This is a genomic window from Rhizobium leguminosarum (assembly GCF_004123835.1).
Lineage (GTDB): Bacteria > Pseudomonadota > Alphaproteobacteria > Rhizobiales > Rhizobiaceae > Rhizobium > Rhizobium leguminosarum_M.
This window is the reverse complement of sequence record NZ_MZMU01000026.1, coordinates 1-55,333: the sequence shown is the minus strand read 5'-3', so window position 1 is coordinate 55,333 and position 55,333 is coordinate 1. Positions and strand designations below refer to the sequence as shown.

The following is a 55,333-nucleotide window of genomic DNA, read 5'->3' as shown; positions in this document are numbered from 1 at the left end:
GCGCCCTATCTCGAAAAGGTACACGGCATCCTCGTGCCCGGCGGCTTCGGTGAACGCGGCTCGGAAGGCAAGATCCACGCTGCCCGCTTTGCCCGCGAGCGCAAGGTGCCATATTTCGGCATCTGCTTCGGCATGCAGATGGCAGTCATCGAGGCGGCGCGCAATCTCGCCGACGTGCCCGGTGCCTCCTCGACCGAATTCGGCCCGACGAAAGAGCCGGTGGTCGGCCTGATGACCGAATGGGTCAAGGGCAACGAGTTGCAGAAGCGCACGGCAGCCGGCGATCTCGGCGGCACGATGCGCCTCGGCGCCTACAAGGCGGCCCTGAAGAAGGGCACGAAGATCGCGGATATCTACGGTTCCACCGATATTTCCGAGCGTCACCGCCATCGCTACGAGGTCAATGTCGACTACAGGGACCGGCTCGAAAACTGCGGCCTCGTCTTCTCCGGCATGTCGCCGGACGGCGTGCTTCCGGAGACGATCGAATATCCCGATCATCCCTGGTTCATCGGCGTGCAGTACCACCCGGAACTGAAAAGCCGGCCGCTCGACCCGCATCCGCTGTTTGCCAGCTTCATCGAAGCGGCGACGGAGCAGAGCCGCCTCGTCTGATGCATGCAAACCAGATCGCGTTGTTTGAGGCGCGATCTGGATAACATCCATGCCTGCGCTAATTTGCCGGCATGACCCCTTCACGCAGCACGACCGTCTCACGCTTCATCGCAGCGCCGCGCGAGCGCATCTACCGCGCCTTCCTCGATGCAGATGCGGTCGCCACCTGGCTTCCGCCTGATACGATGAAGGGCATCGTCCATGCCTTCGAGGGCAGGGAAGGCGGCGCCTTCAGCATGTCGCTCGTCTATCCCGACGACGAGACATCGCAGCCGGGCAAGACCTCCGACAAGGCAGACAGGTTCGAAGGCCGATTTGCCAAGCTCGTGCCGGACGAACGAATCGTCTGGGCAACGGTCTTCGATTCCGAGGACGAGGGCTTTTCCGGCGAGATGACCGTCAGCACGATGTTGTCGCCTGCGGATGGAGGCACCGATGTGACGATGGTCTGCGACAATATTCCGTCCGGGATCCGCCTCGAAGACAATGAGGAAGGGTGCCGCTCGACGCTCGACAAGCTTGCCGCTTTTGTCGGCGGCTGAGGATCGACGGCAGGGATATAGCCCTGCCGCCGAATTCAATCTTCACGCAGCCGCCGGCAGCGGCCCGATATAGACCGAGCGTGGCCGGATCAACCGGCCGTCGAGCGCCTGTTCGCGGGCATGGGCCAGCCAGCCGACGGTGCGGCCGATCGCGAAGACGCCGGTGAAGGCCTTACGCGGAAAGCCGAGCGCTTCGAGCAGCAGCGCGGTATAAAACTCGACATTGACGTCGAGCGGACGGTTCGGCTTGCGCGCCTTCAGGATCGCCAATGCCGCAGCCTCCACGGCTTCCGCCAGCGCACTGCGGGCGCTGTTTACCTGTCCGGTTGATATCAGCGGCTTCAGCGCGCCCTTCAGCGCATTGGCGCGCGGATCGCGAACGCGGTAGATACGGTGGCCGAAGCCCATCAGCCTTTCGCCCCGGTCGAGTGCTTCCTCGAGCCATGGGTAAGCATTCTCCGCCGTTCCGATCGCATCCAGCATGTCGAGCACAGGACCGGGCGCGCCGCCATGCAGCGGCCCTTTCAGCGCGCTCAGTGCGGCGAGCACGGAAGAGGTGAGGCCGGCCTGCGTCGAGGCGATGACGCGCGATGCGAAGGTCGAGGCATTGAGGCCATGGTCCGAAATCGTCACGAGATAGGTGTCGAGGGCCGCTGTCTGCTCCCTGGTCGGCAATTTTCCGGTCAGCATACGCAGGATATCGGCCGCCTGCGGCAGCGAGGCGTCGGGCGCGATCGGTCTTTTGCCGCTTTGCATGCGAAGGATCGCCGGTAGGAAAACTGCGGGCGCAGCCAGAAGGCTGAGAGCGGTATCGAAATCCTCGCTGTCGGGCAGGCGGGCGATCAGCGCCCGCATTGCATCGACCGGAGGCAGGGCGAGCAGGGCGGCGTCGGCGGCCTTGATATGGCCGAAAATCCTCGTTCGCGCCTGCGCCAACCAGTCGCGCAATTCCGCTTCGTCGAAGCTTTTTTCCATCAGCCCATCGAGCAATAGGGCGGCGACGCCTTCATAGGTGCCGTCTGCAACCAGGTGATCCAGCGATACGCCGCGGATGATCAGTCGTCCCGCTTCGCCATCGACATCCGAAAGCTGCGTTTCGGCAGCAATGACATCTTCCAAGCCGTTTTTCATGTTGTTTCTCCTTTACGGTCTGGATGATCCGACCTAGTTTCATTGACGTCAATCTTGACGCAATTGATCAATGTGAGGCTCCGATGTCGTGGCTGACCGCCGAGGAGGCGCTGCAGGCGCTGAAGACCAAGCCGCAGACGCTCTATGCCAATGTCAGCCGCGGACGCATCCGCGCCAAGCCCGATCCCGCCGACCCGCGCCGCAGCCTCTATCAAGCTACCGACGTACAGCGGCTTGCCGAACGCCACGCCGGCCGCCGCAAGACCGAAACGGTCGCCGCCGAGGCGATCCGCTGGGGCGATCCAGTTCTGTCCTCGGCAATTTCCACCATCATCGGCGGACGGCTTTTCTATCGCGGAAAAGATACGGCCGGTTTCGCTGAAGTCGCGACGCTGGAGCAGGCGGCGGCGCTGCTCTGGAACGGTGCGGAGCCACTCTCCTCCGGCAGCGAGACCAGACATGCCTCTCCGTCGCTTCAGGCGGCGTTCCTGGCGCTGGCAGGGCGAGTGACATCGGATCTGCCATCGCTCGGCCGCTCGCAGGCAGCACTGCGCCGTGAAGCAAGCGGAGTTCTCTCCACCGTCGCCGATGCGCTGGCGCCGGGGCCTTCGGACCGGCCGCTACATCTCAGGCTTGCGGCAAGCTGGCAGCGGCCGGACGCCGCCGATTGCCTGCGCCGCGCGCTGGTGCTGCTTGCCGATCATGAACTCAACGCCTCGACCTTTGCAGCGCGGGTCACGGCATCGGCGGGTGCAGCCCTTTCGGCCGCCGTGCTGTCCGGTCTGGCGACGCTGACAGGGCCGCTGCATGGCGCCGCCTGGCAGGGTGTCGACGCCTTGATCGAGACCACGTCCGCGCTCGGGGCGGAGCAGGCGATCCGCCGCACGCTTGCCCAAGGCAATCGCCTGTCGGCCTTCGGCCATCCGCTCTATCCCGATGACGATATCAGGGCCTTAGCGCTGCTTTCGCACTTCCCCCTGCCGCCGCGGTTTGCTGAACTCCGGCAAACCGGCGAGGAGATCGTGGGCGAGAAGGTCAACGTCGATTTCGCGCTTGCCGCAATGGCTGCCGCCTTCGATCTTCCGAGGGAGGCGCCGATCATCATGTTCTCGCTTGCCCGTTCCGCGGGTTGGCTTGCCCATGCAATGGAACAGATCGACAGCGGCGAATTGATCCGGCCGCGGGCGCGTTATACCGGACCTGCGCCCGAAACGGATAATAGAACGTAAGAATTATACCGGCGATTGCGACGATTTGCTTTTTTTGGCCTAGGGAAATATTTGAATTCGGCTATCATGCCTCAGATCGAAGAAGACAGTTGGGAAGAAGACGGTTGGCGGGCGTTTTCGAAAAGATCCATCCGCGCGGTCAAGGGGACTTTCCATGAATACGACGTTTCGCAGCCGGCTTGCCGCCGCACTCGCTCTCGGCCTCATTCCGCATGGGGCGGCCTTTGCGCAGTCTGCCGGCTGCACGGTATCGCGTGATGCCGGCGCCCGTCAGGTGCTCAGTTGTCCCGGCGGCGTCACGGTGACGGCGGAGGCCGGCGCGGCCTACAGCCTGGTCGACCGCAACCGTGACGGCAGCCCCGATTCGGCATCGCTGCGCCGCAAAGCCATTCTCATCGATGTCGATAACACCCAGCACGCAGGTGGTTTCCAGGTCGTGACGCCGCAGGCGATTGCGGCCGTGCGCGGCACCCAATGGGCTGTCGATGTCGCAGGCGGCCAGACCTCGGTGCTGGTCGTCAGAGGCAGCGTCGCGGTTCGCCGGCCGTCCGGCGAGCCGGTGGTGCTGTCGCCGGGCGAGGGCGTCGACGTTACCGCCGGAACCGAACCCCTCGTCGTGCGTCGCTGGCCGGCGCCGCGCGCTGCCGCCCTTCTTGCCCGTCTCGGCCAATAAGTCCCATGAATCATCGCCTGCTGACAGTGATCGCGCTGCTGCTCGCCGGTCTTTGGGGAGCTGCGCTCGGCCATACCAATCTCCATGCCGGAAGCGGTCTTCTCGACCGGATGGAGGCCTCGCTTGCCGATATCCGCAGCGCCATCGTCGGGGCGAAGACACCGCCTCCCGTCGTCTCGATCGTCGCGATCGACGACCGCACCGCTGGGGCGCACGGCTATCCGCTCAATCGGGCGACGCTTGCGCGCCTCGTTGATGCGATCACCGCGCTGAAGCCGAAGGCCGTGGCCATCGATATTTTGCTGGTCGATCCGGGGCCGGAGGAGGGCGATGCGGCACTGACCTCGGCCCTTCGCCAGGGGCCAAGCGTGATTGCGGCCGCGGCCACTTTTGCGCAAAGCAGCCAGCGGGTCACCGATGCGGCCGAGGATCCGCTTGCCGCCATCCCGGAGGCAAACCAGCTTCTCTTGCCGCTCCCCCGCTTTGCCGAGGCCGCCGCGGTCGGCATCGTCAACGTCGCAACCGACCAGACCGGCACGCCGCGCTTCATTCCGCTGATCTCGCGTGCCGCAGACCGGCTGGATCCGGCTTTTCCGCTGCGTGCCGCGTCGGTGGCGCTCGGCGTCGATCCCACCATCGAACGCGACGCCATCATGCTCGGAAAGCTGCGTATTCCCACTGATATCGGCCAGCGCCTGCCGGTGACATTCTATGGCGGCCACGGCAGCATCGCCACCTTCAGCGCTGCCGATGCGCTGGATGGCAGGCTGCCAGCGGATGCGGTGGCAGGCCGCATCGTCGTCATCGGTTCGACTGTCACCGGCGGCGGCGATGTCTTCCCGACACCGTTCGATCCCGTCATGCCCGGCGTCGAGGTGATGTCGACGGCGATCACCCATCTTGTTACCGGCGACGGCATGGTGCGCGACCGCAGGATGCGGCTTATCGATGCCGCCACCGCCATCGGACTGCCGATCGTGCTCGTGTCGCTGGTCGCCTGGCGCCGGAGTGCGGCAGGCTATGTCATCATCGTGCTGACGCTGATCGTCTGGGCGATGCTCAATCTGTCGGCCTTCGCGCATGGCTACTGGCTGAGTGCGGCGCTGCCGATCGCCGCAGCACTGCCGCCGGCGCTGGCTTATGGCGCGGCCGAACTCTGGCTCGACCGTGGCCGCGCCCGCCATTTCGCCGAGCAGAGCGCGCTTCTGCAGCGCATCGAGGCGCCGGGGCTCGGCGAGTGGCTGGCGCGCGATCCGAACTTCCTCGCCGCGCCGGTGCGGCAGAACGCCGCCGTCATCTTCATCGATCTCTCGGGCTTCACCGGCCTCAGCGAAAATGTGGGGCCGGTGGCGGTGAGCGAGATGCTGAGCGGCTTCTTCGAACTGGTCGACGAGGAGGCGCGCGCCCATGGCGGCGCCATCACCAGCTTCATGGGCGACGGGGCGATGATCCTGTTCGGCCTGCCGGAGCCTGCCGATGACGATGCCGCCCGTGCCGCCGCTTGCGCAGTCAGTCTGTGCGAGCGCACAAGGGCCTGGCTTCAAGCGCATGCGGGCTTTGCCCAAAAGAAGATCGGCTTCAAGGTCGGCGCCCATTGTGGCCCGATCGTCGCCTCGCGATTGGGCACCGGCGACCGGCAGCAGATCACCGCGGCGGGCGACACCATCAATGTCGGCAGCCGGCTGATGGAGGTCGCCGCCCGCCATGGCGTCGAACTGGCGCTGAGCGCCGAAATCGTCCGCGCCGCCGGCCCCGATAGCGTGCTCTCGCAGTCCGGCCGGATGGAGGGACCGTTGGAAACGGCGCTGCGTGGCCGGGCAAGCCGCATCGACGCCTGGCTGTGGCGCAGCCGCACGCTTTGACAATCGCCGCGGGAGCGGCTAGGAACGGCGCAAATACCCCGCCGGCTGGCTCCGGCCATGGCGCAGCAACGCGCCTGACAGCTCCGAAAGATCGAACTCATGACAGAATTTAACGGCGTCGTTCCGGCGATCGCCAAGGCGTTGCAGAAGCGTGGTTACGCCGAACTCACCCCGGTGCAGAAGGCGATGCTCGATCCGGCGCTTGCCGCTTCCGACGCGCTGGTCTCGGCCCAGACCGGCTCCGGCAAAACCGTCGCCTTCGGCCTGGCGCTGGCGCCGACGCTGCTCGAAGGCAGGGAGCGCTTCGGCAATGCCGCCGCGCCGCTCGCCCTGGTCATCGCCCCGACGCGCGAGCTTGCCCTGCAGGTGAAGCGCGAGCTCGAATGGCTCTTTGAGATGACCAGCGCGGTGATCGTCAGCTGCGTCGGCGGCATGGACATCCGTAATGAGCGCCGCTCGCTCGAACGCGGCGCCCATATCGTCGTCGGCACGCCCGGCCGGCTTTGCGACCATATCCGCCGCAGGGCGCTCGACATGTCGGAACTGAAGGCCGCCGTGCTCGACGAGGCCGACGAGATGCTCGATCTCGGCTTCCGCGAAGACCTCGAATTCATCCTCGATGCGGCGCCGGACGAACGCCGGACGCTGATGTTTTCGGCAACGGTGCCGGCGGCGATCGCCAAGCTTGCCAAGAGCTACCAGCGCGATGCCGTGCGCATCAGCACCGCGGCCGAGGAAAAGCAGCATATTGACATCGAATATCGCGCGCTGATGGTCGCCCCGAGCGACCGCGAGAACGCGATCATCAACGTGCTGCGCTATTACGAGGCGACCAATGCCATCGTGTTCTGCTCGACGCGCGCCGCCGTCAACCATCTGACCGCACGCTTCAACAACCGCAATTTCGCCGTCGTGGCGCTGTCCGGCGAGCTGACGCAGAACGAGCGCACGCATGCGCTGCAGGCGATGCGCGACGGGCGCGCCCGTGTCTGCATCGCGACCGACGTTGCCGCCCGCGGCATCGACCTGCCGGGGCTCGATCTCGTCATCCATGCCGACCTGCCGACCAATCCGGACACGCTGCTGCACCGCAGCGGCCGAACCGGCCGGGCCGGACGCAAGGGCATCAGCGCCATGATCGTGCCGCTGAATGCACGGCGCAAGGCAGAGCGCCTGCTTGAGAATGCCGGTATTTCGGCTGCCTGGGCGCGCCCGCCTTCGGCCGAGGAAGTAAGCGAGCGCGACGACGCGCGGCTGCTCGCCGATCCGATCTTCAACGAAACGCCGCAGGAGGAAGAGCAGGGGCTGGTACAGCAGCTTCTCGCCAGCCACGGCGCCGAAAAGCTCGCCGCCGCTTTCTTACGTCTTTACCGCACCAATCATTCGGCGCCGGAGGACCTCATCGAGGTTACCGTGCAGGACGACCGCAGCCGCAAGCGCCGCGACAATTCCGAGCCGTACGAGCCGGCGCAGAAGGGACCGCGCGAAGATTTTGGCGCCAGCGTCTGGTTTTCCGTCTCAGTCGGGCGCAAGCAGAATGCCGAGCCGCGCTGGCTGATCCCGATGCTCTGCCGCAACGGCAATGTGACGAAGCGCGAGATCGGCGCGATCAAGATGCAGCCCGAGGAAACTTTTGTGGAGATCGCTGCGGCGAGCGCCGAAAGCTTCCTGGCGGCGATCGGTCCGAACAAAGCGCTCGAACGCGGCATCCGCGTGACCAGGCTTTCCGGCACGCCGGATTTCAGCCGGGCGCCTGCGCCGAAGCCTTATGCCGGCAAGCCATCTCGCGACGAGCGGCCGGACGACACATTCCGCGGCGAGCGGCCGAAGAACAAGTTCGGCAAGGGTCCGGGCGGCGGATATGCCGCGGCCGATAATAGCGGCGGGGACAAACGGGATAGCAAGCCCTGGAGCAAGAAGCCGGGCAAGCCCGCTTTCGATGGCCCGAAGTCCGACAAGCCGAAATACGAAGGCCCGAGATCCGAGGCCCCCAAATATGAGGGTAAGGGCGGCGCCGGACCAAAAGCTAAGTTCTCAAAGAAGAAGCCCGGCTGATTTTGCCGGCAGCCCTTCGCCGATAAGGCGGAGGGCTTTGGGTCGTATCCCTGAGGGAGGCAAGGATGGTGACGGAAACGGCGATCCTCAGCGTCCCGGTTTTCAGTACGCTCTGCAATGAGGCCTTCCGGCTGCGGCGCGCTATTTTCGTGCATGAGCAGAAGGTTCCCGAAGCCGAGGAATTCGATGCCGACGATCTCAACGCTCATCATCTTGTCGCCGTCACGGCGGGCGAAGTCTCCGGCACCCTGCGGATCATCTACGCCGAGGAACATGTGAAGGTCGGCCGGGTTGCGGTTGCAAGCCAATGGCGCGGCCAAGGCATTGCAGCCGCAATGATCGGGCAAGCGATGGAACTGCATCGCGCTGCCCGCGACAACCGCTTCTATCTGACAGCGCAGGCGGACAAGCTGCCGCTTTACGAGCGTTTCGGCTTCGTTGCCTATGGCGCGCAATTTCTTGACGGCGGAATGCCGCATCTTGCCATGAAGAATTACTGAGCTCTAGCAAAGCGTCGTTTCAGGCTTGGGATTTCACTTCGAACGCAAGCGAACTTGAAAGCTCCCGGTAGGCGTCGATCTGCTGCTGCAGCAGCGCGATTTTCTGTTCCACCATGCCAACAGCATCAGCTCCGGCGATGAACCGGCGGGGCAGCTCCGGTTGGTTGACCAGGGTGATCAGCGCTTGGGCAAGTTTTGCGGGATCGCCGCTCTGCTGGCCGTTGGCGGACTTCCAGAATGCCAGGTGCTGGGCGCGTCTTTCGTCGTAGTCGCGGACAGATGACGGAGCATATTGGGTTGATTCGTCGGTCAGCAGTTCCGTGCGGAAGAAGCCCGGATTGACGATCATCGTTTCAATACCAAACGGCGCCACTTCGGGCTGCAGCGATTCCATCCAGCCATCGAGGGCAAACTTCGCGGCAGAGTAAGCGCTGCAAAACTCAAAGCCCAGCAGGCTGGCCGTCGATGAGATCGAGATGACCTTGCCGGATTCCTGCCGGCGCATCACCGGCAGGACGGCGCGGGTGACACTCATGGGGCCGAGGAGATTACTGGCCAACTGCAGATCCATTTGGGCTGAGGTCAATTCCTCAAAATAGCCTGCGTAAAAGTTCGCGGCATTGTTCACCAGCACGTCGATGCGACCAAAACGTTCAAGCGCCGCTTTGACAGCGGAGTCCGCATCTGCAGACTTTGTCACGTCCAGCGTGACGACCAGCAGGTTTTCCGATTGACCGATGGCCGCGGCAACGCGCTCACGATTTCGGCCGGTGGCGACGAGCTTGTCGCCGGACGCCAGAACCGCCTTGGCGAAATCGAGCCCCATGCCGCGCCCGGCGCCTGTGATCATCCAGACTTTACTCATAGAATTCTCCTTGATGGCGAGTTGTGTACCGACACTTTATGCGTTGGCCTTCCGCCCGTGCGCCGCATGATCATCGTTGATCTTGAACCAGCCGCCGGCTGCCTCGATGACGCCCCAGAGTTTGGTGGGAAGTGCGATTTTTGGGACCGTCGTGGTTCTGATCTCCGTCTCGATCAGATCGCCGTTGCCGCTCTTTGACAGTTCGACCCAGTCCGGGTTGATCACCAGCCCTTGGCCGACAGCCACAAGCGAAAGGCCCAGATCGAGGGCACGCTCCGCTTGTTGAGGCGTTCTGACCTGGCCAGCGGCAAGGACTGGCACGCGCCCCGCAACTCTGGCGGCGATCAACTCAGCGATCATGCGATCATCGCTAGCTTCAACCGGCTTGGCATCGAGTACGCTCGACAGCGATGCATGGATGTAGTCCACGCCGCAATCGATGAGACGGTCGATAAGCCCGTAGGTGTCCTCGATCCGAAGCCCGCCCGATTCTGGTTCCTCCGGGGAAATCCGGTATCCCAAAAGGAAGGGTCGCGTCGCGTATGTGTCTATTATCCGCTTCACTTCGAGGACCACTGCGAGCGGGAACCGCATCCGGTTTTCCAGCGCGCCTCCCCATTCGTCGTTGCGCTGGTTATAGACAGGCGAGAAGAAGTTCTGGATCAGGAAGCCATGGGCACCATGGAGTTCGACGCCGTCGAAGCCCGCTTCGATGGCACGGCGCGTCGCCCGCCCGAACGCCGAAATCACATCGAGGATTTCGTCATGGCTCAGAGCACGTGTAGTGACCCCACCTGGATTGAACGGGCCGGGGGGAACTTCGAGCGCACTGGCGCTGACCACGTCCTTCTTCGGGACCAGCTCCGGCACGGCCTTGTTCCCAGCGTGAAAAATCTGAAGAATCGCGGGTGCGCCGCCGCTCTTGGCGGATTCCGCGAGCCGCCGCAGACTTGGCATGAAGCTGTCGTCATAAGAAGCGAATTCGCCCGTGAAGCCGATGCCATTGGGCGTGACGTGCGTGCAGCCCGTCACAACGAGGCCAACGCCTTTTACCCTGCGTCGATAATACGAAACTTCCTCATCCGAGACAGTTCCATCGCCATTCGCCGACCATGTCGTCATTGGGGCCATGACGACCCGGTTGCGAAGCGTGAGCCCCTTGGCGAATGCGAACGGTTCAAAAATTTTGGACGTAGTTTCCATGAGCAATTGTCTCTCTTGCTTGCCGGTCAACGGTTTGTGAAGTGACAGATAGCGATGAAGACAAACGATGATTAGCCGCTATAATCTGCATGAAGTTAGAAATGGGGCTGATAAATGAGACACGGTGACTTCAGCGAACTTGCAGCCTTCATCGCCGTCGCCGAGGCCGGAAGTTTCACGCGCGCCTCCGCCAAGCTGGGACTTTCCCAGTCTGCCGTCAGTTACTCAGTCAGGATGCTGGAGCAGAGGCTGGGGGTGCGGCTAATCTCACGCACTACACGAAGCTTGTCGCTGACCGATGCCGGAGAGCGTATGCTTCGGAACCTCCGCCCTGCCTTCGAACACATCGAAAGCGAGATCGCAGCCGTCACCGCACTTCGTGACAAGCCGGCGGGCACTATCCGTATCACGACGTTTCGATATGCCGCCATGAGCGTGCTTTGGCCTGTCATGACAACATTCTTGGCGGAATACCCGGATATTGAAATGGAGGTCATTCTTGACGAGGGCCTGACGGATATCGTGGCCGACCGGTTCGACGCCGGTATTCGCATTGGAGAACAGGTTCAAAAAGACATGGTTGCCGTCAGGATCGGCCCTGACCTTCGCATGGCAGTCGTTGGATCGCCGTCCTACTTCCAGAACCGCACAATCCCAATGACGCCCCGCGATCTCGGCGATCACCGGGGTATTAGCTACCGGCAAACCACAGGAGGTGGATTGTACGCCTGGGAGTTCGAGCGCGACGGCGAGGAGCTTGTGGTCAGAATGAACGGGCCGCTCATCATCAACGATAGTTTGATGCTGGAAGCCGCTGCTTTGGATGGGCTCGGGCTTGCCTACACTTTCGAAAGTCAGGTTTCACAATACATTGCAGACGGGCGACTGATCCGAGTCCTCGACGATTGGTGTCAGTCGTTCCCTGGCTATCACCTGTATTACCCAAGCCGACGTCAGCATACGGCTGCGTTTGCGCTCCTCGTCGAGGCGCTTCGTTTCAAAGGCTGACGCCCCTGCCAGGCCTGCCCGGAAGATGGTCGCGTTGGGTTGGGGGGTGATCTCAGTCGCGCGATTGCCGATAGACGTGAAGTCCTGCCTGTCCTGATTGCTGGTGAAGCCCGCGGTCATCGCTGACCGCGAAGTCTTAGCGCCATTATTGTCAAGACGTCACGCGACAGGAACATCGCGGCCCTGTGCGGCCCGCTGCATTCAGCGGCACACAGGACCGGGGCAGGCTCTCGTCCGAGCCAGGTTCTAAGCGAGGTTGAAAGGCATCTGCCTGACTGGCTTGCCTGTCAGACGCGAGATGGCATTGGCAAATGCCGGCGCCAAAGGCGGCAGGCCGGGTTCGCCCATGCCTGTCGGTGCATCCGCGCTCGGTACGATGTTGACGTCGAACTCCGGCACATCCGTGATCCTTGCCACCGTGAATTCGCTGAAGTTGCCTTGGTCCACAATACCGTCCTTGAGCGTGATTTCCGCGCCGGCAAGGCATGTCGACAAGCCCATGATCGCCGCGCCCTGAACCTGCGCTTCCACAGTCCGAGGGTTGACGGCCAGATTGCAGTGCACCCCCGCCGTAACCCGATGCAGCTTGGGCTGCCCGTCGACGACGGAGGCTTCCACCACGTAGGCCACCACGGATGAAAAGGATTCGTGCACGGCCACACCCCAGGCCCGGCCTTCTGCCAATGCCCTACTGCCGTAACCGCTCCTGTCTACGGCGAGTTGCAGTGCATCGCGATGACGAGGATGCTCATCGCCAAACATCTTCATGCGATATGCGACCGGATCCTGGTCGGTGGCTCTCGCTATATCGTCAAGCAAGGTCTCCATCACGAAGGCCGTATGGGTGGAGCCAACGCTGCGCCACCACAGAACCGGCACGTTGGTAACAGGATGATGTACTGTCAGGCGCATGGGAAGCGGGTAGGGGCTCCGCATCCCCTCGGTCGTGGCGGCATCGATGCCGTCCTTCACCTGGAACTTCTCGAACACGGTTCCCGTCAGTATGGACTGACCGACGATGGTGTGGTCCCAGGCCAGTACATTGCCCTCTTTGTCGAAACCGATGCGGGCGCGGTGAAGATGCGTTGGACGATAGTAGCCGCCCCTCATATCGTCCTCACGGCTCCAGAGCGTTCGCACCGGTGCGTTCAGCCCCGCCGCCCTTGCGGCTTTGGCTATCTGGCAGGCCTCCATTGCCGTGTCGCTGCTGCTGGAAAAGCGCCGGCCGAAGCCACCACCCGATGTCTGCACGTTCACCACGACCTGTTCCGGCTTGAGGCCGAGCACGTTTGCTGCAACGCCGGCATCGAGCCCTGCACTTTGGCTCCCCATCCAGATCTCGGCACTATCGTCGGAAAGCCGAACCGTGCAGTTCAGCGGTTCCATCGCCGCGTGGGCGAGATACGGAAACACGAACTCGGCTTCCAGACTCAAGGGTGCAGTTTCCAATGGCGCCATGTCGGCATCGAACTGGCGCGGGCCGGGGCGATTGGCGATCTCGCGAAACTGGGCAAGTTGCTTTTCACTATCGACCTTTTCGACAGGCGATGTGTCCCACTCCACCTTAAGGGCGTTGCGGCCCTGAGATGCCTGCCAATATCCGTCGGCCACCACGGCCACGCCCTCTGCACCGCGATCCAGCGGCACCCGCAAAACAGCTTTCACACCCTTTACTGAACGTGCTGCGCTGTCGTCCAGCGATGCTATCCTGGCTCCGAAGACCGGAGGGCGAGCCACCACGGCCGTCAATTGTCCCGGCAACTTGAAGTCGATGCCAAAACTCTGTTGGCCACTGCTCTTGGCTTGTGCGTCCAGACGCTGGGTGGGCTGGCCGATGATGCGGAAATCCTTCGGGTCCTTCAACGCTATTTTCTGAGGCACGGGCAGGGCCATGGCCGCTTCGGAAAGTTCTCCATAACCGAGCTTGCGGCCATCGGGAGCCAGAACCACACCGGCCTGGGTTCGCAGCGCGGAAACATCCACGTTCCAGCGGTCCGCCGCGGCTGCGAGCAGCATGGCGCGGACGCGGGCACCCAACTCGCGATACTGCGTAAAGCTGTTCTTGATGGTGTTCGAACCGCCGGTAAGGTGCATGCCGAAGAGCGGATCAACATAGGCCATGTCATTGGTGCCGAGCTGGTTGCGTACTAAATTCCAGTCCGCGTCGAGTTCTTCGGCAAGGATCATCGGCAATGCCGTTTGGACGCCTTGACCGAACTCCAGCCGGTTGATTGTGACCATAACCTCGCCATTTGGCGCAATTTGAACAAACGCAGAAGGCTGCTCGGTCGGCTTCAGAGCGGTGGGCACCTCACCCGCGTCGGTGGACTGGGCGGCGGCCAGATGGGGGAAAATGCCGACAGCCAAACCGAGGGTCCCCGTCAGCTTTAGAAAGCTGCGGCGTGGCAACGCCTGAACCGCCGTCGAACGACCCCGTTCCAGCATGTGCTGCAGCGCACGCGGTAATTCGCTATAATCCATGTTCGGCAACATATGGTGTCTCCCTCAAACGAGATTGCTGGCAGCATCGGCTATGGCGGCGCGGATACGGACATAGGTTCCACAACGACAAATATTACCTTCCATTGCCGTATCTATCTCCGAGGCGGTCGGCTGCGAACCGGAGGGCAAGGATGCGAGGAACGCCGTGGCGCTCATGATCTGGCCGCTCTGACAATAACCGCACTGCGCTACATCGTGCTTGACCCAAGCTGCGCGCACAGCGGCGCCGACGCGGTCGCTGCCGTCGGTCGCTTTTTCTATGGTGGTGATATTCAGGCCCTCGGCAGCGGAGAGAGGGGTGCTGCAGGAACGGACAGCCTCACCATCCAGATGTATCGTGCACGCGCCGCAAAGCGCGGCGCCGCAGCCGAACTTGGTCCCGGTCATGCCGAGCGTGTCGCGCAGCACCCAAAGGATGGGTGTCTCCGGGTCGGCATCGACCTCGTGCTGATTACCGTTGATATTCAGTGTGATCATGACTGGTCGGTTCTCCGATGTTTCATAATGGATGTGGTCGTTGACTGCGGTCGTTCAGCTAACGGTTAGAACCGTCGATCATCGAGGAGAGCGACGGCGACGGGAGTGCCGCCAGCAACCTCCAGGATGATGAGACGCCATCGACCAAGAGCCTGCTCTCCGCGGCAACGTTAGCTCGTCCGGCGGCGCCAAATTAGTTGGCAAAACCTGCACGACGTTAGAAAGGCGGCTTCTGAATGCGAGGCAAAAGCACGAGCAGACACGTCAACCCAAGACCGGTCAGCGATGATCGGCCGCGTTGGGTGCCCATCGACCGCCGGCTTGCTCAGCCAAGAGGTTCGCCGCTACTCCGACAGGGACTTCAGGTAAGCGATGATGTTTAGCCGATCCTCAGGCTTGGGTACGCCCACGGTCATCGTGGTGGTCGGTACAACTTCGCGAGGCGCTGCTAGAAATCGGTCCAACGTCGCCTCGTCCCATACTAATCCCGACGCCTTCATGGCCGCCGAACAGCGGACGCCTTCCGCAGTGCCGGCCGCGCGCCCGACAACGCCACCGAGCCCCGGCCCAGCCTTTTTCTGATCCGTGGTCGAATGACAGGCGAAACAGCGCTGAAACGCTTTTTGTCCCAAGGCGACATCTCCCTCCGCTTCCGCAGGAGCCGTCGCCGACACAAGGATCAAGGTGGAGATCACAACAGAAGCCAAAATTTTTGTCATGCGTGTTCTTCCCGAATACGGGCTGTCGAAGCCCTGAAAGGACGGTGGAGTAGCGCGCGCCAGCACCGTTGCTGGCAGGCCGCGCTAAAGACCTTAGACCCAAGACACGCCTCATCTTCTCCGGACATGGCATCGCACTGGAGACGGCGGTTGGTTGGAGACGTTACCTCGCCTCAGCATGGAGCATTAGGCGGTACTATCTGCATGATGTTAGAAATGAGGTTCATAAATGCCCGACAGCCAACGATCGTCGACGAAGGTTGTCTGCCTTGCTTTGCACCAGCAGGACTCAACCCTCTTGATGCCTGCCGCACGTGCAATCAGTGAAGCTTAAGCTTCCCTCGGAGAGGTTCTGCAGACATCGGTTGCAGCGCGGAAGTTCACCTATCGTCGGTTTGGTGATTCCCCGCTGATGGAGCAGTTTCTCGCAGATCTCGCACGCGCCGAGGCTCCCAAGACGGTCTCGCTTCAACGGCCTGTATTGCGTTCCTGAATGGCATATGGCACGCCTCATCACGAATAGCGGTTCAGTTCCTTGCGAAAAGCCTGGCTCGGCTTCATTATTTCACCTAAATCGTGGCGTGCATAAATGGCGGGGAATTCCACAACGGCGGCCTGCTCTTGCTATTAAAAACGATGACGCCGTTACAGCGCCGGCAGGAGCAGACGACGATGAAACGCCCGGGCCTGTCGCAACCCGATCCGGCCGCCTTCATCCGTGCAAACCTCCCTATATCACCCGTTCCCTCGATCCCCGAGATTTGTCTTCATACGGCAGGGCCTGCGAGCGGGCTCTGGCGGCTTGCCGGTAGCAGAGAGGCCGATCCGCCGCCTTACTGGGCTTATCCCTGGGCCGGCGGCGCCGTGCTTGCCCGCCATCTGCTCGACCAGCCGGAAACGGTCGCGGGCCGCCGTGTCCTCGACCTCGGCGCCGGCTCAGGGCTCGTCGCTATCGCGGCGGCAAAGGCTGGAGCGCGCGCGGTTACGGCGGTCGACATCGATGCCAATGCCATTGCCGCGATCGGCCTCAACGCGGCGATCAACGGCGTGGATATCGTAGCCCGGGCCGCCGATATGATCGAGGGGCCGCCACCTGAGACAGACCTCCTCGTGGTCGGCGACCTGTTCTATGATCCAGCGCTCGCCTTGCGGGTCATGGCCTTCCTACGGCGTTGCCAGGCGAGCGGCATCGAGGTGCTGATCGGCGATCCCGAGCGCGCCTATCTGCCGCAGGACGAACTCAGGCGAATCGCCACCCATGCGGTTGCGGATTTCGGCGGAGGCAGCGGCGGCGGCGGGGCGGTGCCGGCGGGCGTATTCTCGCTCTTCGGCAACGGCTGAAAGGCTGGGGTTATGCCAAGAGATCGGGCCGCAACAGCATGACAGGGCAAGGCGCTCCGGCCGGCAGTTCCGGCGCATGCGGCGGGCGGATGACGAGGCAGTCGGCGGCAGCGAAGACCTTCATCATCGAGGAATCCTGCTTGCCGAAGGGTTCGGCGAGCCAGTCGCCGGCAGCGGATTTCGAAAGTTTCGCCCTGATATAGTCCTGCCGGTGGTCGTTGGCGCGCAGTGTGACGGCTGCCTCCACCGTTACCTCGCGCTGCACCGGTGGCAGGGAGGCGAGTTTGCGGATCAGCGGCTCCAGGAAGAGCAGCGAACAGACGAGGCTCGAGACCGGATTGCCGGGCAGGCCGAGCACATGCGTCTCGTCAAAGCTGCCGACCATCAGCGGTTTGCCGGGGCGCATGGCGATGCGCCAGAAATCAAGCTGCATGCCAGCCTCGATCAGCGTGGCCTGCACCAGATCATGGTCGCCGACCGAAGCGCCGCCAAGCGTGACGATCACCTCGACCTTGGCGTCCCGCGCCGCGTCGATCGCCGCGCTGATCCTGGCCTTGTCGTCAGGCACGATGCCGAGATCGAGCACATCGGCGCCGGCCTTGCGGGCAAGGGCTGCAATACCAAACGTATTGGATGCGATGATCTGCGAAGGGCCGGGCGTGCTTCCGGGCGGCAGCAGTTCGTCGCCGGTTGCGAGGATGGCGATCAGCGGGCGCCGCAGCACCTCGACATCAGGCCGGTTCATGCCGGCAGCAACCGTCAGCCGCGAGAAATCGAGCACGGTGCCGGCCGACAGCACGGCTTCGCCTTCGGCGAAATCCTGGCCGCGAGGGCGCACGTGCTGGCCCTGTCGCACAGGGAAATTGGTTCTGATGCCGCCCTCGATCTTCTCCGCATCCTCCTGCAGCAGGACGCTATCAGCGCCTGGCGGAACAGGCGCGCCGGTGAAGATACGCACGGCCTCTCCCTGGCTGACGCTTCCCTCGAAGCCGTGGCCGGCGGAAGACATGCCGATGACCTTCAGCACGGCGCCCGGCTCCGGCGCGTCTTCGCGGCGTAGCGCATAGCCATCCATGGCGGAGGCATTGAAGGGCGGTTGGGTCAGGCCGGCCGTCAGATCGACGGCCAGGACGCGGCCCTCAGCCTCGGCAAGCGGCAGCGTCTCGGATGCCGCGACGGGCTTTGCGCGAGAGAGCAAGCGGTTCAGGGCCTCGGCGACCGGGAGAAGGTTCATCTTGCCTCCGGATGACGGAAATCGCCGGATTTTCCGCCGGACTTTTCAAGAAGTCTGATGCCGCCGATCTCCATTGCCTTGTCGGCCGCCTTGGCCATGTCGTAGATCGTCAGACAAGCGACCGAGACGGCGGTCAACGCCTCCATCTCCACACCGGTCTTGCCGGTCAGCTTGGCGGTTGCCGTAACGCGCAGGCCGGGCAGGGCGGCATCTTCCGCGATCTCGACCGTGACCTTCGTCAGCATCAGCGGATGGCAGAGCGGGATGAGATCGGCGGTGCGTTTTGCCGCCATGATGCCGGCAAGGCGCGCCGTGCCGATCACATCGCCCTTCTTGGCATTGCCTTGCCGTATGAGAGCAAGCGTTTCCGGCGCCATCTTCACATGGCCCTCGGCAGTGGCGATGCGCACCGTCTCGGCCTTGTCGGAGACATCGACCATATGCGCCTCGCCGGAGGCATCGATATGAGTGAGGCCTGGCTTTTGGCCGCTCATATCATTCGGCCGCGATGGCGGCTTCGCCAAAGAGCAGCGCGCGGGTGGCGGCGGAGACGTCCTCCTTGCGCATCAGGCTCTCGCCGACAAGGAAAGTATTGATGTCGACGGCCTGCAGGCGCTTGCAATCGGCATGGGTAAAGATGCCGCTTTCGCCGACCAGGAGCCGGTCTGACGGCACCATGGAGGCAAGCGCCTCGCTGACGCTAAGGCTGACCTCGAAGGTACGCAGATTGCGGTTGTTGATGCCGACGAGCGGCGAGGAGAGTTTCAGCGCCCGCTCCATCTCCTCGGCGTCGTGGACCTCGACCAGCACGTCCATGCCAAGCCCGAAAGCCTCGTCCTGCAGACGTTCGGCTTCATCGTCGGACAGCGAGGCCATGATCAGCAGGATGCAGTCGGCGCCCCAGGCGCGGGCCTCGTGTACCTGATAGGTCTCGAACATGAAATCCTTGCGCAGCGCCGGCAGTGTGCAGGCAGCGCGGGCGGCTGTCAGAAATTCCGGCGCGCCCTGAAAGCTCGGCGTGTCGGTCAGCACCGAAAGGCAGGCGGCACCGCCGGCCTCATAGGCGCTCGCCAGCGACGGCGGATCGAAATCCGGGCGAATGAGACCCTTCGAGGGGCTTGCCTTCTTGATCTCGGCGATCAGGCCGAAGCGGCCGGCATCACGCTTGGCAATGAGCGCCTTGTGGAAGCCGCGCGGCACGGATTGGCCGGCCTGCATCGCCTTCAGATCGGCAAGCGACACCTTCGCCTTGGCGGCGGCGATCTCCTCGCGCTTGTAGAGTTCGATCTTCTTCAGGATATCGGTCATCGGGCAATCCTAGTCGATATCGTTGGAAACGGCGATGAGTTTGTCGAGGGCGAGTGCGGTCGCACCGCTATCCAGCGACTGCGTGGCCAGCGTCATACCGTCGCGGATCGTCTCGACCTTGCCGGCGATGACGAGCGAGGCGGCAGCATTGGCGAGCGAGACGTCGCGATAGGCATTCTTGGCGCCGCCGAGCACCTCGCGAAGCGCTGCAGCGTTGGCGATACCGTCACCGCCCTTGATGTCGGCGAGCACGCAAGGGCTGACGCCGAAATCGGCGGGCGAAAGCTCGAAGGTGCGGATCTTGCCGTCTTCGAGTGCTGCGACTTTTGTGATGCCGGTGGTGGTGATCTCGTCGAGGCCGTCGCCGTGGACCACCCAGACGCATTCGGAGCCAAGATCGCGCATGACTTCGGCAAGCGGCACCAGCCATTGCGGCGAGAAGACGCCGAGCAGCTGGCGGCGGACGCCGGCCGGATTGGAGAGCGGCCCAAGCAGGTTGAAGATCGTGCGCGTGCCGAGCTCGACCCTTGAGGGGCCGACATGGCGCATGGCGGAGTGATGCAGCTGCGCGAACATGAAGCCGACGCCGGCTTGGGCGATGCAGCGGGAGATGATCTCGGGACCGACGTCGAGCTTGACGCCGAGTGCGGCCAGGTTGTCGGCTGCGCCCGATTTCGAACTCAGCGCCCGGTTGCCATGCTTGGCGACGGGCACACCGGCGCCGGCGACGATCAGCGCCGCCAGCGTCGAGATGTTGTAGGTGCCGCTGGCATCGCCGCCGGTTCCGACGATGTCGATCGCATCGGCCGGTGCTTCGACGGTCAGCATCTTCGAGCGCATCGCGGTGACGGCGCCGACGATCTCATCGACGGTTTCGCCGCGCACGCGCAACGCCATCAGGAAGCCGCCGATCTGCGAGGGGGTCGCCTGGCCCGACATCAGGATGTCGAAGGCGGCGCGGGCCTCGTCACGCGTCAGCGGCTCGCGGCTTGCGGCCTTGGCCAGGAACGGCTTCAGATCGGTCATAAAGCCTCCTAGCGGACCGTCGCCTGTTCAGCGAGCGTCTGGTTGATCTGAGCGCCATACTGCGTCTGCAGCAGGTTGACCATCTGATCGAGAATATCGTCGCCGGCGGCATTGGCCATGGCGGTGATCTGGGCATCGCGATTGTTCAGCACGTCGCCGGTCGGCTGGGTGTTGACCTCGGTGACCTTCAGCAGGATCTGCGTCGAGGGATCGGCGCCGACAGCACTCGCGACCGTATCGACCGGGCCGGAGAAGGCGGCGGTGACGCCGGCGCGGCCGAGGACTGCATCATCGGTGGAGCGGGTGACACCGCTCTTGCTTTCGACGGCAATGCCGAGCGGCGTTGCGATATCGGCCAGGGTCGTGCCTTTCTTCGCCTCGGCCTTCAATGCGTCGGCCTTCTTGGCGAGCTCGGCCTTCTGCTGCTCCGCCGTCCAGTCCTCGACGGCCTTTTCGCGCACTTCGGCAACCGGGCGGTCGCGGTCCGGCGTGATTTCGCGGACGTTGAACCAGACATAGCCGTCATTGCCGATCGGGAGCGGCGGCGCATCGACGCCGACTTCGGTCTTGAAGGCTTCGCCGAGCAGCTGCTGCTTGGCTGGGATATCCTTGACCTCGTTGCCGTCCTTGTCGGCGCCGGTCATATCGACGGCATCGACGGTCACGGCCTTGAGATTCAGTTGGCCGGCAATATCCTCGAGCGTCGAACCGCCAGCGCGCAGGTCCTCGATGCGATCGTGAACGTTGATCACTTCCTGGGAGGCGTTGGAAAGCGCCAGCTGCTTGCGGATATCCTCCTTCACCTCGTCGAAATTCTTCGCCGTTTCCGACTTGATGTTGGTGACGCGCAGGATGACGGGGCCGAAGGAGCCATCGACGACAGGCGTCGTGCCGCCATCGCGCGAAACCGCGAAGGCCGCATCGGCAACGGCCTGGTCGGGAACCTTGTCCTTGGTGAACTCACCGAGCAGCACGTCGCTTGCCGTCTTGCCCTGGTCGGAAACCAACTGATCAAAGCTGGTGCCGCTCTTCAGCGCCGTTTCGGCAGCGGCGGCGAGATCCTTGCTGGCGAAGGTCAGCTGTTCGATGGTGCGGCTTTCCGGCGTGCGATAGGTATCCTTGCTCTTGTCGAAGGCTTCGTGGATCTGGTCGTCGGTGACGGTCGCGGCATCGGCAATATCGCCAGGCTGCAGCTTGAGATAGACGAGCTTGCGGTATTCGGGCGCCCGGTAGCGCTGCTTGACACCTTCGAACCACGTCGCCAGCACGTCGTCGGCAGGTGCCTTGATCGGCTCGATATTGGCATTGGTGAGCAGCAGGTATTCGACGCTGCGGCTTTCTTCGCCATAGAGCTTCAGGGCGTCGACCAGCGTCTTCGGCGCAGTGAAGCCGTTGGAGATGGCATCGACCACCTGGCTGCGCACAGCGACCTTGCTGCGCTCCTTGATGTAATCGTCCTGGCGGATGCCGGCATTTTGCAGGCGCGAAATGAAGAGCTCGCGGTCGAACCGGCCGTTTACGGCCTTGAACGCCGGATCGTCAGCGATCAGCTGGGCGAGGCGATCTTCGGAAAGGCCGAGGTTCATGTCTTCGGCGAGCTGGTCGAGCGAGGCTCCGGCAACGAGCTGGGCGAGCACCTGCTGTTCGACGCCGAAGGCGCGGGCCTGCTCGGGGGTGAGGCGCGTGCCGAACTGCTGGCTGAGGCTTGCCACCTGGCGCTGATAAGCGAGGTGGAATTCGTTGACGTCCACATGCTGATCGCCGACGGTCACGACCGTGGTGCTGTTGCCGCCTGACAGCAGCTCATGCGACACGCCCCAGACGCCGAAGGACAAGACGAGCAGAATCAGGAGCAGCTTGGCAACCCAGGTCTGAGCAGCTCTTCTGAGGATATGGAACATGGAAACGCAAACCTCGCAGTATCATTGACCCGCGCGCGGGCGGACATTCGACGTTCCTTAAAACAAACCCGACAGGAAATGAAGGGTTTGTCGCGCGAAAAGCTGCACATGGCGGCGGCTTCACCGAAGCGGCTTTGCGGCGAACAAAAGATCGGCTGCGGCGGAACCTTTCGGGCCGCCATTTCGTTGAAGCGGCATCCCATGAAACAGGAGCAGACCATGGCAGAATTGAAAACCGCTTCCGCCGAATCCACCGCTGCGCGCGTCAAGGCTGATATTGCAGCAGACGATCTGTCGGCGCAGGTCGCAGCCCTTCGCAACGATCTCTCCCGGCTGACGGAAAGCGTGGTCGCGCTGGGGCAGGGGGCGAAGTCGGCGGTGACCGACGAGGCTTCAGTGATGACGGAAAGACTGCGCGACAAGGTGCGCGAAGAACCGCTGGTGGCACTCGCCGTGACGGCAGGCATTGCCTACGTGTTCGGCCTGCTCAGCCGCCGCTAAACGGAATTCAGGGTAAGGAAAAGCCGGACGTGATGAGCGCCCGGCTTGTAGTATTTCCGGTGACCGGCAAAGCGACCGAGGCCAGGCCAGTTGCCGCGACAGATGTCAGCGGCGGATGACGCGCCCAATCGCGATCAAGATGCAGGCACCGACAAAGCCGGTGATCAGATAGCCCAGCCAACCGGCGAGCGGCTGGATGTGCAACAGACCCAGTATCCAGTTGGCGACAATAGCGCCGATGATGCCGAGCAGTATGTTCATGAGCAGGCTCATGCTGCTGCGCATGGCCTTTTCCGCCAGCCATCCGGCGACACCGCCTATAATGATGGCTGCAATCCAACCCACGCCTGCGCTTTCCATGGTTATCTCCCTCTTGGCAAAACGAGTCACAGAATGCACGAAACGAAACGAAGTTCCACTCCTAGTTACTGAGATTGCTTTGTGGGTTCAGCAAGTTATGTGACTCACAGCTGCAGCAGGGTGACCGGAGAGTGCAGCGCGTGGGCGACTATCTGGAACAGCAGGCCGGCAATGGCGAGCAATGCGAAGCCAATAGGCATAATCAGGCTTTTGCTAAACATCGTCCCTCTCCCCTTTGCGTAAAGCATAAGCGGAAGCGGGCGGAGCGCAACAATATTGTTAACGAATAGTTAAGCCCGGCAATTAATTAAAATTAAATACATTGAGGAACAGAAAATACTTGCGGATGTTGAAATTTTTGTTTTGCACTTTTCCCGTGTTGTTGACGGATCATCTGCGATCTAGACGCTTCAGACCTTCCAGTTTCCACCATGCTCGAGGCGGAAACTGGTGCTGCTATCTCTCGGGATCGCAAACAATGAGGCCGCGTAACGCGGTCAGCACCGGTTCCAGTGATCGCGCGCCTTAGGGCCAATCCATTTGCCGCGGGGCAATCAGGTCCGGTGGACGATCAGCATGAAGACGAGGAAGGACGCTGTTGCGACCGTCGCGGCGAAGGCAATCTGGTAATCCATGTCGTTAACCCCAATTGGATGGCTCCCGTAAACGCCTGTGGCGTCACCGAGTTCCATGTCGCGAGTTCGCGCTCATCGCCTGCGGATTGATTTTGGCGAAGAATGCGTCATCTTCCCTTGATGCCATTCAATCCGGGGAAACACTTGATGCCAAAAGCTGCAATCGCCATCGCCTGCATCTGCCTGCTGACACTTTCCGGCTGCGGCAATACCGCATACGGGCTGAAGAAGGATGGCCAGGAAACGAGCCACGCCATGGACAATGCGACACATCGGGTGCTTTCGGCCGGCGCCAAGAAGTGATGCAGGCGATGGAAAAAAAGCCCGCCTGGGGTGAGGCGGGCTTAGGATTAACAGGGAGAATGGACGGATAGACTCCGCCTCAACTAATAAAGCATTTTCTTAAGCGCATGACTTTACGTCATTCGACGTAACGGCGACCGGTAACGACCGATGCGGCCATGATTCGGAATCGAATCAGAGATATCCGGATCGAATCAGAAGTTGCCCCAATTCTGAGCGCGGGCACGAGCGCGAATAATCCGGTATTCGCGACCGCCATAGAGTGAGCCGATTGTCAGCAGAAGCGTCAGAACGTCCCAGATGATATGCATGTTATCCTCTTAGGTTGGACGGCCCTGCCGTCGATCGGTGAAGATACAATAGCAATCTTTCGAACGTGCTTATATGACAAGAAATCGGGATGAGCGGGAAAGCCGGCAGGGCGCTTCCGCAGAGGAGAGGCGGCGTTGCCGCCTTGGAGCAGCAAAGTGAACAGATTCGACGGCGGCTTATGACGATTTTCTCCGTCCGCCACATCACATCCTATCGTTACGTCAGGGACGTCGATTTCGGCGAGCATCGCTTGATGTTCCGGCCGCGCGACAGTTTCGACCAGCGGCTGATCGAAGCGTCGTTGACGATCTATCCTGAGGAAAGTCATGTGCGCTGGATCCACGATGTTTTCGGCAATTGCGTGGCGCTCGTCGATTTTTCGAGGCCGGCGTCCGAACTTCGTTTCGAAACCTGGATCACGCTCGATCATACGCCCCAGGTCGCCCTGGATCTCAAGGTCGACGAGGCAGCCCTGACCTATCCATTCTCCTACGACAAGGACGAGATCGCCGATCTGACCCCGGCGATGCAGCGCCATTATCCCGACCCGAACGACGAGGTCGGACGCTGGGCGCGCCAGTTCGTGCGCCAGGGGCGTCCGACGGAGACCGGGCATCTGCTGATGACACTCTGTTATGCCATCCGCGAAAGCTTCGTCTATGCGCGGCGCCATGAACATGGAACGCAGACGCCGGTGCAGACCCTGCAGCTTCGCTCCGGCACCTGCCGGGATTTTGCGCTTCTGATGATGGAGGCGGCACGCATTCTCGGCCTCGCGGCGCGGTTCGTCACGGGCTATGTATATGTTCCCGACCGGGATGGCTCCACCGTGCTCGGCGGCGGTTCCACGCATGCGTGGTGCCAGATCTATCTTCCAGGCGCCGGCTGGACGGAGTTCGATCCGACCAACGGCATCGTCGGCAACCGCGATCTCATTCGTGTCGCGGTTGCCCGCGATCCGCGCCAGGCAGTCCCGTTGAGCGGCAGCTACGATGGGGATGGGAAGGATTTCGACAGCATGACGGTGCAGGTCAACGTCACCACGAGGTAATCTTGGATTACTCCGAGCTGGCCACGCAGTGACAGTCCCGCGGCCACGGAACCGGGTAGCGCGATCAACGTTCCATACTCACCTCCACCGATGCGGAGACGCGACAAGGAAGCGACAATGAAAATACGCGCCGGGTTTCATCTGGGATACGAATGCACGCAACCGACGCCGATGCTGCTCGTCCTCAACATCCATCCCTCCCGTCGCGCCGATCTCCTCAGCGATCAGATCCTGACATTCGACCAGCCTATCGAGGCCTGGGGCTATACTGATGTGTTCGGCAATGCCTGCAGTCGGATCGTCGCCCCGCCGGGCCTGACGACGATCTCAACGGAATTCGAGATCTACGACAGCGGCCAGCCCGACATCGTTCCCGACGATGCCGTCCAGCACGCGATCAATGACCTGCCGGACGATGTGCTGGTCTTCCTGCTTGGCAGCCGCTATTGCGACACCGACAGGCTTGCGGATTTTGCCTGGGCGACATTCTCGTCGACGCCGCTCGGCTGGGCGCGCGTCCAGGCAATCTGCGATTTCGTCCATGACCACATCACCTTCGATTACCTGAAGGCCGACGTGCTCAGGACCGCGCATGGCGGCTTCACCGACAAGGCGGGCGTCTGCCGCGACTTTGCCCATCTCGCCATCGCGCTTTGCCGATGCATGAATATCCCGGCACGATATTGCACCGGCTATCTCGGCGATATCGGCGTTCCGATCGATCCCAATCCGATGGATTTCAGCGCCTGGTTCGAGGTCTTTCTCGGCGGCCACTGGCATACGGTCGACGCCCGCCACAACACGCCGCGCATCGGCCGGATCCTGATGGGGACCGGCCGCGACGCCACCGACGTCGCGATGTCGACGGCCTTCGGCCCGGCAACGCTCTCCCGTTTCGAGGTGATCACCGAGGAAGTGCCGCAGGAGGCGGTGAAAGCCGATTGATCGCAGAGTCGCGGGCGAGGGAAACTTTATGCCTTCTTCAAAAACTCGGTTTTCAGCACGAGGCCTTTGACCTGCTTGGTGCTGCACTCGATCTCGCCTGGATTGTCGGTCAGGCGAATGCCCTTGACCAGCGTTCCACGCTTCAGCGTCTCCGAGGTTCCCTTGACCTTGAGGTCCTTGATCAGCGTCACGGAATCGCCGTCGTGAAGCTGGCTTCCGTTACTGTCCTTTACAATGATGTCGGTCATAATGTCCCCGCTTGGTGATCCCGGACGGGAAATCATGGCGACGCGGGATAGTCAACCACACGCAAGGATCAATCGGCCCGACCTCAGATCCTACGCGGCCCTTCAATCAGCTCGCAGGCGTCCCGAACGCAGCCGCGCAGCCAGCGATGCGCGGGATCGGCATCCATCCTGGGGTGCCAGAGCAATGACACCGTGATCTCGGGCGTCGAGACGGGGAGGGGGAAACTATGCATTCCCGATCGTAAGGCTCCCGTGTGCCGTTCGGGCACGCTGGCGATCAGATCGGAGGTTCGGGCGAGCGCCAGTGCGGTGGAAAAGCCGCTGACGATGGTGGCGATCTGCCGCTCCAGCCCGAGCGCGGTCAAGGCTTCATCGATCGGTCCCTTGTCGAGCCCGCGCCGCGAGACGTAGATGTGCTGGCCGGCGGCATAAAGGGAGGGTGTCATCTCGCGCTCGCAAAACGGATGCCCCAAGCGCACGACGCCGATGAAACGATCGCGGAACAGAGCCTGCGCCCGCACCTCCGGTCCGGTCGTCTTGCCGACAACGCCGGTTTCAAGATCAACGGTCCCGTCGCGAAGCGGGGCGCTTTCCTTGTCCGGTTTCTGCACGAAGCGCAGCCGGACGCCGGGCGCTTGCCGGCCGAGGCGGGCAATGAGATCAGGCCCGAAGCTCTCGGCAAAGCCTTCGCTGGTGCGCAACGTGAACGTCCGGACCAGCTGTTCAAGATCAAGCGCCTCGGCAGGACGCAGGACCGCCTGCGCATCCTCGACAATCCGGCTGACCCGCTCGCGCAGTTCCAGCGCGCGGGGCGTGGGGACAAGGCCGCGGCCGGCCCGCACCAACAGCGGATCGCCCGTCGTCTCGCGCAATCGCGCTAGGGCCCGGCTCATCGCCGACGGGCTGAGCCGCAGCCTTTGCGCCGCACGCGCAACGCTGCCCTCGGCAAGCAGCACATTAAGGGTGACTAACAAGTTGAGATCAGGTGTCGACATGCATCAGCTATAACACGGCTTCATCGTGATGTGGCGTCAAACGCATGAATGAAGTGCAAATCATGCGCCTTCCGCCATATCAAGCCGAGGACTAGGTTTCACCAGTTCCATCGGGGAGCTAAGAGAAAACGGAGTTCACGGGTGAAATCGATCATTGCAGCGCGAGGCGAGACAGTCGCCGAACAGGCACCATCCATACGATGGGCGCTCGCCAGTCTTTCCCTCTCGATGTTGCTGCCGTCACTCGGCACCAGCATCGCCAATGTCGGCCTGCCGAGCCTGGCGCAGGCGTTCGATGCCGCCTTCCAGGATGTGCAGTGGATCGTTCTCGCCTATCTCCTTGCCATCACCACCCTGATTGTCAGCATCGGACGGCTCGGCGACATTACCGGCCGACGCCGGCTGCTGCTCATCGGCATCCTGCTCTTCACGCTGGCCTCGATCCTCTGCGGCCTCGCGCCTACGTTATGGCTGATGATTGCCGCGCGCGCTGTGCAGGGCCTGGGTGCGGCCATCATGATGGCGCTCACCATGGCCTTTGTCGGCGAAACGGTGCCGAAGGAAAAGACCGGGAGCGTCATGGGGCTGCTCGGAACGATGTCGGCGATCGGTACCGCTCTTGGGCCCTCGCTCGGCGGCATCCTGATCGCCGGGCTCGGCTGGCCGGCAATCTTTCTCGTCAACGTGCCGCTCGGCATTCTGACCTTCGCTCTCGCCTATCGCTATCTGCCAGCCGATATCAGCAAGGGGAAGACGGATCGGAGGGGCTTCGACATAGCGGGCACGCTGCTGCTTGCGCTGACGCTTTCGGCCTATGCGCTGGCAATGACGATCGGGCACGGCCGCTTTGGCCTATTGAACATCGCTCTGCTCTCGGCCGCCGTCTTCGGCACCGGTTTGTTCGTCTTCGCCGAGGCGAGAGCGGCATTGCCGCTGATTCAGTTGACGGTGTTCCGCAATCGCGTGCTCACCGCCAGCCTGGCGATGAACGCGCTGGTTTCGACTGTGATGATGGCGACGCTGGTAGTCGCGCCGTTCTACCTCTCCCATGCGCTCGGGCTCAACCAAGCTCTCGTCGGCATCGTCATGTCGATCGGCCCCGTCATCTCCACCTTGAGCGGTGTCCCGGCCGGCCGGCTGGTGGACCGTCTGGACGCGCCATTCGTGGTTGTCGCAGGGCTCCTCGCCATGGCGGCAGGCTCCGTCGCCATGGCCGTGCTTCCCGGGATATCAGGCTACATCGCCGCCATCGCCATGCTGACGCCCGGCTATCAGCTATTCCAAGCGGCCAACAACACCGCCGTCATGGCGGATGTCCGCCCGGACCAGCGGGGCGTCATCTCAGGCATGCTCAACCTGTCGCGCAATCTCGGGCTGATTACCGGCGCATCCGTGATGGGCGCCGTCTTCGCGCTCTCTTCGGGAACACCCGATATCACAGCGGCGCATCCCGAGGCCGTTGCCACAGGCATGCGGATCACCTTCACCGTTGCGGCAGCACTGGTTATCGTCGCGCTCGCTATTGCGGTCAGGACTTACCGCCGCCCCCGAGCGCTCGGGGAGAGTTGAGCCCGGCACCTAACGGCCGCGCGAGCGAAGCCCAGACCAAGGTCCGATCCATCCCGGACTTCGTGCCCATAGGAACTTTCCGTCGATGCAATAGGTTGCTTCGACATGCGTGGAGGTGTTCGGAGTTTTGCTGTGACTAAAATGTTCGTTGCGGGGATGATACTGACGCCGCTTATCTTCTGGGGTTCTATTGGCGTCCTGATATACGCGTACTTCTCGTGAGGGCTGCCCGAAAAAGCATCGACTGAGGTAGGCCGCGTCCCGCTTACCTACCGATATGAGCGATGGTCAAGATTTCGACCAGGGCATCCGGCTTCACGAGGCCGCGTTGGCATCATGAAATGAAAATAAATGAACCGCGCGTTCGGCGGCGCGCTTCCCTATCTTCGTGCACTTGGCCACATCGCCGAGCCCGTATTTCGAAACATTCTGCGCCTTGACGATACCGGCCTCGATGGCGCCGAAGAGATTCCGGGCTGCCGCCTGACCGCCCACATATCGGGATCAGTTCGAGTGGCCATGGAAGATCGCAACGGCCGCGGTGACGAGCGCGGCATTGTCGTTCGCAATCGTCCCATCCGGGAGGTGCTTGCCATCTTCCAGGCCGATACGGGTGGAGTAGCGCCCCTCGCGCGCCATCCTGACGAAGGGCCAGACGGTGTCGTCGAAACCGTGCAGAAGAATGGGCCGCTTGACCAGGCCATCCCCGAGCACGTTGATGATGCCGTCCGCGATATCGCATGCGCGCTGAAAATCCTGTTCCTCATCGAGCTCGATGAGCACCCGAAAGACCCGCTCATGATCATCGAGGCTGATGTAGCGCTTCGCATCGGCGACCGATGCCAGCCCGACTTCGATGCCGATACCCTTCTGCCGCAGCAGCTGCATCACATCGGGCGCATCGTCTTCGGAGAGGTTCACCGAGGCATAATCCGGCAGGACGGACCAGCGACGGATGGCTTCCCGCGTTTTCTCCCGATCGCCTTCGATCCACGCGCCGGTGGACACACCGATCAGCGTTCCCGGACAGACACGGCGGATCGCGCCGACAGTGTCGTCGACGGCGGCAAGGCTCTCCTTACCATCGGCTCCGCGCGGATGAACGTGGAGCTCCGCAGCGCCGGCAGCGACCGAAGCCGCGGCATCACGCACCATGGCATCGATCGTCAGGGGAAGGAGGGGATGGAAATCGCTCGGCCGCGCGCCGTTGATGCAAGCTTGAACGATCATAAAAGGAGCCTCGCGCTTGTTGGGCCGCTTAAGACACCCGGCATACCAAATTGGAAACCTGAAGACTTAGGGGCGCTGCTGACAAAGTCATTTCCCTTGCCGTTACAGCCCCAATAATATCAAATCAGTCGAGATAGGCGACTGCTGCTCACGTGCAGGGTCAAGCTGTGCGGACGCCGACCAGAGGACGGCCACGTGATCTCGTGGCAGCGACGTGACGTCAATCTGCCGCCCGACCCCATTCTTAAGTTAATGGCGGTCGCGTCCTGTTGCTGCCTGTATATCATCTCATCGTCAACGCAAAGGAGGAGGAGTGAAACTCATCTGTTGCCCTCAGGGAAGGCCCACCCCCCGAGGTACAAAACCGCAATTTTCGGAAAACGACGGATGGCGGAAGGGTCGCGAACTCTACGACATCGAAATTCTTAGCTCAGCTCACGGCAGGCAGCGGCGAACAGTCGTTGGCCCGGCCATCGAACCCATCACCGGCTGATCATGACCCGCCACATTCATAACCGCATCAAGATACGCGAGAAACAGGGCGGCCGCTGCTGCTACTGCCTCCAGCCTATGGTTCTGTGACAACCCGCCTCATAAGCAGCCGCGGAATGCCGAAACCCTTGAGCACCTGCGGCGCCACTCTGATGGCGGCCGCAACAATCGAGACAACATCGCTTTGGCGTGCAAGCGTTGCAACGAAGAGCGCTGCGGCATGGACTGGCTCCTGTACACGAGCTACCGCCGCGGAGAGATCTGGGAACTAATCGAATGCGCGCCGCCCTGTGCGCATCGGCGTGGATCGTAGACCTGCGCTAGCCAGCTGCCGAGCCGCATCGGCGGCGGGCCCAACACCATAGGCCGGTGTTTTCTGGGATGCTCGCACCGTTCATCGGAGGTTAATGCTTATTAACCCAGAATCGCAGCCTGAAAGGATGCGCCGATGAAGATGCTTTTTTCCTCATTTGCAGCCATGATCTTGTCTGCATCTTTCGCCCTGCCGCTGAATGCCGCGCCGATCGTCGTGCCGAACGCAGTAAATATGCACACCCCCGACGTCGAGCAGGTCAAACACCGTCGCCACGGTAATGGACATGCGTATGGCCACCGGAAGAAACACCGGTACGCTTACCGCGACTGTCGGTATTACGGCTCGTGCTATCGTCCGCGGTATTACGGCAGTCGCGACTATTACGGCTATCGCGACCGTTACCCCGATCGTCGTCGGTCAGGTGTGACCGTGTATTTCGATTTTTAGCCGGCAGCGCCACTGAAACCAACCTTGGTGCTCAACAAATGCGCCGCCAGCCTCATCAGCCTGGCGGTTTTCATACCAGATGCGGGGTTATGATAAGCGTGCAATTCTCGCGCGGAAAGCGGAAATTGTGCAACAAAATCAATATAAGATGGCGGAAGAGGTGGGATTCGAACCCACGGTACGGTTTCCCGCACGCCGGTTTTCAAGACCGGTTCCTTAAACCACTCGGACACTCTTCCATCTGATTGAAAAGGTTGAGACATCAACATTTGTTGATTTCTGCGAACCGGTTATTGCTACCGATTTGCGACCCAATCACTCGATGGCTGGCTTTTTAGCAGCTTTGATCGCAGCGTCAACGTGCCCTGCAGCATTTGCCGGCACTCCCGGCATCACGTGCGAACAATTCTGGCGTGAGCCGAGGAGGGCCTGTTCCGCTCATTGGAAATGACTCGCGTTCTCCCCGGCTTGAGCGTTAACTGTGTTGTTCTGCCGGAGGAAACAAACCATGGCCATGTATCTCACGCGCTTCAGCTACACGCCCGAGACGTGGGGGCGGATGATCGAAAACCCCGAGGATCGCCGAGCGGCGGCACGTAGCTACATTGAATCCGTGGGCGGAAAGCTCCATGGCTTCTGGTACGCCTTCGGCGAGCATGATGGTTGGAATCTGTGGGAGGCGCCTGATAACGTATCGATGGCGGCCGTCGCACTTGCGATCGGCGCAGGAGGCGCGGTCAGCTCCATGGAGACCACTGTCCTGCTCAGCGTCGAGGATACGATCGAAGCCTTGGAAAAGGCGAAGTCGATTCGCTATCGTCCACCGGCAGCATAGGCGGCGGCCCACGGCTTCCCATCCACGTCGAAGCGCTTCGCGCGTATCGTTCCGGGCGCAAACCTTCTTTGCGCCGGAGACATGACAGACTTAGCTTCCGTCAGATCCAAGACCCTTCGGACCGTTGAGCTGGTTCATATCCTCGCCGAGAGACCGCACAGCCTCCATCGTCACGGCGAGGGCCGACATCAGGATTGCGATGTCGTTGTCTTTATCCGGCTGGGAGCGAGATCGAGCGTGCAACTGCTGGCTGACCGTTTCGAGCTGCGTCAGGGTTTCATCGTTCATGGTTGGTCCTCCAAAGGTCTAAACCTTCAAAGCCCGCGGCGGACAATTCGTTCCCAAACAGAGGAATCGCCGCCCCGCTGCGGCGCATCAAATACGCGCAGGCCGTGTTTCAATATGGAGCTTTTGGGCCTCCGGAAGCGCCCGGATGTTCACCATATGCCCCGCATCGGCACGATGATTTCGGGCCTTATTGCGGCGGCGGAAGGGCGGGGGAAGGGCTCGCGTTAGTGATTTATAAACCATAATCATTAGAATTCGGGCTATCGCTGCGAAATCGTTCATAAATTTGCCATGAACTTAGCAAGATTAAAGCCTCGTTAGGCGGGTGGGGATAAGGCGTTATTGGCCCAGGATGGGGCAAGGTTCCTTAACCATAACGATCTTTGAGCGGCGTGGGACATATGAAACTGGAATACGGGGCGGCGTCTTTCGCAACGACAGCGCGGTGGCTGGCGATCTCGGCGATGTGTGCAACGGTTGCGGCGTGTGGCACGACACAGGCGGTGCCGAAGAAGAAATCCCATGGCAAAGAGTATTTCTCCGAATCCGAGTATGGCGTGAAGGCGAGCCCGCGGGTCGCCACCGGCAACAATATCCCCAAGGGCGGCGGCCGCTACATCGTCGGCAATCCGTACGAGGTGAAGGGAAAGTGGTATTATCCGAAGGAAGACTTCGCCTATAACAAGGTCGGCGTCGCCTCCTGGTATGGCTCGGCCTTTCATGGGCGCCTGACGGCGAATGGCGAAGTCTACGACCAGATGCATCTTTCCGCTGCACATCCGACCTTCCCCCTGCCGAGCTATGCGCGCGTCACCAATCTCGAATCCGGTTCCTCCGTCATCGTGCGCGTCAACGATCGCGGTCCCTATCACGCAGGCCGCATCATCGACCTTTCCAACAAGACGGCCGACATGCTGGATCTGCAGCACAGCGGCACCGGCAAGGTGCGCGTGCAATATGTCGGCCGCGCCCGCATGGACGGCCACGACATGCCCTATCTGATGGCCTCCTACGCGCCGAAGGGCAGCCGTATTCCCGGCGTCAATCCGGAAGGCCAGATCGCAACCGGCGTGATGGTTGCCTCCAACAGCCGCAAGATCACCCGCGACCAGCTGCAGAGTTCGGAAGACTACGAGACGCCGGCCAACGTGCCGGTGCCGAGGTCGGCCACCTCCTATGCCGGCTCGACGCCGAGCGCCCGCAACAATGCGGCAGCCGCCGCAGCACCCGCTCAGGCACCGGCTGCCCATGTTTTGGTCGCGCCGTCGGCACCGTCCTTCAACAATGGCGCGCAGGCCATGGACCAGATGGTCGTGCTGCCGGAGATCGGTCCGATGCCCTATGAGCGGCCCCAGAATTCGCTGGCGCTCGGCTACCAGAACGAAGAGGTGAAGACGGTGACCGTCGATCTCGCCTTCGACGCGGTGATGGTGCGCAATGACGGGCTGACCCAAGAGTCCATCCGTGCCTCGGCCAAGCGCCAGCAGGCAAAGTTCGCCGCGCGCTGAACTGGCAATTGCATCGGATTTCCTCGCGTTCTAACCTCCTGAAATACGCCGCTCGATCAATGGAAATTGCGATGCTGAAGCCCGCGCTTCGCCTGCTAGCATGCCTGATGCCGTTCGCCACCGGAGCCTTTGCTGCCGATGGCGGTGCCGCCGGCTTCGCCACCAAGGCGGCGCAGGCCTATATGATCGAGGCCGCCACCGGCACGGTGCTTCTCGCCAAGAACGAGGACCAGAGCTTTTCGCCGGCTTCGCTCGCCAAGCTGATGACGTTGGATCTGGTCTTCGAGGCGGTGACCAAGGGCCAGATCACGTTCGATACCGAATATCCCGTTTCTGAATATGCCTGGCGGACGGGCGGCGCGCCGTCGCGGACGGCAACGATGTTTGCCAGCCTCAAATCGCGCGTGCGCGTTGAGGACCTGATCAAGGGTGTCGCCATCCAGGGCGCCAATGACAGCTGCATCATCCTCGCCGAGGGCATGGCCGGAAACGAGCAGCAATTTGCCGGGTCGATGACGCGGCGTGCCCGCGAGCTCGGCATGGAGAAGGCCGAGTTCGGCAATTCCACCGGCCTTCCCGATGGCAAGAGCAAGGTGACGGCACGCGAGATGGTGACGCTGGCCACCGCCCTTCAGCAATCCTATCCGAACCTTTACCCCTATTTTGCGCAGCCGGATTTCGAGTGGAACAAGATCTTTCAGCGCAACCGCAACCCGCTGCTCGGGCTCGATCTCGGCGCCGATGGGCTTGCGACCGGCTTTACCGAGGGCGAGGGCTATTCGATCGTCGCTTCGGTTCAGCGCGACGGCAGGCGGCTGTTTCTGGCGCTTGCCGGCATCGGCTCCGACAAGGAGCGGACGGAGGAGGCCAAGCGGGTGCTCGAATGGGGACTGACGGCCTTCGAGAATCGGCAGATCTTCGGCGAGAAGGAAGTGATCGGCGCCGCCAGCGTCTATGGCGGCACGGCGCGCACCGTCGATCTCGTCGCCAAGGCGCCGGTCAGCGTCTATATTCCGATCAGCAATCCCGACCGGCTGTCGGCGCGCATCATTTATCGCTGGCCGCTGACGGCGCCGGTCAAGCCGGATACCCAGGCAGGCACGCTGAGGATTTTCGCCGGCAGCCGGCTGCTCAGGGAAGTGCCGCTTTATACGGTGCAGGCGGTCGGCGAGGGCTCGCTCAGCAGCCGGGCGGTCGACGCCATGCTGGAACTCGGCGAATCGCTGTTCTTCTCCTGGCTCTGGGACAAGCCCGCGCCCGTCTGACGAGCTGTTTCCAATGCAATTTGCCGGGAAAGGTGAATATGTCGCCGCGGCGAAAGGTTTTCCTCCCTGATATCTTCGGATAGATAGAAGGAGAGCGGGGCGCGTGCGGCGCCTGGAATGCGGGAAGTTGTCATTGTCATCCGGTACGGGATTGTTCGTTACGTTTGAAGGCGGGGAAGGCGCTGGGAAATCCACGCAGATCCGCCGCCTCGCCGAGGCGCTGAAGGGCGAAGGTCACGACGTGCTGGTGACGCGCGAACCAGGCGGATCGCCGGGCGCAGAGGCCGTGCGCCACGTGCTGTTGTCGGGGGCTGCCGAAGCCTTCGGCACGCGGATGGAGGCGATCCTCTTTGCCGCGGCGCGCAACGACCATGTCGAAGAGGTGATCCGGCCGGCCCTTACCGCCGGCAAGATCGTGCTCTGCGACCGCTTCATGGATTCCTCCCGCGTCTACCAGGGCATCACCGGCAATCTCGAGCCCGATTTCATCGAGACGCTGCAGCGCATTGCCATCAACGGCGTCATGCCGGATTGCACGGTGATCCTCGACATCCCCGCCAAGGTCGGGCTGGAGCGGGCGCAGAAGCGCAGCTCCGCCGACGCTCCCGATCGGTTCGAGAAGGAGCGGCTCGAAACGCACGAGAAACGGCGTGAGGCCTTTCTCGATATCGCCGCCCGCGAGCCGGAGCGCTGCCACGTGGTCAACGCCATGCAGACGGAAGAGGCGATCGCCGCCGAGATCCTGGCGATCGTGAAACAGCTGCTGTCGCCCGCAGGCCATGCCCGAATGCCGGAAGCCGCTCACCATGAGTGAGGCCCATCATGAGTGAAGAGAGGCCCGGACTGCTCGAGGGCGCCATTTGGCCGGGGGAAAATACCAGGCTGTTCGGGCATGCGGAGGCTGAAGCCTTCCTTGCGCAATCCTATCGGTCCGGCAAGGGCCACCACGCCATCCTGATCGAGGGGCCGGAAGGCATAGGCAAGGCGACGCTCGCCTTCCGCTTTGCCAATCACGTGCTCTCGCATCCCGATCCCGAGACAGCGCCGGAGACGATCGGCGATCCGGACCCAGCCTCTCCCGTCAGCCGGCAGATCGCCTCCGGCGCCTCGCATAATCTGCTGCACCTTGCCCGGCCGGTGGACGAAAAGACCGGCAAGGTGAAATCGGCGATCACCGTCGACGAGGTGCGCCGCGCCGGCAAATTCTTCTCGCAGACCTCAGGCACCGGCAACTGGCGGATCGTCATCATCGATCCGGCCGACGACATGAATCGAAATGCGGCCAACGCCATCCTGAAGATCCTGGAAGAGCCGCCGAAGCGGGCGCTGTTCCTGGTGCTCTCGCATGCGCCGGGACGGCTGCTGCCGACGATCCGCTCACGCTGCCTGCCGCTGAAGCTGGCGCCGCTTGCCGACGATGAACTCGTCGCGGCCCTTGCCCATCTCGGCATATCAGGCGAGGGCGGGGCGGTGCTTTCGGCCGCCAAGGGCAGCGTCGGCGAGGCGCTGAAACTCCTGAACTACGGCGGCGGCGAGATCATTGCCGCTTATGACGAGATGCTTTCCGCCGAGGGGCCGACAGCCCGCAAGGCAATGCATCGGCTGGCCGACGCGCTTTCGGGTCGGGAAAGCGACACGATCTTCGATTTCTTCGTCAGCCATGTCGGCGACGACATCATGAACCGTGCGCGCGCGGCGGCCGGCGAGGGGCAGATCGCCGCAGCGGAGCGGCTGGCGCGGCTCTATTCCGAAATCACCGAGCGGCTGACCGTTTCGGATGGCTACAATCTCGACCGCAAGCAGACCATCATCAGCATTCTTGCCGATATTAAGCAGCCAGGCCTCTAGTACAGGATGCTCACACTTTTCGGCATCATGCTCTGATCAGCCGGTCAGCAGCTTGCCTGCGACAACGGCAAGCGTGGCGGCAAGGACGATGCGAATGGTGCGTTCGTGCAGTTTCGGCGCCAGAAGGCTTCCGATAATGATGCCGGGGATAGAGCCGATCAGCAGGGCAAGCAGCATCGGCCAGTCGATTTCGCCGATCAGCCAATAGCCCGTGCCGCCGATCAAGGTCAGCGGTACCGCATGGACGATATCGGAACCGACGATCTCGCGCACATCGAGCCGGGGATAGAGGACCAGCAGGATTGTCACCCCCAGCGCGCCGGCACCGACCGAGGTCAAGGTGACGAGGACGCCGAGAACGAATCCGAGAATGACGGTGAGGGCGAGGATGGTCGTCGGCGTTGGCGGCGTGCGATCGCCGATGGCACGGCGCGCCAATTCGAGGATCGGGCCACGGAAGACCAGCATGATCGCGGTCATGACGAGAAGCCAGCCGAGCGCCGTGGTGATCGTGTTGGTCACGCCGATGCTTTTGCGATCGACGCCGGCCAGCAGCCAGAGCATCAGCAGGGCGGCCGGCAGGCTGCCGGCTGCGAGGCTGCCGACGATCTTCCAGTTGACCCGCCCATGCATGCCGTGAACGGCCGTACCGGCCATCTTGGTGATCGCCGCATAGAGAAGATCGGTGCCGACGGCGGTGGCGGGATGGACGCCGAAGAGCAGCACCAGCAGGGGCGTCATCAGCGAACCGCCGCCAACGCCGGTGATGCCGACGAGGGCGCCGACGAACAGGCCGGACAGCGAATAGAGCGGCTCGAACGTCAAACAAGCGCCCCTGACGGCGCGCGGCCACGACCATTCCGGTGGATGAAAACTGGCACTTCGTTCATGTCCCGCCCTCTGTCTCATGACGGGTAGATTGGGTGAGAAGCTGAGTCAAGTTCACGCCCCCATCGTCCCGGAAATCATCGGCGGCGGCGAAACTTGAGGTTTCGCTTGACGGTGACATGCGCTAAGAGCGGCTGACCATTTTTATAGAGTTAGCCGGACATTGGCCGCCATGACAGACAAGACACCCTTCTACATCACCACCGCGATTTCCTACCCTAACGGTAAGCCGCATATCGGCCATGCCTATGAGCTGATCGCGACGGATGCTATGGCGCGCTACCAGCGCCTCGACGGCAAGGATGTGTTCTTCCTGACGGGCACCGACGAACACGGCCAGAAGATGCAGCAGACGGCGCGCGCCGAGGGCATCACCGCGCAGGCGCTCGCCGACCGCAACTCCGGCGAATTCCAGGCGATGGCGACGCTGCTCAACGCCTCGAACGATGATTTCATCCGCACCACGCAGGAGCGTCATCACGAGACGTCGCGCAACATCTGGAAGCTGATGGCCGACAATGGCGACATCTACAAGGACAGCTATGCCGGCTGGTATTCGGTGCGCGACGAGGCCTATTACCAGGAAAACGAGACGGAGCTGCGCGCCGACGGCGTGCGCTACGGGCCGCAGGGCACGCCTGTGGAGTGGGTGGAAGAGGCAAGCTATTTCTTCAAGCTCTCCGAATATCAGGAGAAGCTGCTTGTCCATTACGAGGAAAACCCTGATTTCATCGGCCCGGCCGAGCGCCGCAACGAAGTGATCTCCTTCGTCAAGTCGGGCCTCAAGGACCTCTCGGTCTCGCGCACGACCTTCGACTGGGGCATCAAGGTGCCGGACGATCCCGCCCACGTGATGTATGTCTGGGTCGACGCGCTGACCAACTACATCACGGCGACCGGCTATATCGAGGACAGGAACGGCCCGCGGGCAAAATACTGGCCGGCCGATGTTCACATCATCGGCAAGGACATCATCCGCTTCCACGCCGTCTACTGGCCGGCCTTCCTGATGTCGGCGAAGCTGCCGCTGCCGAAGCGGGTTTTTGCCCACGGCTTCCTGCTCAACAAGGGCGAGAAGATGTCGAAGTCGCTCGGCAACGTCGTCGATCCGGTCAATCTGGTGAACCATTTCGGCCTCGACCAGGTGCGCTACTTCTTCCTGCGCGAAGTCTCCTTCGGCCAGGACGGCAGCTACAGCGAAGAGGCGATCGGCATCCGCATCAATTCCGACCTCGCAAACGGCATCGGCAATCTCGCCAGCCGCTCGCTGTCGATGATCGTCAAGAATTGCGACGGCAAGATCCCGGAATGTGGAGCGCTCAGCGACGAGGACAAGGCCATGCTGGCTGAGGTCGACGCGCTGCATGCCTCGACCCGCGAGGATATGGGCAAGCAGCAGATCCATCGGGCGCTCGCCTCGATCATTTCGGTCGTCTCCGAGACCGACCGTTATTTCGCCGGCCAGGCGCCGTGGGCGCTGAAGAAGACCGATCCGGAGCGTATGGGCACGGTGCTTTATGTGACCGCCGAAGTCGTGCGCCAGATCGCCATCCTGCTGCAGCCCTTCATGCCGGAATCATCGGCCAAGCTGCTCGATCTGGTCGCCGCACCCGACGACAAGCGCGACTTCGCCGCTCTTGGGCAAGCCGGCCGTCTCATTGCCGGAACGGTACTCGAAGCGCCGACGCCGGTCTTCCCGCGCTACGTGGCTCCGGAGGCTTGAGGCCGTGCTGATCGACACGCATTGCCATCTTGATTTCGCCGATTTCGAGGCGGAGCGGGACGAGATCGTTGCGCGCGCGCATCAGGCTGGCGTCGCGCAGATGGTGACGATCTCGACGCGGGTACGCAAGCTCGAGACGCTGCTTGCCATCACTGAGAAATATCCTTCGGTGTTCTGCTCGGTCGGCACGCATCCGAACAATGCCGACGAAGAGCTGGATATTGAGACGGATGAACTGGTGCGTCTCGCCAATGCCCATGAGAAGGTGGTGGCGATCGGCGAGGCCGGTCTCGACTATTTCTACGACACACAGAAACCTGAGGATCAACAGACCGGCTTTCGCCGGCACATCGCGGCGGCGCGCGAGACCCGGCTGCCGCTCGTCATCCACAGCCGCAGCGCCGACGAGGACATGGCAGACATCCTGACCGAGGAAAGCGGGAAGGGGGCCTTCCCCTTCATTCTCCACTGCTTCTCCGCAGGCCCGGAACTTGCCAAGACCGGCGTCGCGCTCGGCGGCTATATCTCCTTCTCGGGCATCCTGACCTTCCCGAAGTCGGAAGAGCTGCGCGAGATCGCCAGGACGATCCCGCACGAGCGGCTGCTTGTGGAAACGGACGCGCCCTATCTGGCGCCGAAGCGCTGGCGCGGCAAGCGCAACGAGCCGTCCTATGTCGTCAACACGGCCGAGGTGCTCGCCGATACGATCGGCCTTTCCACCGAAGAGGTCGCGCGGATCACGACGGAGAACGCTTTCCGCCTGTTCTCGAAGATGCCGAGGATCTAGCGGCGTGCTCTACCGGCGGCGTTTCACCATTCTCGGCTGTTCGTCGTCACCGGGCGTGCCCCGCATCACCGGCGACTGGGGCGCCTGCAATCCCGACAATCCGAAGAACCGGCGCACGCGTGCTGCCTTCATGGTGCAGCAATTCGCACCCCATGGCGGTGTCACCACCGTCGTCATCGACACCGGGCCGGATTTTCGCGAGCAGATGATCAGGGCAGGGGCCGACCATGTCGATGCCGTGCTCTACAGCCATCCGCATGCGGATCATATTCATGGTATCGACGATCTGCGCGGCTATTTTCACAATACGCGCCGCCGGGTGCCGATCTTTGCCGACCAATTTACCATGGACAGGCTGCGGGAAGCCTTCGGCTATTGCCTGGAAACACCGCCGGGCAGCAATTACCCGCCGATCGTGCTGCCTGTTGTCATCGAAAACCTCGACACGCCCGTCGAAATTCATGGTCCAGGCGGGACGATCGCCTTCCATCCGCACATCCAGCAGCATGGGGATATCCACTCGCTCGGCTTCCGCATCGGCGATGTGGCTTATTGCAGCGATATCAGCGATTTCCCACCGCAGACCGTCGAGAAGCTTCAGAACCTCGACATGCTGATCATCGACGCGCTGCAATATACCTACCATCCGAGCCATCTGTCGCTGGAACAGTCGCTCGACTGGATCGGCCGGTTGAAGCCCAAACGGGCGATCCTCACCCATATGCACACCCCGCTCGACTACGACGTGGTGATGGCTGAGACGCCGGACCATGTGGTGCCGGCGTATGACCAGATGAGCTTCGAGACCGAGGTCAAGCTCTAAAGCTTTAACCCGCTCGCTTGCACGTACGGCCACAGTTCGACGCCGCCGCGGTGGATCATGTCGAGCGAGACATAGAGGATGATCAGCAGGCCGACATAGGCGATCCAGCGATGGTTGGTGAGCAACCGGGCGATAAAGTTTGCGGCAATACCCATCAGCGCGATCGACAGGGCAAGACCGATGACCAGCACGCTCGGATGTTCGCGCGCAGCACCGGCAACGGCCAGCACGTTGTCGAGGGACATCGAGACGTCAGCGATGACGATCTGGGTCGCCGCCTGGAAGAAGGTCTTTTTCGGCGCGCCTTCGGCACCCACCACTCCGTGATTCTCGCCATGGCCGGCGCGAAGCTCGCGCCACATCTTCCAGCAGACCCAGAGCAGCAGCAGGCCGCCGGCCAGCAGCAGGCCGACGATCGCCAGCAGATAGACTGCGACGCTGGCAAAGAGAATACGCAGAACGGTCGCGGCCACAATGCCGACGATGATCGCCTTGCGGCGCTGCGTCGCCTCAAGGCCGGCAGCAGCAAGACCGATAACCACGGCGTTGTCGCCGGCGAGAACGAGGTCGATAGCAATGACCTGCAGCAAAGCCGTCATACCGGCTGCCGTAAACATGTCCATATGAATTATCCCCAATGCGTCAAAGCCGTGCTAGCGTCTCGAAGGTTTGACGTCAACCGCTGAGAGATTTCGCAAGCGGCGTAATTTGCGAGTCTGCGCGCCGAAATGGCAGGCGGCAATGAAACAGCAGGCGATGCAGTGGAGCATCGCCATTCCCCTGGAACATTCAACTCAGCCGACGGTTCTTCAAGTCAGGAAACCAGACGCCGGCCAAACTTCGCACTGGCGGCTGGATCTGCACATCGAGAGGAGAGTCCCATGGGCAGCATTTACAACGATACCAACCCGACCTTTTCAGGCCCGACAGGCGGCAGCAGCCTTGCCGCATTTTTTGACAACCGATCGGACGCCGAATCCGCCGTCTCCCGTCTTGAGGACGCAGGCGTGCCGGTTGCGAGAATAAGGCTGATGCCAGGATATGAGGCGGGCGCAAAAAATACCGGCGCAATGAGCGAAGACCGCAGCGGCTTCTTCGACGCGCTGGCAGACTTCTTCTTCCCCGACGAGGATCGTGCGGTCTATGCAGAAGGGTTGCGGCGAGGCGGCTTCCTCGTTCAGGTCAATGATATCGACGACGCGCTCTACGAGACCGTCCACGATATTCTGGACGATGAGGGCAGCATCGACATGGATGAGCGGGCGGATCTCTGGTCGTTGGAAGACAGGCAACAAGGCGCATCCAATACCGGGTTTGCCGGCCAACCCTCTGGCGGCAAATCGTCGGAAGATCTCGCTGTGTCCGAGAGTGCATTCGACGATGCGCGCCCGGTGGCAATGCGGGACACCGCGCATGGAAGCGCCAAGGTGCGTGCTTATACCTTGCCCGACCCTGGCACCCCGTCATCGGACGAAACCACTCACCAATCCCAAGGCCAGTCCCAAACCCAATCGCAAGGTGGATCTCACCAGAGCCAGGGTTTTCGACGCGACCATTGATATCATGAGGCCCGACGGCAATGCCGGGCCTCATTTTCTCTCGCTCAGCTATTCGAGGACATGCCGATGCAATCATCCATCAACCGCCACGGCCTTCCGCCGGATCCCGACGAACTGATCGCAGAAGGTGAACCGCCTTTTGCCGATGCCGCGGAGCGGACGGCGCGTGAAAAGGCCGACGAGAGCCTGAACGCCCTGCAACATGAGGTCAGGCTGCTGAATGCCCGCATAGGCGTGCTGCGCGAGGATGCGGAAGCGGCGCTGAAAGCCAAGGCCACATCGGTCGATGCGAGCGCCCATGTCCAGCTCGGCGACTATCCCTGGCTGAAACTTGCCGCGGCAATCGGCGCAACCTTCATTGCAGCCAGACTGGTTCGGCGTCTTCCGCTGGGCGTACTGCTTGCGGGATTTGCCGGCCATATCCACGAGGTGAGACGGCAGTGACGGACCTGACGCCTGATTGCGAACGCCGCCCTTTTGCGCGGATAGTTTAATCACCGCTGCGCGGAAGGAAATCAGTGAACCGGCGCGACGTCTGAAGGCATCGGCTTAGCAAGCTCCTTGACGATCGCTTCAAGCGCATCGGCCGTCCTCTGCAGGCCGGATGACCGGGCGATTTTCAGTGCCGCGCTGCAGTGAGCGGACAATTCGTCTTGCTGGACGTGATCATTCGTCGGGAATACGATGCCGGCATATTGCGACGGGGTTCCGGATTCATCCCTGAAGCAGCGGCCGAAGGCGGCCACGGCTATGATTTGCCCGCTTCGATCAAATACGCGATAGTCGCAGCGATACGGGTTTCCGGTCATCACCGATTCTGAAATCGCCTTGGCTACAGACGGCTTATCGTCCGGGTGAATCCGGTCGAGGTATTTTATCACCGGCAGCCCGGTGAGAGTCTGTTCCGGATCAAGCCCAAAGAGGTTTGCCAACGCCGAATCCGCATAAACCTTGTCGGTCGCCAAGTCCCAGGTGAAAATGCCCGGCTCTTCGGTAAAGGAAAATTCGGACGTTCCCAAAGCTCTGTTGACAAGACTCATTCCGCATCCCCGGTCTGCACGCCAATGCTGCCGGGTGGCTAGGTCCCCCCGGTTCTTGAGAGAAAAGGACGCGCTCGATCAATGACAGGGCGGTCGACCAATTCACCCCCGATCTTAGCCGCGTTTCCATCGGACGCAACTGCAAGGACATTTCGAGGGCCCCGCGACCGCCACACGAGCGCGTTGCATGCAGCCAGCAGCGTCGTTTTCTTGACGCGCGCGGCGAAGATGTGCTCCACCTCGGCTTCGACGTTCCAGAATGCGACGAAGCTGACGAGACCGGCGCGAAGGGTTGACGGTAATCATGACGAAAATCGATCTCAATTCCGATCTGGGGGAGGCGTTTGGACCCTGGCGCATGGGCGACGACAAGGCGATCCTTGACGTCGTCACCAGTGCGAACATAGCATGTGGCGGGCACGCCGGAGATCCAGCGACGATGGTCGAGACGCTTGCGCTCGCAAGCGAACGGGGTGTCATCGCCGGAGCCCATCCGGGTTTTGCAGATCGCGAGGGCTTCGGACGTCGCCTGATCCCCTTGAGCATCCGGGAAGTGGAGCAGCTTGTCGCGACGCAGACAGGAGCGCTGATGGGAGCTGCGGCTCTGGCGGGCGCCCGGGTCCGCTACCTCAAACCACACGGCGCACTCGCCAATTGGGCGGCCGACGAACGGCCGGTCGCCGACGCCATCATCCGCGCAACCCGAGCGGTCTCGCCGGAACTTGCCATACTGGCGATCTCCGGGACGGAGCTGGAGCATGCGGCCCGCGATGCCGGGCTGACCGTCTTCAGCGAGATTTTTGCCGACCGCGGCTACCTCTCCACAGGTCGGCTCGTTCCGCGCAATTTGGCGGGAGCGATGATCCATGACCCTGCGGAGGCGGCATCGAGATTGATCGGGTATCTGTCCAGCGGCCTCATGCCGACGGTCGACGGCGGTCCGATCCCTCTTAATGCGCACTCGATCTGCGTTCATGGGGACAGCCCGGGAGCGTTGGCCATGGCCGTCCACGTGCGGCGGGAACTGCAAAAGGCAGGCATTGCGGTGGGTCCATTCCTCCAACCGGCAAAGGAAAGCAAGTGATGGCCAAAGGCTATCTGATCATTCTGATCGAAGGTGCCGACTGACTTGTCACAGGACCCGTCCACATCGTCCGGCAGCGTTCCGAACTACCGCCCGGTGGGTGGGCACGCGGTGCTCGTCGAATTCGGCGCGACCATCGATAAACGGATCCACGATCAGGTCGTCAAGCTGGATGCCGCCTTGAAGGCGGCACCCTTTCAAGGATTCGTCGAAGCCGTTCCGGCCTATGCCAGCATTCTCGTATGCTTCGATCCGCTCGTGGCCGATCACCGGACGACGGAGGCGGCCATTGCCGAGCGTCTGGCGGCTGAGGTTCCAAAGACGATTGGAGCGATGCGCGAAGTCGAAGTCTGCTACGATCCTGATCTTGCGCCCGACCTTGCCGCCGTCGCCGAGGCAAGCGGATTATCGCCGGAAGACGTTATATCGGCCCATCTCTCCGGCGACTACAGCGTCTTCATGTACGGCTTCGCTCCGGGATACGCTTACCTTGCAGGCGTGCCCAAAGCCATTCAGCAGCCGAGGAAGCCGGCGCCTATTCGCGGCATCGCCGCCGGAAGCGTGCTGATCGCCGGTCCGCAGTGCCTGGTGAGCACGCTCGCCATGCCGACCGGCTGGTGGATCATCGGCCGCTCGCCGACGAAAATCCTCGACTCCACGTCCAACGACCGGCCGTTCCTTTTCGACGTCGGCGACGAGGTCCGTTTCCGCCGCATATCGCGGGCAGAATTCGACGCGAGGTGCCTCGTATGAGCGAAGCAATCCTTGCAATCAACTTCGCGGGTCCGCACGTCGCGGTCCAGGACGAAGGACGTCACGGATTGATGCGGTATGGCGTTCCGGCCTCCGGTCCGATGGACAGAACCTCGTTTGCAGCCGCCAACGCCGCCCTCGGCAATCCTGCCGGTCAGCCGGCAATCGAAATCTCCATGGGCGGCCTGGTTCTCGAATGCGTGTCGGGGGAGGTTACGTTCGCCGTCGCCGGAGGAGGCTTCATCGTAGAGCATGCCGGCGACAAGCGCGGCGCTTGGATGGTCGCCACGTTGAGGGCCGGGGAGCGGCTGGCGATCCGTCCGGGACACTGGGGAAGCTGGACGTATCTGGCCTTCGCCGGTCATATCGAGGCGAAGACCTGGCTGGGCAGCATGTCGACGCACAGTCTCTCCGGCCTCGGCGGCGGGCGCCTTGCAGCCGGGCAGACGGTCATTCTCGCCAATCCGGAAGTGCGAGACGATCGAAATGGTCCGATCATATGTCCGGTCATAGCAAGACCGCGATCCGAGCTGCGTGTGGTGGTCGGTCCACAGGATCGGTTCTTCTCGAAAGAAACCTTGTCGAATTTCCTTTCGTCGCCTTTCCGCCTGAGCGACGCCTATGACCGCATGGGAGTACGCCTCCAAGGTCCGTCGCTTGCGCCAAGCGTCGCGCTGGATATGCCGTCGGAAGCGATCGTGCGGGGCTCGGTGCAGGTCTCCGGAGACGGTGTTCCCACCATTCTGCTGGCCGACCACCAGACGACCGGAGGCTATCCCAAGATCGCCACGGTGGTGGATTCGGATCTGGACGCCTTCGTCCAGCTGCGCCCACGCGACCATGTCGGCTTCCTGGCCGTGACGCCGCAGCAGGCGATCGAGCACATTCGGCTTCGGGCTTCGACGATGTCCCGTTACCTCGCGGCGCTGTAGAGGACCTCACCAGATCTTTCATGCGCGAAAAGCTTGGCAAGACCGTCAGGCTGGTGGTAATCTTTACCACCACAAGAGTCTGGAGGTGCACATGGCCAATGTTGAAAAGATCAGCGTCTCAATGACGCCGCAGCAGGCGGACCTGCTTCGCGACGCGGTCAACAGCGGTGCCTATGCCAGCAGCAGCGAAGTAATCCGCGAAGCCATGCGTGACTGGTCAGCCAAATGGGAAACCCGCAAGGGCGACATCCAGCGTCTGCGGGCCCTGTGGTCCGAAGGCAAGGCGAGCGGCACGGCCATCCCGGCCGACTTTGATGATGCGCTTGAAGAGGCGCGCCAGGAAGCCAAGTCTACCGCCTCGCATGCCCGCTAAGCTGATCTGGACACCCGCCGCCCGTGCCGGCGCGAAGAAAATCTACGTCGACATCGCCCGCGAGCAGCCGCAGGCCGCCGAGCGGTATTTCCAGCGGTTCCGTATCAAGACCACCTCGCTGATCGAGCAGCCGCGCCTGGGCCAGCGTCATCCGGAGATCCGTCCGGCCGCCCGCATGCTGGTCGAGGCGCCCTATGTGATCCTCTATCAAACGCATCCCAACACGGATGATGGTCCCATCGAGATCATGGAGATCGTTCACGTCGTCGATGGCCGGCGTGATTTGGCAGCGCTCTACTAGCCAAGCGACGCGATTAGAAGGGCACCCTTTAACCCTTGGCCAATGTGGCGGGCGTAGTCAGCGCCGGCGACGCCCGCGATACCGCCACCGTATACGCTTGGAGCTACCGTTAGCTCGAAGTACTGTTCAGAAAAAATCCACAGTCGGTTTGGGGGCACCATGGATTTTCTGAACGTCGCGGCGATCGTTTTCTTCCTTCTCGTCTGGGTGGCGGTCGAGCCTTTGATGGCGGCGGGGTGGCCGAGGAAGAACGATAGCCTTTCCGTTGATATGGTGCGCGTTCGCGCCGCCTGGATGCGGGAGGTGCTGACGCGAGACAACAATTTCATCGGCGATGCCGCAATCCTCGGGCACACGATCAATTCGGCATCCTTCTTCGGCTCCGCCAATCTCATCGTCATCGTTGGGCTGAGCGGCGCGCTGTTCATGGAGCCGAACTATGGATCGGGTGGCCTGATCGCGGTGTTTGCGGCCCAGGACCCGGCGTGGTTTTTCCAATGCAAGGTCCTCCTGATCATGGCGACGCTGCTGCGGGGCCTATCCGATTTCATCTGGGCGGTCCGGCAGATCAACTACTGCCTGGCGGCGATCGGGGCGAGCCCATCCCGCGATGAGGAGAGGGACATCGCCGGCTGGACGAACGCCCTGACCCTGGTTTTGAACCCTGCGCTTCGATCGTTCAGTGTCGGCGTCCGGTCTTATTACTTCACCTTCGCAGCCGCCTTCTGGTTCCTCGGGCCAATCCCCTTCGCTGTTGCGACCATCCTGAGCGTCGGCGTGTTGATCAGGCGTCAATCCTGGTCGGATGCTGCGAAAGGGATCATGGCCATACGCAAGCTGCTTGACTAGAGCCGAGCCTTAAGCTGGGCTGAAGCGGAATTTGTTTGCGACCGGTGTGGCAGCCGCGGCGCTCGAACGACAAAACAGAAGCGGTATCTTATTGGCGGTGTCCGATGGATCGTCGAAGCGATGCGCATATTGCTGGCCGTCGTCGACGCCGGGAGCATCTCGGCCGGCAGCAGGAAGTTGAACGCGCCATTGCCCAGCGTCAGCCGCAAGGTCGCCGAACTTGAGCGGCATCTTGGGGCAAACCTCATCGTCCGCACCAGCCGCAATCTGCAGCTCACCGATGCCGGGCGCGACTATGTTGACGCCGCTCGAAAGATCATGGCGGATCTCGATGAGGCCGAACGACGAGCGTCGGGGGAATACCAGACGCCCAGAGGCGTGCTGACGATCACGATGCCGATCGAATACGGGAGCCGATACGTGCTGCCCATTGCGCTGAGTTTCATGGACAAATACCCGGAGGTGTCGCTGAACCTTCTGTCGCTCGACCGCACGGTCGATCTCGTGTCCGAGCAGGTGGATATCGCGCTCCGTCTCGGCGACCTCGCCGACAGCGCCCTCCATGCCGTCAAGGTCGGCGAATTCCGCCTGCTGACCTGCGCGAGCCCCGTCTATCTCCAGCGGCATGGCATGCCCGAGCGTCCCGGCGATCTCATCGATCGAGACGGGATCGTCTTCAACAAGCGAACATTCTTCTGGACGTTTGACGTCGACGGCACGCCGATAGAGGCGATGCCCCGCAACCGGCTCGAGGTGAATACGGCGGCGAACTGTGTCGCGGCGGCGGTCGGTGGGGCGGGGATCGCGCGGCTGTTCGACTATCAGATTCCAGACGAGCTGGCGTCTGGCGCGCTCATCCCCATCCTCCGTGATTGCGACGGCCCACCCCAGCCCATTCATATCGTCTACGTGCGGCAGGGGCTTCTCGCCTTGAAGGTACGGGCTTTCGTCGACTGGGCATTGCCGCGGCTGCGCGCGCGTCATTACGAATATTATCAAACATTATCTGAATGATGCGTGGATCTCTTCAACTATTTGTTTCGGGTTCTGAAGATGCGGGAAATGACCGATACCTGAAAGGATATCGACTTTTGCACCGATCTTGCCGGCGAACTCTATGCCCATTTCCCTTGCGATGTAGATGTCCTTCTCGCCCCATATCACCTTCACGGGCGTCTTCAGCCGGGTGAGGTTGGCCTCGAGATAATGCTGATCGCGGGTGAAATTCGCGTAGTAATGGGCGAAGGCATCCGCTGAAGTCATTCCGTCAAGGCTCCACGAACGGGTCATGTCCTGCTGGACGTCAGCCGGCAGATCGAATTGCTCAGCGGGCGAGAGGCCGCGCCTGTGCACGTTCTGAAGGATCTCGTCGCTCGTCTTGTTCATGTAGGCGCGGGTCGGCGAGGCGGTCGGCTCGGCTTTGAGGTTCTGCAGATTCTCCCACATGTATTGCGGCCGGTCGAGCGGCGCGAAGTCACCAACGATGATCTGCCTGGCGATCGTCGGCTCGTCGATAGCAAGCAGCAGGACGGGCAGGGCGCCGATGTCAGTCGCGTAGATCACGAGCTTCGACCGGTCGATGCCTGCCCGTTCGATATAGGCCTTCAACACTTGGGCGTACGCCTTCGGCGCGTAAGAAAACCGCTCGAAAGCCGGGCGTGACGACTGCCCGTAGCCCGGCCAATCGAAGGCATGGACGTCGTAGTCGCGAGCAAGCGTTGTCGCCATGTCCTTCCACACCGCCAGTGTTTCCGGAAACCCATGCAGGAAAAGCACGGTGCCTTTTGGCGCGGGGGCGCGGACAATCATCCTCCTCAGCGTCAGGACTTCGTCGATCTCGATGAAGTCGACGATGTCTTGCGCGCCTTGCGTAGAAGCGAAGGCTTCAGCCGTGTGGGAAGACGGAGTTGCTGCGACTGATGCAGCATTTGCGGTTTTGTCCTTAGACATAGGATCTCCTTTCTGAACGGCGGTCAGCCAAAGCCCAAAAGCCGGCTGTCTCCACAAATAATTGAGCATGGCGTCAGCCCGCGGTAGCCGGAGAAAGTGAGAGGAACCCTCTCGACGGCGGCAGCGCTGCAACCCGGCTGCCCAAGGCTGACATCTGAACGAGAGGGTGCCTCTCACTTTCCCCAGGTGCCGGCCGGCCGTCGACCCGCCCAAATATCCACCAGCCGCCGATTTGAGACAGCTCGTTGGTGTTTGCTTGCGGAAGGCAGAGCGTCGGCCGCGACAATATAAGGAAGAACTGATATGACTGGCATTACCCAAAGCAGACAGGTTGCGGCCGCCCCCGACAAGGTCCGCGGCCTCCCGGGCCACGCCACTGTCGGCACGAACGATCTGGATGCCGCCTCGGTATTCTACGACAAGCTTCTGGCCGTGTTCGGGATCGGACGAGTCCTCGTCCAGCCCAACCGAGCCATCTACTACGGTCATCGCACGCTCGAATTCGGTATCATCAAGCCGTTCGATGGCCGCCCTGCCACCGTCGGTAACGGTGGTATGATTGCTTTCGAAGCTCCGTCCCGTTCAAAGGTCGACGAAGCCCATGCAACTGCATTGGCGGCGGGTGGCTCGGACGAAGGGGCTCCTGGTCCGCGCGGCGAGAACGGCACGGGTCCTTACTGCGCCTATTTTCGCGATCCCGAAGGCAACAAGTTTCTGATCTTTCGTTCCGGCGCGGACGCGGCCTGACGTTTTCGGCATTGAAGCGGGGCAGGGCCATCGGTTCCCTCCCCAGCACCCCAGGAGGATAGTATCGTGAAATTGAACCACCTCATTATGGCAGCGAGCGTTCTGTCGCTTCAGAGCGCAGCTGCCGAGCAGCCGAGCATGTCATGAAAGGACACGTGTCATGGCCCTGCTGAACGCTTTGAAACGCGGGGATGTATCGCGACGCTCGCTGCTGTTGGGCAGTGCTGCGGTCGGCCTATCCGCCGCTCTCTTTCCACGCGCGTCCGCCGCCGCAGATGTCGTCGTCGGCGCCTCCGGGGAGATCCGGCCGTTCAAGGTTGAGGTCTCCGAGGCAGCGCTTACAGACCTCAGGCGGCGCCTTGCCGAGACCCGCTGGCCCGACGGCGAAACCGTCATGGATCGTTCGCAGGGCGTCCAGCCCGACAGGCTGAAGGAGCTGGTGGGCTACTGGCAGTCGTCTTACGACTGGCGGAAGGCGGAGAGCAGGCTCAACAGTTTTCCGCAGTTTCTCACCAACATCGACGGACTCGACATCCATTTCATCCATGTCCGTTCCCGCCATGAAAACGCGCTGCCGCTGATCATGACCCACGGCTGGCCAGGTTCGGTCTTTGAACTGCTTGATGTCATCGGGCCGCTGACGGATCCGACGGCGCATGGCGGCACGGCGGACGATGCCTTCCACCTGGTGATCCCGTCGATTCCAGGATTCGGTTTCTCCGGGAAACCGCCAGCGACGGGTTGGACCCCCCCGCGGATCGCGGCTGCCTGGGACGTGCTGATGAAGCGTCTGAACTATGACCGCTATGTCTCGCAAGGCGGCGACTGGGGCGCGATCATCAGCGACGCCTTGGGTCGCCAGGCGCCCGATGGGCTGCTCGCAATCCACGTCAACAGGGTCGAGCGTGCCACGACCTTCCCAGCGGACGCAGCCCAGGCTCTTAAAAATGGAGGGCCGGCTCCCGACAGCTTGTCTCAGGACGAGAAGGTCGTCTTCGACGAGGCCCGGGACTTCCTTAACAACGGCTTCGGCTACGCGGCGATCATGAGCACGCGGCCGGAGACAGTCGGCTACGGCATTGCGGATTCTCCGGTCGGCCTGGCCGCCTGGCTCTACGACAAGATCGCCGACTGGGTGTATACACGCGGCGATCCCGAACAGGCTCTTGGCAAGGATGCCATCCTCGACAACATCACACTGTATTGGCTGACGAACACCGGCCCCTCCAGCGGTCGCATCTATTGGGAAAACGCCATGTCGGGCGCGAAGCTTACGGAAGTCAAAGTCCCGGTCGCGGTCACAGTGTTTCCCGGAGAGGTCTACAAGCCGCCAAAGCATTGGCTGTCGAAGGCCTATCCGACGCTCATCTATTACAATCGCGCCTCCAAGGGCGGTCACTTCGCTGCCTGGGAGGAGCCAGAACTCTTCAGTCAAGAGATCCGGGACGCCTTCAGAAGCTTGCGGTCTTAGCGCCGCCTGACCTTTGGTTCGCAGTCTGCGTCCCCGAGACCGGTTCGTCGATTGACGTTGGTCGTGCAACGCTGCACAAAGTCCGAAGTTTCGACCAACCCAGCAAAAGCGACGACAACGTCGCGGGGACCACGGCTATATGCGCATCAACGACGACCGTCATCCCCTCCGCAGAGTATCCACATTCCTGACGCTGGTATTTTCAACGCTTCTGCTCGCGAGCGCAAACCTCGCCTCGGCGGCTGAGCCGACCAATTCCACGGCACCGATCCGGGTTATTATCGAATTGCCGAATGATGACTCCGGACGAGCACTGGTCAATCGGATCGTTCCGGGCAATCAGGAACCGGCGCAGCCAGTAGCAGTCTCGCAAGAGGCGGCACCGACGTCGATTGCCACGTCACTACAGGATTTGCGCCAGAGGTTGCTCACACTCGTCGATGCCGTTCCGACCCTTCCCGGGCAGATCCAGTCGGCGATCCGGGTCTTCCAAACGGATGACCGTATCGAACCTGTCGGCCTGATCTTGGCGGTCATACTCTTCGTCGCAGGCGGGTTCGTTGCGCAGCGCCTTGCCTGGTGGTCAGGGCGAGGGCTGCTCCATTTTGTGTTGAACGCGCCCGCCGACACCGTCCGGCAGCGGATCAAGCTCCACGCCGCCCGGCTTTCAATGGGTCTTCTCGCGTTGGTCGGTTACCTGATCGGAAGTCTCGGCGCGTTTATCCTCTTTCCATGGCCTGCCGTGTTTCGCGATATCGCCCTCATACTGCTATCGGCCGCGCTCATGGTGCGCCTTGGCGTGCTCGTCGGCCGTATTGTCATCGCGCCAGGCGCCCGCCTGCCGCATATGCGGCTTTTAACGCTTGTCACCTCGCTTGCCTGGTTCTGGTACTACTGGCTCCTCGGAATCGTCGCAGTGCTGGCGGCTGGCTGGGCCACCATCGAAGTGATCGGGACGATCCGAGCTTCACCGATCTTGGTCGACCTCTTTACTGCAGCATGGCTTGGTGTCGTTTCAATCGCTTTGATCGTTATGATCTGGCTGCGGCATTTTCGTTCTGACGGGCCGCCGGTGAGCCGGCTGGTCTGTGTCGGCTTCAGCGCCAGCATCATGCTATCGTGGCTGTTATGGCTATCCGGGCTCCACGGGGCATTCTGGACGGTGATCATCATTGCGCTTCTGCCTCTTACCGTTTCGGTGGCTCGTGATGTCATTCGTCGCATTATTCAATCCGGGGAGGGGCAGGCGGTCGAAGATCCGGCCATCGTCGGATGGTCCGTTGTCATTATGCAAACGCTGCGGAACGGCCTCATTGTGGTCGCTGCGCTGCTCATTGCCCGCGCCTGGAATGTCAATCTCAGTGACCTCGCCGCAGCCGAAACGGTGACCACGCGTTTGATCCGCGCAGGAATCCGCATTGTTATCGTGCTGCTGGTGACCGACGTTATCTGGAAGCTCGCAAGCACGCTGATCGACAGTCAGATGGCTGTAGCGTCGCGAAGCGTGCAGGCGGGGCATCAGGACGGACCCGACGCGCGCCGGCGTCAGCGGTTGAATACTCTCCTGCCCATTCTTCGCAATGTACTGTTCCTGGCGATCGGAGCTGTCGGCTTCCTGATGATCCTGGATGCCGTTGGCATTCAGATCGGACCGCTGCTGGCGGGCGCTGGTGTCGTCGGCATAGCTGTCGGCTTCGGTGCCCAAACACTCGTCAAGGACATCATCTCAGGCGTCTTTTATCTGTTCGACGATGCCTTTCGCATCGGCGAATACATCCAGGCGGCAAAATATAAAGGGACGGTCGAAGGTTTCTCGCTGCGATCGATCCGCTTACGACACCATCGCGGTCCGGTCACCATCGTTCCCTTCGGCGAACTCGGCGCGGTGCAAAACCTCAGCCGCGACTGGGTCATCGATATCATTACGCTCACCCTGAATTATGACAGCGATCTTGAAGAGGTCCGCAAGACCATCAAGCGCATCGGCGTTGAGCTTCTGGAGGATGCTGAACTCGGGCCTAACATCATCGAGCCCCTGAAAATGCAGGGGATCGAGCAGATGGCGGACTACGGCGTGCAGATTCGGCTGAAGTTCATGGCGAAACCCGGCGAACAGTTCGGCGTTCGCCGAAAGGCGCTCGCCATGCTCAAGAAGACATTCGCGGAAAAAGGCATCCAGTTTGCAACGCCGACGGTTCATGTTTCCGGCGGTCCCGCCGATGCCGCGGCAACCGCTGCCGCCTCGGAGCTACAAAGACCATCGAAAGTCATCTCGACACTTGAGGAATAGCGGCGCCGAGCGCCATGTGGGTTTCCGTCGAATCCTGTTGAAGCAACACTCTGACCCGGACTTTGCGGCCAAGCGCGCGTCGTCCGAGACACGGGTTTCGAAGGAGTCTGTTGGCTGGGATCAGCTGTTCTATGAGGGCACATTCGCCGGTGAACTCGTCGATGGGCTGGATCGTCAAGACGCAAATTTGGGCAGGCCGATTTTAAAAGAGTGGGCCGATGAGATGGATGACGAAGGTATGCCATTGTAATCAAACAGCATCTTTTTGTTCCATAATCTATCTTATGCGATGCATGTATGTAGCCGCAAAGTTGAAGTGTCCTGTTTCTGCAAAGTTGGAATGTCACTCTCCCCGCGTTTGATGACGTAGGAGATTGCGGATGGGACTGATAGCGATGAGCGAGCGTGATCTACAGCGGATCGA

Annotated in this window: 58 protein-coding genes and 1 tRNA gene (1 of these 59 cut by a window edge); 36 read left to right on the top strand and 23 right to left on the bottom strand. The window is 61.9% G+C overall.

Annotated features, from left to right (window positions below; all coding sequences use genetic code 11):
• Together B5P46_RS33075 and B5P46_RS33070 are read left to right on the top strand one after the other, a co-directional pair.
• Positions 1–615, top strand: the final stretch of a protein-coding gene (locus B5P46_RS33075) for a CTP synthase (protein ID WP_129422400.1). The gene continues 1,014 nt to the left of window position 1, outside the view; the window shows 615 of its 1,629 coding nt (coding positions 1,015–1,629); its start codon lies beyond the left edge, outside the window; it ends in the stop codon at positions 613–615.
• Positions 616–686: 71 nt separating this feature from the next.
• The gene (locus B5P46_RS33070; RefSeq protein ID WP_129422399.1) at positions 687–1,157 is read left to right on the top strand and encodes an SRPBCC family protein; all 471 of its coding nucleotides are present in this window, start codon (positions 687–689) and stop codon (positions 1,155–1,157) included.
• A gap of 42 nt (positions 1,158–1,199) precedes the next feature.
• Here B5P46_RS33070 and B5P46_RS33065 read toward each other — a convergent pair whose 3' ends face one another.
• Positions 1,200–2,288 (bottom strand): citrate synthase/methylcitrate synthase, encoded by a 1,089-nt coding sequence (locus tag B5P46_RS33065; RefSeq protein ID WP_129422398.1) that lies wholly within the window; start codon positions 2,286–2,288, stop codon positions 1,200–1,202.
• 83 nt (positions 2,289–2,371) lie between these two features.
• On the opposite strand from B5P46_RS33065, the gene B5P46_RS33060 reads away from it, so the two are divergent.
• From B5P46_RS33060 to B5P46_RS33040, 5 genes are all read left to right on the top strand, one after another.
• Positions 2,372–3,517, top strand: coding sequence for a citrate synthase (locus tag B5P46_RS33060; RefSeq protein ID WP_129422397.1), 1,146 nt, complete (start codon positions 2,372–2,374; stop codon positions 3,515–3,517).
• 154 nt (positions 3,518–3,671) lie between these two features.
• Complete coding sequence (locus B5P46_RS33055) at positions 3,672–4,190, top strand: FecR domain-containing protein (protein ID WP_129422396.1); 519 nt, start codon at positions 3,672–3,674, stop codon at positions 4,188–4,190.
• Positions 4,191–4,195: 5 nt separating this feature from the next.
• Complete coding sequence (locus tag B5P46_RS33050; RefSeq protein ID WP_129422395.1) at positions 4,196–6,052, top strand: CHASE2 domain-containing protein; 1,857 nt, start codon at positions 4,196–4,198, stop codon at positions 6,050–6,052.
• Between the two features lie 99 nt (positions 6,053–6,151).
• Positions 6,152–8,107: a DEAD/DEAH box helicase gene (locus B5P46_RS33045; RefSeq protein WP_129422394.1), complete on the top strand. Its 1,956-nt coding sequence runs from the start codon at positions 6,152–6,154 to the stop codon at positions 8,105–8,107.
• 65 nt (positions 8,108–8,172) lie between these two features.
• On the top strand, positions 8,173–8,607 hold the full coding sequence (locus B5P46_RS33040) for a GNAT family N-acetyltransferase (protein ID WP_129422393.1): 435 nt from the start codon (positions 8,173–8,175) through the stop codon (positions 8,605–8,607).
• 19 nt (positions 8,608–8,626) lie between these two features.
• On the opposite strand, the gene B5P46_RS33035 is transcribed toward B5P46_RS33040, so the two are convergent.
• Positions 8,627–9,472 (bottom strand): SDR family NAD(P)-dependent oxidoreductase, encoded by an 846-nt coding sequence (locus tag B5P46_RS33035; RefSeq protein WP_129422392.1) that lies wholly within the window; start codon positions 9,470–9,472, stop codon positions 8,627–8,629.
• A 36-nt stretch (positions 9,473–9,508) separates the two neighbouring features.
• Positions 9,509–10,681, bottom strand: coding sequence for an NADH-dependent flavin oxidoreductase (locus tag B5P46_RS33030; protein ID WP_129422391.1), 1,173 nt, complete (start codon positions 10,679–10,681; stop codon positions 9,509–9,511).
• 108 nt (positions 10,682–10,789) lie between these two features.
• Here B5P46_RS33030 and B5P46_RS33025 point away from each other — a divergent pair, with 108 nt between their 5' ends.
• The gene (locus tag B5P46_RS33025) at positions 10,790–11,683 is read left to right on the top strand and encodes a LysR family transcriptional regulator (RefSeq protein ID WP_129422390.1); all 894 of its coding nucleotides are present in this window, start codon (positions 10,790–10,792) and stop codon (positions 11,681–11,683) included.
• A gap of 246 nt (positions 11,684–11,929) precedes the next feature.
• On the opposite strand, the gene B5P46_RS33020 is transcribed toward B5P46_RS33025, so the two are convergent.
• The 3 genes from B5P46_RS33020 to B5P46_RS33010 all read right to left on the bottom strand — a co-directional run bounded on the left by B5P46_RS33020 (position 11,930) and on the right by B5P46_RS33010 (position 15,381).
• On the bottom strand, positions 11,930–14,176 hold the full coding sequence (locus B5P46_RS33020) for a xanthine dehydrogenase family protein molybdopterin-binding subunit (RefSeq protein ID WP_129422389.1): 2,247 nt from the start codon (positions 14,174–14,176) through the stop codon (positions 11,930–11,932).
• Positions 14,177–14,188: 12 nt separating this feature from the next.
• Positions 14,189–14,662: a (2Fe-2S)-binding protein gene (locus tag B5P46_RS33015; RefSeq protein ID WP_129422388.1), complete on the bottom strand. Its 474-nt coding sequence runs from the start codon at positions 14,660–14,662 to the stop codon at positions 14,189–14,191.
• A gap of 344 nt (positions 14,663–15,006) precedes the next feature.
• Positions 15,007–15,381 carry a c-type cytochrome gene (locus B5P46_RS33010; protein WP_129422387.1) on the bottom strand — a complete coding sequence of 125 codons (375 nt, stop codon included), beginning with the start codon at positions 15,379–15,381 and terminating at the stop codon, positions 15,007–15,009.
• A gap of 672 nt (positions 15,382–16,053) precedes the next feature.
• Here B5P46_RS33010 and B5P46_RS33005 point away from each other — a divergent pair.
• Positions 16,054–16,722, top strand: coding sequence for a class I SAM-dependent methyltransferase (locus B5P46_RS33005; RefSeq protein WP_129422386.1), 669 nt, complete (start codon positions 16,054–16,056; stop codon positions 16,720–16,722).
• A 10-nt stretch (positions 16,723–16,732) separates the two neighbouring features.
• Here B5P46_RS33005 and B5P46_RS33000 read toward each other — a convergent pair whose 3' ends face one another.
• Genes B5P46_RS33000 through B5P46_RS32980 form a run of 5 tightly spaced genes read right to left on the bottom strand, consistent with a single transcriptional unit; the run spans position 16,733 to position 22,191 of the window.
• Positions 16,733–17,956 (bottom strand): molybdopterin molybdotransferase MoeA, encoded by a 1,224-nt coding sequence (locus tag B5P46_RS33000; protein WP_129422385.1) that lies wholly within the window; start codon positions 17,954–17,956, stop codon positions 16,733–16,735.
• The gene (gene moaC / locus B5P46_RS32995) at positions 17,953–18,450 is read right to left on the bottom strand and encodes a cyclic pyranopterin monophosphate synthase MoaC (protein ID WP_129422384.1); all 498 of its coding nucleotides are present in this window, start codon (positions 18,448–18,450) and stop codon (positions 17,953–17,955) included. The genes B5P46_RS33000 and moaC overlap by 4 nt, the downstream gene beginning before the upstream one ends.
• A gap of 1 nt (position 18,451) precedes the next feature.
• A complete protein-coding gene (trpC, locus tag B5P46_RS32990; protein ID WP_129422383.1) occupies positions 18,452–19,264 on the bottom strand; it encodes an indole-3-glycerol phosphate synthase TrpC in 813 nt (270 codons plus the stop codon).
• Between the two features lie 9 nt (positions 19,265–19,273).
• Positions 19,274–20,290 (bottom strand): anthranilate phosphoribosyltransferase, encoded by a 1,017-nt coding sequence (gene trpD / locus B5P46_RS32985; protein ID WP_129422382.1) that lies wholly within the window; start codon positions 20,288–20,290, stop codon positions 19,274–19,276.
• An 8-nt stretch (positions 20,291–20,298) separates the two neighbouring features.
• Positions 20,299–22,191, bottom strand: coding sequence for a peptidylprolyl isomerase (locus B5P46_RS32980; RefSeq protein WP_129422381.1), 1,893 nt, complete (start codon positions 22,189–22,191; stop codon positions 20,299–20,301).
• A gap of 219 nt (positions 22,192–22,410) precedes the next feature.
• Between B5P46_RS32980 and B5P46_RS32975 the strand changes: the two genes are divergently transcribed.
• Positions 22,411–22,692 (top strand): hypothetical protein, encoded by a 282-nt coding sequence (locus tag B5P46_RS32975; protein WP_003539806.1) that lies wholly within the window; start codon positions 22,411–22,413, stop codon positions 22,690–22,692.
• Between the two features lie 105 nt (positions 22,693–22,797).
• Here the strand turns inward: B5P46_RS32975 and B5P46_RS32970 are convergent, their stop codons facing one another.
• Complete coding sequence (locus tag B5P46_RS32970; protein WP_003539804.1) at positions 22,798–23,052, bottom strand: GlsB/YeaQ/YmgE family stress response membrane protein; 255 nt, start codon at positions 23,050–23,052, stop codon at positions 22,798–22,800.
• 554 nt (positions 23,053–23,606) lie between these two features.
• Complete coding sequence (locus B5P46_RS34680; RefSeq protein WP_164986597.1) at positions 23,607–23,744, bottom strand: hypothetical protein; 138 nt, start codon at positions 23,742–23,744, stop codon at positions 23,607–23,609.
• A 90-nt stretch (positions 23,745–23,834) separates the two neighbouring features.
• Here B5P46_RS34680 and B5P46_RS32965 point away from each other — a divergent pair, with 90 nt between their 5' ends.
• From B5P46_RS32965 to B5P46_RS32955, 3 genes are all read left to right on the top strand, one after another.
• A complete protein-coding gene (locus B5P46_RS32965) occupies positions 23,835–23,990 on the top strand; it encodes an entericidin (RefSeq protein WP_129422380.1) in 156 nt (51 codons plus the stop codon).
• Positions 23,991–24,480: 490 nt separating this feature from the next.
• On the top strand, positions 24,481–25,353 hold the full coding sequence (locus B5P46_RS32960; RefSeq protein WP_065282449.1) for a transglutaminase family protein: 873 nt from the start codon (positions 24,481–24,483) through the stop codon (positions 25,351–25,353).
• 117 nt (positions 25,354–25,470) lie between these two features.
• Positions 25,471–26,298, top strand: coding sequence for a transglutaminase-like domain-containing protein (locus B5P46_RS32955; RefSeq protein ID WP_129422379.1), 828 nt, complete (start codon positions 25,471–25,473; stop codon positions 26,296–26,298).
• A 26-nt stretch (positions 26,299–26,324) separates the two neighbouring features.
• Here the strand turns inward: B5P46_RS32955 and B5P46_RS32950 are convergent, their stop codons facing one another.
• Both B5P46_RS32950 and B5P46_RS32945 read right to left on the bottom strand, forming a co-directional pair.
• Positions 26,325–26,546, bottom strand: a complete 222-nt coding sequence (locus B5P46_RS32950) for an alkylphosphonate utilization protein (protein ID WP_020050017.1) — start codon at positions 26,544–26,546, stop codon at positions 26,325–26,327.
• A gap of 83 nt (positions 26,547–26,629) precedes the next feature.
• Positions 26,630–27,541, bottom strand: a complete 912-nt coding sequence (locus B5P46_RS32945) for a LysR family transcriptional regulator (RefSeq protein WP_129422378.1) — start codon at positions 27,539–27,541, stop codon at positions 26,630–26,632.
• 141 nt (positions 27,542–27,682) lie between these two features.
• Here B5P46_RS32945 and B5P46_RS32940 point away from each other — a divergent pair, with 141 nt between their 5' ends.
• Positions 27,683–29,110, top strand: coding sequence for an MFS transporter (locus tag B5P46_RS32940; protein WP_129422377.1), 1,428 nt, complete (start codon positions 27,683–27,685; stop codon positions 29,108–29,110).
• A gap of 315 nt (positions 29,111–29,425) precedes the next feature.
• Here B5P46_RS32940 and B5P46_RS34675 read toward each other — a convergent pair whose 3' ends face one another.
• On the bottom strand, positions 29,426–29,605 hold the full coding sequence (locus tag B5P46_RS34675) for a hypothetical protein (RefSeq protein ID WP_164986596.1): 180 nt from the start codon (positions 29,603–29,605) through the stop codon (positions 29,426–29,428).
• A gap of 9 nt (positions 29,606–29,614) precedes the next feature.
• Positions 29,615–30,340, bottom strand: a complete 726-nt coding sequence (locus B5P46_RS32930) for a 3-keto-5-aminohexanoate cleavage protein (protein ID WP_129422376.1) — start codon at positions 30,338–30,340, stop codon at positions 29,615–29,617.
• A gap of 511 nt (positions 30,341–30,851) precedes the next feature.
• On the opposite strand from B5P46_RS32930, the gene B5P46_RS35615 reads away from it, so the two are divergent.
• Positions 30,852–31,145 carry an HNH endonuclease signature motif containing protein gene (locus B5P46_RS35615; protein WP_129422478.1) on the top strand — a complete coding sequence of 98 codons (294 nt, stop codon included), beginning with the start codon at positions 30,852–30,854 and terminating at the stop codon, positions 31,143–31,145.
• A gap of 135 nt (positions 31,146–31,280) precedes the next feature.
• Positions 31,281–31,595, top strand: a complete 315-nt coding sequence (locus B5P46_RS32920; RefSeq protein ID WP_129422375.1) for a hypothetical protein — start codon at positions 31,281–31,283, stop codon at positions 31,593–31,595.
• A gap of 149 nt (positions 31,596–31,744) precedes the next feature.
• On the opposite strand, the gene B5P46_RS32915 is transcribed toward B5P46_RS32920, so the two are convergent.
• Positions 31,745–31,834: transfer RNA gene (locus B5P46_RS32915), tRNA-Ser, on the bottom strand.
• 269 nt (positions 31,835–32,103) lie between these two features.
• Here B5P46_RS32915 and B5P46_RS32910 point away from each other — a divergent pair.
• Positions 32,104–32,430: a GYD domain-containing protein gene (locus B5P46_RS32910; RefSeq protein WP_164986595.1), complete on the top strand. Its 327-nt coding sequence runs from the start codon at positions 32,104–32,106 to the stop codon at positions 32,428–32,430.
• Between the two features lie 90 nt (positions 32,431–32,520).
• Here the strand turns inward: B5P46_RS32910 and B5P46_RS32905 are convergent, their stop codons facing one another.
• Positions 32,521–32,718, bottom strand: coding sequence for a hypothetical protein (locus B5P46_RS32905; RefSeq protein WP_129422374.1), 198 nt, complete (start codon positions 32,716–32,718; stop codon positions 32,521–32,523).
• 401 nt (positions 32,719–33,119) lie between these two features.
• On the opposite strand from B5P46_RS32905, the gene B5P46_RS32900 reads away from it, so the two are divergent.
• The 4 genes from B5P46_RS32900 to B5P46_RS32885 all read left to right on the top strand — a co-directional run bounded on the left by B5P46_RS32900 (position 33,120) and on the right by B5P46_RS32885 (position 37,339).
• Positions 33,120–34,226 (top strand): septal ring lytic transglycosylase RlpA family protein, encoded by a 1,107-nt coding sequence (locus B5P46_RS32900; RefSeq protein ID WP_129422373.1) that lies wholly within the window; start codon positions 33,120–33,122, stop codon positions 34,224–34,226.
• Between the two features lie 71 nt (positions 34,227–34,297).
• A complete protein-coding gene (locus tag B5P46_RS32895; protein WP_129422372.1) occupies positions 34,298–35,491 on the top strand; it encodes a D-alanyl-D-alanine carboxypeptidase family protein in 1,194 nt (397 codons plus the stop codon).
• Between the two features lie 133 nt (positions 35,492–35,624).
• Positions 35,625–36,305: a dTMP kinase gene (gene tmk / locus B5P46_RS32890; RefSeq protein ID WP_129422371.1), complete on the top strand. Its 681-nt coding sequence runs from the start codon at positions 35,625–35,627 to the stop codon at positions 36,303–36,305.
• Between the two features lie 8 nt (positions 36,306–36,313).
• The gene (locus B5P46_RS32885) at positions 36,314–37,339 is read left to right on the top strand and encodes a DNA polymerase III subunit delta' (protein ID WP_129422370.1); all 1,026 of its coding nucleotides are present in this window, start codon (positions 36,314–36,316) and stop codon (positions 37,337–37,339) included.
• A 36-nt stretch (positions 37,340–37,375) separates the two neighbouring features.
• Here B5P46_RS32885 and B5P46_RS32880 read toward each other — a convergent pair whose 3' ends face one another.
• Entirely contained in the window at positions 37,376–38,164 is a 789-nt protein-coding gene (locus tag B5P46_RS32880) for a sulfite exporter TauE/SafE family protein (RefSeq protein WP_129422369.1), read from the bottom strand.
• 235 nt (positions 38,165–38,399) lie between these two features.
• On the opposite strand from B5P46_RS32880, the gene metG reads away from it, so the two are divergent.
• Genes metG through B5P46_RS32865 form a run of 3 tightly spaced genes read left to right on the top strand, consistent with a single transcriptional unit; the run spans position 38,400 to position 41,560 of the window.
• Complete coding sequence (gene metG, locus B5P46_RS32875; RefSeq protein WP_129422368.1) at positions 38,400–39,950, top strand: methionine--tRNA ligase; 1,551 nt, start codon at positions 38,400–38,402, stop codon at positions 39,948–39,950.
• Positions 39,951–39,954: 4 nt separating this feature from the next.
• Positions 39,955–40,737: a TatD family hydrolase gene (locus tag B5P46_RS32870; RefSeq protein ID WP_129422367.1), complete on the top strand. Its 783-nt coding sequence runs from the start codon at positions 39,955–39,957 to the stop codon at positions 40,735–40,737.
• 4 nt (positions 40,738–40,741) lie between these two features.
• Positions 40,742–41,560, top strand: a complete 819-nt coding sequence (locus tag B5P46_RS32865) for an MBL fold metallo-hydrolase (RefSeq protein ID WP_129422366.1) — start codon at positions 40,742–40,744, stop codon at positions 41,558–41,560.
• On the opposite strand, the gene B5P46_RS32860 is transcribed toward B5P46_RS32865, so the two are convergent.
• Positions 41,557–42,183 (bottom strand): TerC family protein, encoded by a 627-nt coding sequence (locus tag B5P46_RS32860; protein WP_129422365.1) that lies wholly within the window; start codon positions 42,181–42,183, stop codon positions 41,557–41,559. The two genes, B5P46_RS32865 and B5P46_RS32860, sit on opposite strands and share 4 nt — an antisense overlap.
• Before the next feature lie 258 nt (positions 42,184–42,441).
• On the opposite strand from B5P46_RS32860, the gene B5P46_RS32855 reads away from it, so the two are divergent.
• Positions 42,442–43,119, top strand: a complete 678-nt coding sequence (locus B5P46_RS32855) for a hypothetical protein (protein ID WP_129422364.1) — start codon at positions 42,442–42,444, stop codon at positions 43,117–43,119.
• Between the two features lie 66 nt (positions 43,120–43,185).
• The gene (locus B5P46_RS32850; RefSeq protein ID WP_129422363.1) at positions 43,186–43,563 is read left to right on the top strand and encodes a hypothetical protein; all 378 of its coding nucleotides are present in this window, start codon (positions 43,186–43,188) and stop codon (positions 43,561–43,563) included.
• 71 nt (positions 43,564–43,634) lie between these two features.
• Here B5P46_RS32850 and B5P46_RS32845 read toward each other — a convergent pair whose 3' ends face one another.
• Complete coding sequence (locus B5P46_RS32845; protein ID WP_129422362.1) at positions 43,635–44,159, bottom strand: PAS domain-containing protein; 525 nt, start codon at positions 44,157–44,159, stop codon at positions 43,635–43,637.
• A gap of 304 nt (positions 44,160–44,463) precedes the next feature.
• Here B5P46_RS32845 and B5P46_RS32840 point away from each other — a divergent pair, with 304 nt between their 5' ends.
• The 7 genes from B5P46_RS32840 to B5P46_RS32810 all read left to right on the top strand — a co-directional run bounded on the left by B5P46_RS32840 (position 44,464) and on the right by B5P46_RS32810 (position 49,465).
• Positions 44,464–45,243 carry a LamB/YcsF family protein gene (locus B5P46_RS32840; RefSeq protein ID WP_129422361.1) on the top strand — a complete coding sequence of 260 codons (780 nt, stop codon included), beginning with the start codon at positions 44,464–44,466 and terminating at the stop codon, positions 45,241–45,243.
• 45 nt (positions 45,244–45,288) lie between these two features.
• On the top strand, positions 45,289–45,996 hold the full coding sequence (locus B5P46_RS32835) for a 5-oxoprolinase subunit B family protein (protein ID WP_206735443.1): 708 nt from the start codon (positions 45,289–45,291) through the stop codon (positions 45,994–45,996).
• The gene (locus tag B5P46_RS32830; protein ID WP_129422360.1) at positions 45,984–46,928 is read left to right on the top strand and encodes a biotin-dependent carboxyltransferase family protein; all 945 of its coding nucleotides are present in this window, start codon (positions 45,984–45,986) and stop codon (positions 46,926–46,928) included. The genes B5P46_RS32835 and B5P46_RS32830 overlap by 13 nt, the downstream gene beginning before the upstream one ends.
• Positions 46,929–47,019: 91 nt before the next feature.
• Positions 47,020–47,301, top strand: a complete 282-nt coding sequence (locus B5P46_RS32825) for a ribbon-helix-helix domain-containing protein (RefSeq protein WP_129422359.1) — start codon at positions 47,020–47,022, stop codon at positions 47,299–47,301.
• A complete protein-coding gene (locus tag B5P46_RS32820) occupies positions 47,291–47,602 on the top strand; it encodes a type II toxin-antitoxin system RelE/ParE family toxin (RefSeq protein ID WP_129422358.1) in 312 nt (103 codons plus the stop codon). Before B5P46_RS32825 ends, B5P46_RS32820 begins: the two co-directional genes overlap by 11 nt.
• Positions 47,603–47,761: 159 nt before the next feature.
• The gene (locus B5P46_RS32815) at positions 47,762–48,451 is read left to right on the top strand and encodes a DUF599 domain-containing protein (protein WP_129422357.1); all 690 of its coding nucleotides are present in this window, start codon (positions 47,762–47,764) and stop codon (positions 48,449–48,451) included.
• A 120-nt stretch (positions 48,452–48,571) separates the two neighbouring features.
• Entirely contained in the window at positions 48,572–49,465 is an 894-nt protein-coding gene (locus tag B5P46_RS32810; RefSeq protein WP_129422356.1) for a LysR family transcriptional regulator, read from the top strand.
• Here the strand turns inward: B5P46_RS32810 and B5P46_RS32805 are convergent.
• Positions 49,454–50,401, bottom strand: a complete 948-nt coding sequence (locus B5P46_RS32805) for an alpha/beta fold hydrolase (protein WP_129422355.1) — start codon at positions 50,399–50,401, stop codon at positions 49,454–49,456. The genes B5P46_RS32810 and B5P46_RS32805 overlap by 12 nt on opposite strands.
• Before the next feature lie 303 nt (positions 50,402–50,704).
• Between B5P46_RS32805 and B5P46_RS32800 the strand changes: the two genes are divergently transcribed.
• From B5P46_RS32800 to B5P46_RS32790, 3 genes are all read left to right on the top strand, one after another.
• On the top strand, positions 50,705–51,148 hold the full coding sequence (locus B5P46_RS32800; RefSeq protein WP_129422354.1) for a VOC family protein: 444 nt from the start codon (positions 50,705–50,707) through the stop codon (positions 51,146–51,148).
• 160 nt (positions 51,149–51,308) lie between these two features.
• Positions 51,309–52,619 carry an epoxide hydrolase family protein gene (locus B5P46_RS32795; RefSeq protein ID WP_129422353.1) on the top strand — a complete coding sequence of 437 codons (1,311 nt, stop codon included), beginning with the start codon at positions 51,309–51,311 and terminating at the stop codon, positions 52,617–52,619.
• A gap of 139 nt (positions 52,620–52,758) precedes the next feature.
• Positions 52,759–54,909 (top strand): mechanosensitive ion channel family protein, encoded by a 2,151-nt coding sequence (locus B5P46_RS32790; protein ID WP_129422352.1) that lies wholly within the window; start codon positions 52,759–52,761, stop codon positions 54,907–54,909.
• Positions 54,910–55,333: the final 424 nt, after the last annotated feature.

Coding starts and splice junctions, on each gene's coding strand:
- B5P46_RS33070 (WP_129422399.1), top strand. CDS start 687: ATGACCCCTTCACGCAGCACGACCGTCTCACGCTTCATCGCAGCGCCG.
- B5P46_RS33065 (WP_129422398.1), bottom strand. CDS start 2,288: ATGAAAAACGGCTTGGAAGATGTCATTGCTGCCGAAACGCAGCTTTCG.
- B5P46_RS33060 (WP_129422397.1), top strand. CDS start 2,372: ATGTCGTGGCTGACCGCCGAGGAGGCGCTGCAGGCGCTGAAGACCAAG.
- B5P46_RS33055 (WP_129422396.1), top strand. CDS start 3,672: ATGAATACGACGTTTCGCAGCCGGCTTGCCGCCGCACTCGCTCTCGGC.
- B5P46_RS33050 (WP_129422395.1), top strand. CDS start 4,196: ATGAATCATCGCCTGCTGACAGTGATCGCGCTGCTGCTCGCCGGTCTT.
- B5P46_RS33045 (WP_129422394.1), top strand. CDS start 6,152: ATGACAGAATTTAACGGCGTCGTTCCGGCGATCGCCAAGGCGTTGCAG.
- B5P46_RS33040 (WP_129422393.1), top strand. CDS start 8,173: ATGGTGACGGAAACGGCGATCCTCAGCGTCCCGGTTTTCAGTACGCTC.
- B5P46_RS33035 (WP_129422392.1), bottom strand. CDS start 9,472: ATGAGTAAAGTCTGGATGATCACAGGCGCCGGGCGCGGCATGGGGCTC.
- B5P46_RS33025 (WP_129422390.1), top strand. CDS start 10,790: ATGAGACACGGTGACTTCAGCGAACTTGCAGCCTTCATCGCCGTCGCC.
- B5P46_RS33020 (WP_129422389.1), bottom strand. CDS start 14,176: ATGTTGCCGAACATGGATTATAGCGAATTACCGCGTGCGCTGCAGCAC.
- B5P46_RS33015 (WP_129422388.1), bottom strand. CDS start 14,662: ATGATCACACTGAATATCAACGGTAATCAGCACGAGGTCGATGCCGAC.
- B5P46_RS33010 (WP_129422387.1), bottom strand. CDS start 15,381: ATGACAAAAATTTTGGCTTCTGTTGTGATCTCCACCTTGATCCTTGTG.
- B5P46_RS33005 (WP_129422386.1), top strand. CDS start 16,054: ATGAAACGCCCGGGCCTGTCGCAACCCGATCCGGCCGCCTTCATCCGT.
- B5P46_RS33000 (WP_129422385.1), bottom strand. CDS start 17,956: ATGAACCTTCTCCCGGTCGCCGAGGCCCTGAACCGCTTGCTCTCTCGC.
- moaC (WP_129422384.1), bottom strand. CDS start 18,450: ATGAGCGGCCAAAAGCCAGGCCTCACTCATATCGATGCCTCCGGCGAG.
- trpC (WP_129422383.1), bottom strand. CDS start 19,264: ATGACCGATATCCTGAAGAAGATCGAACTCTACAAGCGCGAGGAGATC.
- trpD (WP_129422382.1), bottom strand. CDS start 20,290: ATGACCGATCTGAAGCCGTTCCTGGCCAAGGCCGCAAGCCGCGAGCCG.
- B5P46_RS32980 (WP_129422381.1), bottom strand. CDS start 22,191: ATGTTCCATATCCTCAGAAGAGCTGCTCAGACCTGGGTTGCCAAGCTG.
- B5P46_RS32975 (WP_003539806.1), top strand. CDS start 22,411: ATGGCAGAATTGAAAACCGCTTCCGCCGAATCCACCGCTGCGCGCGTC.
- B5P46_RS32970 (WP_003539804.1), bottom strand. CDS start 23,052: ATGGAAAGCGCAGGCGTGGGTTGGATTGCAGCCATCATTATAGGCGGT.
- B5P46_RS34680 (WP_164986597.1), bottom strand. CDS start 23,744: ATGGAACTCGGTGACGCCACAGGCGTTTACGGGAGCCATCCAATTGGG.
- B5P46_RS32965 (WP_129422380.1), top strand. CDS start 23,835: ATGCCAAAAGCTGCAATCGCCATCGCCTGCATCTGCCTGCTGACACTT.
- B5P46_RS32960 (WP_065282449.1), top strand. CDS start 24,481: ATGACGATTTTCTCCGTCCGCCACATCACATCCTATCGTTACGTCAGG.
- B5P46_RS32955 (WP_129422379.1), top strand. CDS start 25,471: ATGAAAATACGCGCCGGGTTTCATCTGGGATACGAATGCACGCAACCG.
- B5P46_RS32950 (WP_020050017.1), bottom strand. CDS start 26,546: ATGACCGACATCATTGTAAAGGACAGTAACGGAAGCCAGCTTCACGAC.
- B5P46_RS32945 (WP_129422378.1), bottom strand. CDS start 27,541: ATGTCGACACCTGATCTCAACTTGTTAGTCACCCTTAATGTGCTGCTT.
- B5P46_RS32930 (WP_129422376.1), bottom strand. CDS start 30,340: ATGATCGTTCAAGCTTGCATCAACGGCGCGCGGCCGAGCGATTTCCAT.
- B5P46_RS32920 (WP_129422375.1), top strand. CDS start 31,281: ATGAAGATGCTTTTTTCCTCATTTGCAGCCATGATCTTGTCTGCATCT.
- B5P46_RS32910 (WP_164986595.1), top strand. CDS start 32,104: ATGGCCATGTATCTCACGCGCTTCAGCTACACGCCCGAGACGTGGGGG.
- B5P46_RS32905 (WP_129422374.1), bottom strand. CDS start 32,718: ATGAACGATGAAACCCTGACGCAGCTCGAAACGGTCAGCCAGCAGTTG.
- B5P46_RS32900 (WP_129422373.1), top strand. CDS start 33,120: ATGAAACTGGAATACGGGGCGGCGTCTTTCGCAACGACAGCGCGGTGG.
- B5P46_RS32895 (WP_129422372.1), top strand. CDS start 34,298: ATGCTGAAGCCCGCGCTTCGCCTGCTAGCATGCCTGATGCCGTTCGCC.
- B5P46_RS32885 (WP_129422370.1), top strand. CDS start 36,314: ATGAGTGAAGAGAGGCCCGGACTGCTCGAGGGCGCCATTTGGCCGGGG.
- metG (WP_129422368.1), top strand. CDS start 38,400: ATGACAGACAAGACACCCTTCTACATCACCACCGCGATTTCCTACCCT.
- B5P46_RS32860 (WP_129422365.1), bottom strand. CDS start 42,183: ATGGACATGTTTACGGCAGCCGGTATGACGGCTTTGCTGCAGGTCATT.
- B5P46_RS32855 (WP_129422364.1), top strand. CDS start 42,442: ATGGGCAGCATTTACAACGATACCAACCCGACCTTTTCAGGCCCGACA.
- B5P46_RS32850 (WP_129422363.1), top strand. CDS start 43,186: ATGCAATCATCCATCAACCGCCACGGCCTTCCGCCGGATCCCGACGAA.
- B5P46_RS32845 (WP_129422362.1), bottom strand. CDS start 44,159: ATGAGTCTTGTCAACAGAGCTTTGGGAACGTCCGAATTTTCCTTTACC.
- B5P46_RS32840 (WP_129422361.1), top strand. CDS start 44,464: ATGACGAAAATCGATCTCAATTCCGATCTGGGGGAGGCGTTTGGACCC.
- B5P46_RS32825 (WP_129422359.1), top strand. CDS start 47,020: ATGGCCAATGTTGAAAAGATCAGCGTCTCAATGACGCCGCAGCAGGCG.
- B5P46_RS32820 (WP_129422358.1), top strand. CDS start 47,291: ATGCCCGCTAAGCTGATCTGGACACCCGCCGCCCGTGCCGGCGCGAAG.
- B5P46_RS32815 (WP_129422357.1), top strand. CDS start 47,762: ATGGATTTTCTGAACGTCGCGGCGATCGTTTTCTTCCTTCTCGTCTGG.
- B5P46_RS32810 (WP_129422356.1), top strand. CDS start 48,572: ATGCGCATATTGCTGGCCGTCGTCGACGCCGGGAGCATCTCGGCCGGC.
- B5P46_RS32805 (WP_129422355.1), bottom strand. CDS start 50,401: ATGTCTAAGGACAAAACCGCAAATGCTGCATCAGTCGCAGCAACTCCG.
- B5P46_RS32800 (WP_129422354.1), top strand. CDS start 50,705: ATGACTGGCATTACCCAAAGCAGACAGGTTGCGGCCGCCCCCGACAAG.
- B5P46_RS32795 (WP_129422353.1), top strand. CDS start 51,309: ATGGCCCTGCTGAACGCTTTGAAACGCGGGGATGTATCGCGACGCTCG.
- B5P46_RS32790 (WP_129422352.1), top strand. CDS start 52,759: ATGCGCATCAACGACGACCGTCATCCCCTCCGCAGAGTATCCACATTC.